The sequence below is a fragment of the Pseudomonas sp. GM102 genome, assembly GCF_000282555.1.
Lineage (GTDB): Bacteria > Pseudomonadota > Gammaproteobacteria > Pseudomonadales > Pseudomonadaceae > Aquipseudomonas.
Window position 1 is genome coordinate 1 of record NZ_AKJB01000052.1, and the last position, 55,834, is coordinate 55,834.

The following is a 55,834-nucleotide window of genomic DNA, read 5'->3' on the forward strand; positions in this document are numbered from 1 at the left end:
TCGCGGGCATTCACCGAGCCTTCCAGGGTCAGCACGGCAAATACGTCCTGTTCGATCTGATCACTGAACTTGCGCAGTTCTTCCAGGCTCATTTCCGCCAGATCCTTGCCGGTGTCCACGCCATACTTCACCGCGTGGCCAACGATCTCGTGGCAGTCACGGAACGGCAGGCCACGGCGCACCAGGTAGTCCGCCAGATCGGTCGCGGTGGAGAAACCACGCAGGGCCGCTTCGCGCATCATCGCGTGCTTGGGCTTGATCGCCGGGATCATGTCGGCAAAGGCTCGCAGCGAATCGCGCAGGGTGTCGGCGGCGTCGAACAGCGGTTCCTTGTCTTCCTGGTTGTCCTTGTTGTAGGCCAGCGGTTGGCCCTTCATCAAGGTCAGCAAGCCCATCAATGCGCCGAATACCCGGCCAGTCTTGCCGCGAACCAGTTCTGGCACGTCCGGGTTTTTCTTTTGCGGCATGATCGAGCTGCCGGTGCAGAAACGGTCCGGCAGATCGATAAACTGGAACTGCGCGCTGGTCCACAGCACCAGTTCTTCGGAGAAACGCGACAAGTGCATCATCGCGATGCTCGCGGCCGAGCAGAATTCGATAGCGAAGTCGCGATCGGACACGTTGTCCAGGGAGTTACCGCCGACCGCGTCGAAGCCCAGCAGTTGAGCGGTGTACTCGCGGTCGATCGGGTAAGTGGTGCCGGCCAGCGCGGCGCTGCCCAGCGGCATGCGGTTGGTGCGCTTGCGGCAGTCGACCAGACGCTCGTAGTCGCGGCTGAGCATTTCGAACCAGGCCAGCATGTGATGCCCGAAGGTCACCGGCTGCGCGGTTTGCAGGTGAGTGAAGCCCGGCATGATGCTGGCGGCTTCGCGCTCGGCCTGCTCCAGCAAGCCTTGTTGCAGGCGGGTGATTTCGCCCAGGATCAGGTCGATCTCGTCACGCAGCCACAGGCGGATGTCGGTGGCGACCTGGTCGTTACGGCTGCGGCCGGTGTGCAGCTTTTTACCGGTCACGCCGATGCGGTCGGTCAGACGCGCCTCAATATTCATGTGTACGTCTTCAAGGTCGATGCGCCAGTCGAACTGGCCGGCCTCGATTTCACCCAGGATGGTGTTCAGGCCATCGATGATGCTGTCGCGCTCGGCATCGGTCAGCACGCCGACCTTGGCCAGCATGCTGGCGTGGGCGATCGAGCCCATGATGTCGTGGCGATACAGGCGCTGGTCGAAGGTGACGGAGGCGGTGAAGCGGGCGACGAAGGCGTCGACGGGTTCACTGAAGCGGCCGCCCCAGGACTGATTGGTCTTGTCAGTGCTCATGAATTCGCTCGTATCGGCTTGAAGAAAGGTGGCGTGAAACGCTGACGCGGATAATAACAGGGTTGCCAATCCTGTCGCTGACACTGGTCGACAGGTTTTTTTCTCATCGCGCCCCCCGGTTCGAAGCAGGCGATACGGAAATTGCGCAACGATATTTTTCAATTGAGCAATATCGTCCCGGCAACCGTCTACAGTTGGACAGAGGATCAGCGCACTTCTCGATGCTGCAGCTGACTATAGAGAGAAGAGGGGTGTTCATATTGTGTATCAGCAAACCCTACGGCGATGCCTCGCCAGTGCGGGCCTGGGCCGCCAGTCACGCGGCAGATGAAAATTTAGCCGCCGGTCTCGCGGCACTTTTTGGCCCTCGCGCTAGTCTTAGCGTGGATCGCGGTGACGGACGTCACTTCACCTGTCTACGCTATCCTTGTGCGAGACTCACGCAGGAATCCAGCGCAATATGAATGTCCTGATCGTTGATGACGAACCCCTGGCCCGCGAGCGCCTGAGCCGAATGGTTGGCGAACTCGAGGGATACAATGTCCTGGAGCCCAGCGCCACGAACGGCGAAGAGGCGTTGGCACTGATCGACAGTCACAAACCGGATATCGTGTTGCTCGATATTCGCATGCCGGGCCTTGATGGCCTGCAAGTGGCTGCACGATTGTGCGAACGCGAAACCCCGCCCGCCGTGGTGTTTTGCACCGGGCCCGATGAATTTGCCGTGGAAGCCCTACAGGCCAGCGCCGTGGGCTATCTGGTGAAGCCAGTGCGCACAGAACAGTTACACGAAGCATTAAAGAAAGCCGAGCGACCCAATCGCGTCCAGCTCGCGGCCTTGACTCGCCCGGCGGCCGAAACCGGTAGCGGTCCGCGCAGCCACATCAGCGCCCGCACCCGAAAAGGCATCGAGCTGATTCCGTTGGGTCAGGTGGTCTATTTCATTGCCGACCACAAGTACGTCACCTTGCGTCATGAAGGTGGTGAAGTGCTGCTCGACGAACCACTCAAGGCCCTCGAAGACGAATTTGGCGACCGTTTCGTGCGGATCCACCGCAACGCACTGGTTGCTCGTGAACGCATCGAGCGGCTGCAACGCACGCCCTTGGGGCATTTTCAGCTGTTTCTCAAAGGCCTGAATGGCGATGCCCTGATCGTCAGCCGACGCCATGTGGCCGGCGTGCGCAAAATGATGCAACAGCTTTAGGGCCGGATTTCTACCCTATTACCGGACATTAAGGGCCAGGGAGGCCACGCAGTTTCTGATACAAGTCAAAGTGGATTTGGCTGAGCTGTTATTATCTGCCGTATCTATTCAGTACGGATTGATCCATGTCCTCTCGCGAAATCCGCATCGCCACCCGCAAAAGTGCTCTCGCCCTGTGGCAGGCCGAATACGTCAAGGCTCGTCTGGAACAGGCCCATCCGGGCCTGCTCGTGACGCTGGTGCCTATGGTCAGTCGCGGCGACAAGCTGCTTGATTCGCCGCTGTCGAAAATCGGCGGCAAGGGCCTGTTCGTCAAGGAGCTGGAAACTGCGCTGTTGGAAAACGCAGCCGACATCGCCGTGCACTCCATGAAAGACGTGCCGATGGACTTCCCCGAAGGCCTCGGTCTGTTCTGCATCTGCGAGCGCGAAGACCCGCGCGATGCCTTTGTCTCCAATACCTACACCAGCCTTGATGAGTTACCGCCAGGCAGCATCGTCGGCACCTCCAGCTTGCGTCGCCAGGCGCAGTTGCTGACCCGCCGCCCGGACCTGGAAATCCGCTTCCTGCGCGGCAACGTCAACACTCGCCTGGCCAAGCTCGATGCCGGCGAATACGACGCCATCATCCTCGCCGCGGCCGGTTTGATTCGCCTGGGCTTCGAAGATCGCATCACCTCGGCCATCAGTGTCGAAGACAGCCTGCCGGCCGGTGGCCAGGGCGCGGTCGGTATCGAGTGCCGTAGCGTCGACACTGAAATCCACGCGCTGCTGGCGCCGCTGCATCACCAGGACACGGCCACTCGCGTTACCGCCGAACGTGCTCTCAACAAACATTTGAATGGCGGCTGCCAGGTGCCAATCGCTTGCTACGCCGTGCTTGAAGGCGAGCAGATCTGGTTGCGTGGGTTGGTGGGTGATCCGAGCGGCGGTTTGTTGCTCAGCGCCGAGGCCCGGGCGCCGCGGGCTGATGCCGAGGCATTGGGTGTGCAAGTGGCCGAAGACCTGCTGAGCCAGGGCGCCGCCGACATTCTGAAAGCAGTCTATGGCGAGGCAGGTCACGAGTGACTGGCTGGCGCCTGTTGCTGACGCGCCCTGCGGATGAATCGGCGGCGCTTGCCCGTGTGCTGGCCGACGCGGGTGTTTTCAGCAGCAGCTTGCCGCTTTTGGATATCGAGCCGATTCCCGCCTCTGACACAATGCGCGAAGTGATTCAGAACCTGGATAGCTATTGCGCGGTGATCGTGGTCAGCAAGCCGGCCGCCAGAATCGCTGTCAGTCTGCTCAACCAGTACTGGCCGCAGCCACCGGGCCTGAAGTGGTTCAGCGTGGGCGCGGCGACGGCGCAGATCCTCGATGATAACGGGCTGGATGTGAGCTTCCCGGTCGACGGCGATGACAGCGAAGCCTTGCTTGCGCTTGCGCCGTTGCGCGAGGCTGTCGCCGGCCCCGCTCCGCGGGTGCTGATCATGCGCGGGGAGGGTGGGCGTGAGCTGCTGGCTGAGCGTTTACGCGAGCTTGGTGCTAGTGTCGAGTATCTGGAGTTGTACCGACGCGGTTTGCCGCAGTACCCGTCGGCAACGCTGCCTCACCGGATCAAGGCGGAACGCTTGAACGGGCTGGTGGTCAGCAGTGGACAGGGTTTTGAGCACCTGCACCGATTGGCCGGCGCTGCCTGGCCGAGCATGGTGCGGCTGCCGTTGTTTGTTCCAAGCCCCAGGGTCGCCGAGCTGGCACGCGCCGCCGGGGCCCAAACAGTTGTGGATTGTCGTGGCGCCAGTGCCGCGGCCTTGCTGGCGGCGTTACGGGAACACCCCGTGCCCGTTTTCTAATGCAAAGGATGGATACGTGAGCGAAACAGCCTTGCCTAAAGATGACGTCCAGCCCGTGCTAGATGCACCGGCTGATGCACCGGTTGAAACTGCGCCACCTGCTGTTGAGCAGCGCCGAGGCAATGGGTTGGCAATCGTCGCGCTGCTGTTGGGCGCTGCCGGTGTTGCCGTGGGCGGTTGGGGAGTCTGGCAGGTGCGTCACCTGCAAGCCAATAACCAGCAACAGTTGACTCAGGTACAGGCGTTGAACGATCAGGCACAGAGCCTGAAGCTCAACGAGCAGCGCCTGACGGCTCGCCTCGAGCAAATGCCGGCCGCCGAGGAGCTCGACGCGCGCAGTCGTCTGGTCACTCAACTCCAAGGCGATCAGCAACGTCTGAATCAACGCCTGGAAACCGTCCTCGGCGCGAGCCGCAAGGATTGGCGTCTGGCCGAAGCCGAGCACTTGCTGCGTCTGGCCAGCCTGCGTCTGTCGGCATTGCAGGACATCAGCAGTGCCCAGGCCCTGGTGCAGGGTGCCGATGAAATTCTCCGTGAACAGAACGACCCGGGGGCTTTTGCCGCTCGCGAGCAAGTGGCCAAAACCCTGGTAGCCCTGCGCAGTACCGAACAGCCGGATCGCACCGGGTTGTTCCTGCGACTGGGTGCCTTGCGCGATCAGGTGATCAACCTCACCGAGTTGGCGCCTGAGTACAAGGACCGTGGCGAATCCCTGCTGGGCCTGACCGCTGATGGCGACGGTGCCAGTCGCTGGGCGCAATGGTGGGATCAGATCTCGCGTTATATCCGCATCGATTTCAACGCCGACAAGAATGTCCGTCCGTTGCTGGCAGGGCAGAGCCTCAGCCAGGTGCGTCTGGCTCTCAGCCTGGCGCTGGAGCAGGCACAGTGGGCCGCGCTCAATGGCCAGGCCGCGGTTTACACCCAGGCGCTGGCCGAGGCGCGGGACGTGCTCAAGAGCAACTTCAACCCGGACAACCCTCAGAGCAAAGTCATGCTGGAGCAGGTGGCCGAGTTGAGCAAGCAGCCGGTCACGGTGGTCACGCCAGATCTGACGGGCACGTTGAGTACGGTTCAGGCCTATCTTGAGCGGCGCAACGTCAACGCCGAAGAGTCGGTGAAACCTCTGGCCAAACCTGCCGCGAGCACGACGCAGGAGGCCACGCCATGAAGCGCCTCTATGTAATCGTATTCGTCGTCATCGCGGCGGCTGCCGCGCTGGGGCTGGCGATTGCCGAGCATTCCGGCTACGTGCTGATCGCCTACAAGAGCTTCCGTTACGAATCGAGCCTGTGGGCAACCCTGGCCCTGGTGGTCGTGCTGTGGCTGGTGTTCTGGGGCATCAAGGCGTTGATCGAACTGGTGACGACTTCCGGTGGGGTGGTCAATCCATGGTCACGGCGCAATCGCAGTCGACGAGTGCAAGTGGCAATCGAACATGGTCAGCTGGATTTGGCCGAGGGCCGCTGGGCCAGTGCGCAGCGTCATCTGTATCGCGCAGCGGAAGCCGAGCGCCAGCCGTTGCTCTATTACCTGGGGGCCGCCCGCGCCGCGAACGAACAAGGTCACTACGAGGAAAGCGACAACCTGCTGGAGCGCGCTCTGGAGCGACAGCCCCAGGCCGAGCTGGCGATTGCCTTGAACCATGCCCAATTGCAGACTGATCGCGGCGACACTGAAGGCGCGCTGGTGACCCTGCAAGCCATGCACGAGCGTCATCCTCATAACGTCCAGACCCTGCGCCAGTTGCAGCGCCTGCTTCAGCAGCGGGGCGACTGGTCGGCAGTGATTCGCTTGTTGCCGGAGTTACGCAAGGACAAGGTATTGCCACCGGCCGAACTGGCTGAGCTGGAGCGCCGTGCCTGGGGTGAAAATCTTTCGTTGGCGGCGCAGCGGGAAGAGGACGGAACGGTCGGTTTGCAATCGCTCAATCGCGCCTGGCAGCAACTCACCGCTGCTCAGCGTCAGGAACCGCAACTGGTGCTGGCCTATGCCGAGCAATTGCGGCAACTGGGCGCGCAGGTCGAGGCCGAAGAAGTTCTGCGTGCAGCCCTCAAGCGCAAATACGACAGTCATCTGGCACGCCTGTACGGACTGGTTCGCGGCAGCGACCCTGCCAGGCAACTGCACACCGCCGAGGGTTGGCTCAAGGATCATCCGGCCGACCCGAGCCTGCTGCTGACGTTGGGCCGTTTGTGTCTGCAAAGCAGTCTGTGGGGCAAGGCCAGGGATTATCTGGAAAGCAGCCTGCGCGTGCAGCGCAATCCTGAAGCCTGCGCCGAACTGGCGCGATTGCTGGCGCAACTGGGTGACACCGAACGCAGTAATCAGCTGTTCCAGGAGGGCTTGGGTCTACTGGATGAGCGTTTGCTGGCGGCACCGCTGCCGGTGTCGGCTCACGCCTGATTCCCTGAGTCGGACCTATGTAGCAGCTGCCGGAGGCTGCTGCTACAGGGCGGTAATCGCTTCGAATCCGCCAGTGTTTCAGCGTTGTAATCCTTCGCCGGCAAAGTCCTACAGAGGACTACATCAAATCCTCTCGACGCTGTCGGGAATTCCCTACACTTCTGGTGAAGTGTCCGTGGTGGTCTGCCTTGAAAGGCTGCCGCGCTTTCCTCTACCGTAACCGCCTGTCTCTACTGTTACGGAAAAGCCATGTCTTTGGCCTGCTCACGCTCCTTGTTTTTCATGGTTTTCATTGCAGGTGCCCTGGCCTTGGGCGTTTCCTATTACCTGGAATATGCGGTCGGCCTCAAGCCTTGCGGGTTGTGCTTGTTGCAGCGGGTTTGCCTGGCGTTGCTCACGGGTGTCTGCCTGGTGGCTTCAGTGCAGGGGCCTGGTCGCTTCGGATCGTTCCTGTATTGGCTGCTGGGTCTGCTATGCAGTCTGGCGGGGACCGTCACTGCGTGGCGGCAGGTGGTGTTGCAGAGCGATCCAGTGCATCAGTTATCGGCATGCTCGCCTGATCTGACCGATCTGTTCGCCAGTACACCCTGGCTGTGTGTCGTGCAGCGAATGTTCAAAGGAACCGCCGATTGCGCGGAAATTTCCTGGACGCTATTCGACCTGAGCATCCCGGAATGGAGTTTGCTGTTCTTCGTTGCGATGATGATTCTGGGCGGGTATCAGTTGCTGCGCCTTGTCTGGATCGCGTGTCAGCGACCGCTCAGCGGCGAGTCGTCGCACCGGGCATTAGCGGGTGATTAAACACTTGTATGAACTTTATCTCCTGCGTACCTTGAAGCCATAGGCGCGCGGGCATAATCTGGCCCGCACGTGTCATTGGATTTATGTTGCTCGAATGACGCTCTGCCTGGTCGATTCTTGATCTTCAAGTGTGCGACAGGTGTAGAGCAGCATGACCCACAAGGGAAGAGAGAATCACCATGCTCGAAAGTTGTCAGAATGCTCAGGAACGCTGGGGCGGAGTGCATCTGCTGATCGATCGCTGGTTGCAGGAACGTCACGAACTGGTTCGGGCCTATGATGCTCTCGGCGCCAAGCCCGAGGCTCTGGGCGAGAATCGAAAACCGTTGCAGGAATTCTGCGGTGTGCTGGTCGACTACGTGTCTGCCGGGCATTTCGAGATCTACGAACAGCTGACCGGCGAAGCCAAGGCGTTCGGCGATACTCGAGGTCTGGAGTTGGCCGAGACGATCTACCCGCGCATCGACGTCATTACCGAGAAACTGCTGGCGTTCAACGACCTGTGTGATGCCGGTAAGTGTGTCGCGGAGAAATTCAAGGAGCTGGGTGGCTTGTTGCACGAACGCTTCGAACTGGAAGATTGCCTGATCGAAGTGCTGCACACCGCTCACAAGGAAGAGGACTCGGTTCAGGCCTGAACCTTATCCAGCAACACCCTCAAAACGGTGCGCTATGCGCGCCGTTTTTCGTTTGCGGGTTTCAGCTTGTAGCACCACGCAATTCGACCTCGAATACCAGTGGTGTGAACGGCGCGATCAGGTCGCCGGCACCGTCGGCGCCATAGGCTTGGGCCGATGGAATCACCAGGCGCCATTTCGCGCCGACCGGCATGTTTTGAAGCGCACTGCGCCAGCCTGTGATTACGCTATCAAGACTGAACCATTGCGGTTGGCTGTTCTGGTCGAACACTGAACCGTCAGGCAGGCGTCCGATATACAGCACCTGGACCTTGCCATTTGGACCGGCCTTGGCACCGGTGCCCGGCGCCAACTCTGTCAGCAGTATTCCATCGGCCAGTTCGCGAACGCCGGCCTTGGCTTTTTCCTCGGCGAGAAAGCGCCGCTCGTTTTCCAAAGCCAATTCGCTTTGCGGCACAGGCGACTGCATGGCAACCCGGGCTTCATGCTCGGCCAGAATCTGTTCGATCCGTTCATCTTTCAGTGCCAGCGGCTTGCCTTGATAGGCTTGCTGCAAACCTTCGAGCAAGGCCTGAAGTTGCAGATCCGGAACTTCCTGGCGCAAGCGTTCGCCAAGGCTTGCACCCAAGCTGTAAGCGAGATCGTGAGCGTCATTTGCGGCGGTTTTTTCGGTGGCCTGGGCCACGGAAAAAAACACGCACAGCGATAAAAAAAGGTAGCGCGACATGGGCACTCTCCGACCTGAGATGCGCAGGATTATGCCAGTGTGAATGCGTTCAAAGGTGAACTGGTTTTGCGCAAGCACAGAACATTTTTACTTCGTTGCAACGTAGTGCTTTCGATACTGTCAACATGCCCTAGCGGCGGTTGCAGCAGAGGTCTAGTATGAGCCGCATTCACGTCAGCCAGGAGGTAAACCATGTCGGCCACCAAGAAGCCAGTAAATACTCCGTTGCACTTACTCCAACAACTCTCGGGCAGCCTGCTCGAGCATTTGGAAAACGCTTGTTCCCAAGCCTTGGCTGATGCTGAAAAACTGCTCGCCAAACTGGAGAAGCAGCGCGGAAAAGCACAGGAAAAGTTGCACAAATCCCGTACCAAATTGCAGGACGCTGCGGCGGCCGGCAAGGCCAAGGCGCAAGCCAAGGCCAAAGATGCGGTGAAAGAACTTGAGGACTTGCTCGATGCCCTCAAGGATCGCCAGTCCGAAACGCGCAGCTACATCCTGCAACTCAAACGCGATGCTCAAGAAAGCCTGAAACTGGCCCAGGGTGTCGGTCGTGTCCAAGAGGCTGTCGGCAAGGCGTTGTCCCTGCGTTCGGCCAAGCCAGCCGCGGCACCTGCGAAGAAAGCCGCTGCCAAACCGGCTGCTGCAAAAGCATCGGCCAAGCCTGCTGCCAAAGCGCCGGTGAAAGCCGCAGCCAAGCCAGCCGCAAAACCGGCGGCGAAAAAACCAGTCGCTGCCAGTGCTGCGAAACCAGCGGCAAGAACGGCGGCTGCCAAACCTGCGGCCAAGCCAGCTGCTACCAAAACAGCTGCCGCTAAACCGGCTGCAAAAACCGCCGCTGCGAAACCGGCCGTGGCGAAAACTGCCGCTGCAAAACCAGCTGCAAAACCAGCTGCTAAATCGGTCGCGAAACCAGCCGCTAAAACTGCTGCGGCAAAACCTGCTGCCAAGCAAGTCGCTAAAGCTGCGGCTGCCAAGCCGGCCGCCAAACCTGTCGCTGCTAAAACTGCTGCCGCCAAGCCTGCTGTCAAACCGGCTGCAAAAGCTGCCGCTAAACCGGCTGCCAAAACAGCTGCCGCGAAACCCGCAGCCGCCAAGCCAACCGCTGCAGCCAAGCCTGCCGCTGCGAAACCAGCAGCCAAACCAGCAGCCAAACCTGCTGCTGCCAAGCCAGCCGCTGCGAAGCCTGCGGTAAAACCTGCCGCCAAGCCTGCCGTGAAAAAACCGGCGGCCGTTGCCAAGCCGACTACAGCACCTGCTGCCAAGCCAGCTACCCCGGCTCCGGCGCTCGCTGCATCGGCCTCGCCTGCTTCAACAGCAGCAACCACCTCGACCACCACGTCTGCGCCAACGCCAGCCGCACCGTCGAGCACCAGCACCACCCCAACCAGCGCTTCCTAAGTGCCGGTTGCCGCGACGCGCAGCTGATGCAGCGCGTCGCGGTCCAGGTTGGCGGCACCCGCCGCCACACCTTCGAGCCAGGCCGTTCGTTCGGTCTCCTCATACTGCGGCCAACTCTGTGCCAATCGTTCCAGCCGTGACAGCAGATGACGTTCGGCTTCCATCTCCAGTGACTTTACCTGTTCGCGCAAATCATTCAGCCCGGCATCCTCGCTAGCGGCGGCTTTCCATTGCAGGCGCAAGGCGCGCAACGGTTGCACGACATCCGCGTCCCAAGGCCCGGCTACATCGCGAAGCAGCTGCAAGCGTTGTTTGTTGCAGGTAACTCCACACTCTTCCAGCCACAACCCGCACAGCAGCAGGCACACATTCACGCCTGCCAACTGCAATTGCAGGCACGCACGTTCTACCCCGCGACGGGAGTAAGTGATAACGGAAAAGCTCCACAGGTCAGAGGACATAGTGCTACTCGCGCCAGTTGCGAGCGAAGCTGGTAGACTCCGCCGCCATTATGATTCGACTTCAGAACCTCACTTTACAGCGTGGCCCGCAACGTCTGCTAGAAGACGCCGAGCTGACCCTGCACGCCGGCCACAAAGCCGGCCTCATCGGTGCCAACGGCGCCGGCAAATCGAGCCTGTTCGCCTTGATTCGTGGCGAACTGCACCCGGACTCGGGTGACTGCTTCCTGCCGGCTGACTGGCGCATCGCCCACATGCGCCAGGAAATCGAGACGCTCGAACGCCTGGCGGTCGACTACGTGCTCGATGGCGACCTGCGCCTGCGCGAGGTGCAACGCGACCTCGCCGCCGCCGAAGCGGCGCATGACGGTGCCGCTCAGGCCCGCCTGCACTCGGAACTCGACAGCGCCGACGGTTACACCGCCGACGCACGGGCCCGAAAGCTGCTGGCCGGCCTTGGGTTCACCAATGAGCAGATGGATCGGCAAGTAGGAGATTTCTCCGGTGGCTGGAGGATGCGTCTGAATCTGGCGCAGGCATTGATGTGCCCCTCGGACCTGTTGCTGCTCGACGAACCGACCAACCACTTGGACCTCGACGCCATTATCTGGCTCGAAGAGTGGCTTAAAAGCTACCCCGGCACCTTGCTGCTGATTTCCCACGACCGGGACTTCCTCGATGCCGTGGTCGATCATGTAGCCCACGTCGATCAACGCAAGATCACCCTGTATCGCGGTGGTTACAGCGCTTTCGAACGCGCTCGTGCCGAACGTCTGGCCCAGCAGCAACAGGCCTACGAGAAGCAGCAGGCGCAACGTGCGCACATGGAAAGCTACATCGCCCGCTTCAAGGCCCAGGCCACCAAGGCCCGTCAGGCCCAGAGCCGGATCAAGGCACTGGAGCGGATGGAGGAGCTGTCCGCCGCCCACGTCGACTCGCCGTTCGACTTCGTCTTCCGCGAGTCGACGAAAATTTCCAGCCCGCTGATCGACCTGTCGGATGCTCGACTGGGTTACGGCGACAAAACCGTGCTGGAGAAGGTCAAGCTGCAACTGACCCCCGGCGCGCGGATCGGTTTGCTCGGCCCGAACGGTGCGGGTAAATCGACCCTGATCAAAAACCTCGCCGGTGAGCTTGAGCCGTTGGCCGGTCGCCTGACGCGCGGTGAAAACACCGTCGTTGGCTACTTCGCCCAGCATCAGCTGGATTCCCTCGACTCCAAGGCCAGCCCGTTGCTGCACTTGCAGCGCCTGGCACCGACCGAGCGTGAACAGACCCTGCGCGACTTCCTCGGGGGGTTCGACTTCCGCGGCGCGCGTATCGATGAGCCGGTACTGAATTTCTCCGGCGGTGAGAAGGCGCGTCTGGCCTTGGCATTGATCGCTTGGGATCGACCGAACCTGTTGCTGCTCGACGAACCGACCAACCACCTGGACCTGGAAATGCGTCTGGCGCTGACCATGGCCCTGCAGGAGTTCAGTGGCGCGGTACTGGTGGTCTCACACGATCGCCATCTGCTAAAAAGCACCACTGACAATTTCTATCTGGTGGCCGACGGCAAGGTCGAGGAGTTCGACGGCGACCTGGAAGACTACGCCCGTTGGCTGGTCGAATACCGTCAACGCAATGCCCCGGTCAGCAATACCCCGGTCAATCCGGACAAGACCGACAAGAAGGCCCAGCGCCAGGCCGCTGCTGCATTGCGTCAGCAGTTGGCACCGCACAAGCGCGAGGCCGACAAGCTTGAAGCCGAGCTGGGCAAGCTGCACGAGAAGCTGGCCAAGATCGATACCAGCCTTGGCGACAGCGACATTTACGAGCCAATGCGCAAGAACGATTTGCGTGATCTGCTGGCTGAACAAGCCAAGCTGAAGGTGCGTGAAGCCGAATTGGAAGAAGCCTGGATGGAAGCGCTGGAACTGCTGGAAAGCATGCAGGCGGAGCTGGAGGCACTGTCCTGATGGAAGCCTTCAAGCTGCCGTTGCCGGCTGGGTGGGGGGAGCCGCTCTGGCTGGTCGTGCAAATTCTGCTGATCCTGCTGGCCGGTTATATCGCCCAGCGCGTCGTCGCTAAATGCCTGACTCGCCTGGGTGAACGCTATCCGTTTCCGCCGCAGTTTTTCATGCCGCTGCGCGGCGGTTTGCGCTGGCTGATCATGGGCAGCGCGCTGATTTTCGTGCTGGAACGCCTTGGCGTGTCGGCCACGGTGCTCTGGACGGCGTTGTCCGGTTTCGTTGCGGTGGCCGCCGTGGCGTTTTTCGCCATGTGGAGCGTGCTCTCCAACCTGCTGTGCGCGATCCTGATCTTCACCGTCGGCCCATTCCGTATCGGCGATGTGGTCGAGTTGGTGGATACCACCGACAAGCCCGGCGTCAAAGGCCGGGTGGTGGCGATCAATCTGCTCTACACCACGCTGATCGAAGCCGAAGAGCTCGGTACCGGCAGCGCCATGGTGCAAGTGCCCAATAGCCTGTTCTTCCAGCGCTCGGTTCGACGCTGGCGTGGGACGGATGTTTTTCCTTCGAACGGGTTTGAAAAGTAAGCCTTCTGTTGCCTGACGCACCACCATCGCGGGCAAGCCCGCTCCCACAGTTTTTTTGGAGTCGGATTACAGGTTTGTGATCAGCCCGAAACCCTGTGGGAGCGGGCTTGCCCGCGATGGCGGTCCGTCAGACGATGGGCCCTTCAAGCCGCAAACGCTGGTCGGCAGTCGCCATGTCCTACAAAAAATCGGTAGTCATCGGCCCAAAGGCGCATTAGCTTAGACGTCTGTCACGAGTCTGAGTCGAGGTGTGCGATGGTGCTTCAAACATGGCTGGCGTTTTTTGCTGCCTGCTGGGTGATCAGTCTTTCTCCCGGTGCCGGCGCCATTGCGTCGATGTCCAGCGGTTTGCGCTACGGCTTCTGGCGCGGTTACTGGAACGCCTTGGGCCTGCAACTGGGCCTGGCCTTGCAGATCGCGATTGTCGCTGCCGGTGTCGGTGCGATCCTCGCGGCCTCCGCCACGGCTTTCTATGCAATCAAATGGTTTGGCGTGGCCTACCTGGTCTACCTCGCGGTCAAGCAATGGCGCGCGCTGCCCAATGACATGAGCGACGATGCGGCCATCCGGCAGATTGGCAAGCCGATGGCGCTGGTGTTCCGCGGTTTTCTGGTGAACGTCAGCAACCCCAAGGCCTTGGTGTTCATGCTCGCGGTGCTGCCGCAATTCATCGACCCCCACGCGCCACTGGTGGCCCAGTACCTGATTCTCGGCGTGACCATGATCTGCGTCGACCTGATCGTCATGGCTGGCTACACCGGGCTGGCGGCGAAGGTGCTGCGTTTGTTGCGCACACCCAAGCAGCAGAAGCGCATGAACCGCACCTTTGCCGGGCTATTCATTGGCGCGGCGGCGTTCATGGCGACCCTGCGCAAAGCGGCGGTGTAAAACCTTCAGGCACAAAAAAGGCGACCTCTTCAGGTCGCCTGATCGTTCCCATGCTCTGCGTGGGAATGCCTCAACGGACGCTCCGCGTTCGGCTCTTTGGGACGCAGAGCGTCCCAGGCTGCATTCCCACGCGGAGCGTGGGAACGATCAGAGCCTACTCAGTGCAGAATCACCGGCGCCGTATCCCGAGGCAGGTTATTGCGCAGCGGCGCTTGCCCCGGCTGCTCGTAGCCACCACCGCCGAGCTGTTGGCTCAGTTGCGCAGCCACATCTTCACCCAGCGCCTTGGACACATCACGTACCACCCGTGGGCGGTTCAGCGAAATCTTGATGTCCCGGCCATTCACCAGTTTGGTGTCCTGACCTTCGCCCATCGCCGTGAAGGCCGAGGTGATCTCAAAGGTCTTGGTGTTGATCAGGCTGAAGTCCGCCACCAGCGTCAGCCCCAGCACCGCCGAATAGCTGTCGGTATTGGCCAGCTCGTTCATGTCGCGGGTGAAGTCGATGTCTGACACGGTGCCGAACAGCACGTAGTCGGCACCCTTGAAGCTACCGGCCTTGATCCGCTTGATCACGTCATACACGTCACCTTTGGACGATGCTGTGTAAGGCGTGCCCTGCACCAGCTGGAACATGCCGGTGCGCAGAATTTCGCCCTTGATGTCGCCGGTGAATTTTCGCAGTTCACCTTGCTCGATGTAGCTGCTGGTTGCTTCGTACTCTTCGTAACTGGACGAACCACTGGCGCCGTAATAGCTCTGACTGTGGTTGCTCTGGGCCGAAACAGTGTGGACGTATTGTTCCACCCGTTCCTGATACGCCAGGTCCGCTACTGCGACTTTCGGGGCCGCTTGCACGCTGAACGCGCAAGCCAGGGCCATCATGCCAATCCATGCGCGCATCGATTAACGCTCCGTGGTTTTGCGGATCTCTTTTTCGTCCATCCACTCGGCCAGACCGCTTTCAACGTCGATCAACTGCAGGCTGAATTTGTAGAAGACGTCCTTGTAGTCGCTGCTGCGCTTGACGATCGAGCTGATCGAACCTTCGATGCGATACTGGGCAGCGATCATGTTGCCAGTCTTGGCCACAGTGCTTTTCTTGTACAGGCCGCTCTGGTTTTGCAGCTTGAGCTGGTCAACCTGGCTTTGCATGGCGGTGTTGTCGCTGGCGAAGCGGGCGACGCCGGTCTTCATCAGCTGGGTCTTGATGCTGGTGGTGATTTCGCGGGTATCGATGTACTCGCTGGTCTTGTTCTTCACGTCGTAGACCTGAACCACCGGACGGCCTTGCAGGATGCCGGACTGGGCCAAGGAGCGGGTCATGGATTCGGCGATCATCTGCAGGTCGGTGGAACCGAACTCGTTGGTCACGGTTTCCACGGCCTTGGTGTCACCGTAGCTGATGTTTTTGCTGCCCAGCGTTGGCGAAGTGTTGGCGCAACCGCTGGCCAGGAGGGCAATGACGGCGATGAACGAAAAGCGTGCAAACATGGGAATGCTCTCTAAAACTGAACGAATAGGGTGTAGGGCTTAAGGCGTTTTGATTTCGAGACGGAAATCCACGGCTTTGGCGGTTGGCGCAATGGCCTGAATGAAACTGGTCTGCTCGCCGTACATCATCTGGCTTTTCCAGGTTTCTTCTTCGGCAACCGGGAAACCTTCAGGGCCGAGCCAGGCAAAACGGTAGTAGAAGGTCTTGTTGTTGTAGCTGGTGTTGCTCAGCTGCGCATTGACCGTCATGAAGCCGTTTTCCCGGGCCACGCGCATGGCGCCGACCACGATGTTCTTGAGCTTGCCCATGGCCACGACCTTGCTGGCAGCGCTGCCTGGCTCCGGTGGTGGCGGGGTGGCGCAGCCGGCCAGCAAGGCCAGGGCGACGACAGCGATGAATTTGAAACGCATGCAAAGACTCCGTTCTTAAGGTTGTTTGAGGCTGGCCACGGCGGTCGCGTTGGCGCTTGGGATCACGTGTGCGGCCAGGCCGTTGGCGAATACCTGGTTGCCCACGGCGCGCAGGGTAATGACCTGAAAGCGCTGATCAACGATGACCTTGACCACCGAGCCGCCCACGGCGCTTGGCAGCGTGACGTGGTGCTCGCCTTTCTTCAAGCGCAGACGCACCACCTGAGTGTTGTCCGGCAGCGTACGCCATGTACGCGTATCGGCACCTTCGAGTACGGCTGAAGTAATACCGACTGCAAGACCTGCCAGCGGGTTGGTTTCGTTGATCTGCTTCTGTGCCACACCACGAGTGATCGCCCGCACGGTGGTGCGCAGGATGATGCCTGGCATGTCATCACGCAGCGCGCGACGGGACATGGCAGTGGTGCTGTTGAGTTGGGTCAGGTCCAGTTGCTGACCGTCGACGCCGATCTGGGCGAAGGCGGCAGTGGAGGTATCCGGTTTGATGATCGGGAACGACAGCGGCGTGATCACCACGTTGTTGCTGATCGGCAATGGCAGCGGAATGCGGATCGAATCGCGGGACGGTGCCAGGCCGCTTTGCACGACGATCAGGATGTCGCTGTCATCGTTCTTGGCCGGTTTGTCGAGGTTCACCAGTGCCTGTTCCAGCAGCGGCGTGTTCGGACGCAGTTCGGCTGCCTTGCGATAACCCGGCGCCGCCAGATCTTTCTCGCCCAGGGCTTCATAGACGAAGCCGGCCAGATAATGGCTGAACGCACTCTGGTAGCTGTTTTTCAGGCTGACCACTTCCGGCGCGTCGAGGCTGGCCACCGGGTAACCCTGAAGATCCTTGTACTGGGTTTTGACGCCTTCTTTCTCGGCCTGCTCTTCGCTCTTGAGGTATTCCTTGTCGCGCAGGTCGGCGATCACCGCTTCACGTTCGTGAGTCTTCTTGATCGCGGTACGCGCGCCGTCGAAGTCGTTCACCGCCAACAGGTTGAGGGCCATCTGCGTGGTCAGCATGACTTTTTCGTAGTCGTAGCCTTCGTAGCGACGCACCTTGTCGTTGACCAGGAAGCTGCCGAACTGAGCCAGGTACTTGTCGGTGTCGAGCTTGACCGCGTCTTCCCACTTGCCCACCACCTGATCGGCGCTGGTCCAGGCGTTCTGGCTGCCGGACAAGTCGCCCTTGGCGCGCAGCAGCTCACCCTTCTCGAAGTAATAGAGCAGGTCTTTGTCTTTGCCGGTGTTGTTCTTTTCCAGCAGGGTCAAGGCGCCGTCGACGTTGCCGGAAGCCAGTTGCTGGTTGGTTTGTGCAAGTTCCGAATCGTAGTTACGAAAGGCCGAACAGCCGGAAAGCAGAGTGACAGCGCTGAGCGCGATCAAAGTGGGGGCGCGGAATGCCATAAGGGGGTACGTCTTCCCTGAATATAAGCAGCCGCGTGCGGGTCGGGCTGTTGGGACCTATCGGCAGGGAGACTGGCGTCCTGCCAATTCCTCATAAAAAGAGGAGCTTAAATGCCGTATCGTAATAACGACGGCGCGGCATTATAAACAGGGATGCTGGCTATGTAATGGCTTTTTAATTACATGCTTTCACAAATGTGCCATTACCTATTTCAGACCGGATACCACACTACTTTCAGGCGCAACGGCAGGTTCGAAAGCCACTCCGTTGCTGTAAACCCGCTCGCCCAGCGCTCGCAGGCCTATGACCTGATGGTCCTGCTCGATGCGGACTTTCAGGGGCGCGGCGCCCGGCGCGTTGGGCAGGCTGATCAGGTGCTCGCCTTTTTTCAGGCGCAGGCGCGCCACCAGAGTGATGTTGGACAACGTGCGCCAGGTTCGGGTGTCCGCGTGCTCAAAGCCATCGTGCTGTGTCACGTAAGAGGCTTTGCTCGGGTCGCGTCGGTTGTCTGTAGCCTGAACAGAAGCAGCCAGGTAGGCGCGATGCGCGGTGCGCTGAATGATGCCCGGCATATCGTCGCGCAGCGTGCGTAAAGACATGTCGGTGATGCTGTTAACAAGGGTCAGTTGCTGTTTGCGACCGTCGATCGTCATTTGTGTGAACGACGGGGTCGACGTGTCGGGAACCATCACCGGAAACGACACGTTGGCGACGATCACCTGATTGTCTTCCAGGCGCACCGGGTAGGGGACACGAACCGAGCTGCGCGCCGGCGCCAGGCCGCTTTGCACGATGACTAGTACATCACTTTCATTTGCCTTGGCTGCGGGTTTGTCGAGTTCGCGCAATGCCTGCTCGAAGAAGGGCAGGTCGGGTCGCAACTCGATGGCCTGGCGATAACCCGGGGCGGCAAGATCACGCTCACCCAGCGCTTCATACGTAAACCCGGCCAGGTAGTGACTGAATGCACTCTGATAGCCGTTTTTCAGCGCGATCACGGCGGGCGCGTCGAGGGTCATCACGGGATAGCCCTGGAGATCCTTGTAGTGCACGCGAACGCCCTGAGCCTTGGCTTCTTCTTCAAGTCGCTCGTATTCCTTTTCCCGCTGACGGGCAATCAGTGCTTCACGTTCGTGGGTTTTCTTGATGTCGGCGCGAGCACCGTCGAAGTCATTCACGGCCAACTGGTTCAGGGCCATTTGCGTGGTCAGCATGACTTTTTCGTAGTCGTAGCCATCGTAGCGCCGCAGTTTGTCATTGATGATGCTGCCCCAATGATCGCCCATCGCGGACAAGAGCTGTGTGCCAGCAGACTCGACGGTGTCCTGGCGCTGGATCACCATTTGCTCTGCACTGCGCCAGGCAACCTGGCTTTGCGGCAGTGCACCACTGGCACTCAGGACTGCACCTTTTTCGAAGAAGTAGAGCAGATCCCGTTCTTCTGACGGATTGTGCAGCTCCAGCAGTTGGAGAGCGCCCTGCGGATTTCCGGCTTTCAACTGGGCGGTCGTTTGCTCCAGTTCCAGGTCGTAGTCGCGATAGGCGGCGCAACCAGTCAGTTGCAGGGCAAGGCTTAACAGCAGTGAGAAAAACAGGTGTGAACGCATGGACACGTTGATTCTTCCCTGAACGAAACCGGCGGAGGGTGGCAATTGGCCGCTGAATTTATACGCAGCTACGCAGGAAATACCAACAAAGCTTGAGCGAAACTCATTGGGAGTGAACAATGTGTTACTTCGTATTTCCATTTGAGATTTATTCATGATTGCCTCCTCTCGTTTTCTGGCGTGGCTCGTGCTGCCGGTGATCGCGTTCTGCAGCTTCAATGCGCTGGCCGAAACCGCGGAAGGTGCGCCCAAGGCCTTGCATTTGCTCGATTACATTGGCGCCGATTACCCGGCGACGGTCGAGGCGGGCAAGGTCATCGATGAGTCTGAATACCGCGAACAGCAGGAATTCCTGAAAGTGCTGCAAGGTTTGATCGCCGATTTGCCGGCCAAACCCGAACGCGCAGAGCTGGAACAGGGCGTCGGCAGCCTTGGCGCTGCCATCGCCGGTCGCAAGGACGGCGTGGATGTTGCCCGTCAGGCGCGGCAGCTGGGGGCAAAACTGGCGGTGACCTATGAGGTCAGCCAAGCCCCGGTCATCACCCCGGACCCGACACGCGGCGCGCCGCTGTATACCCAGCAATGCTCGGTGTGCCATGGCGATGCGGGCGCTGGTGACGGCCCGGCAGGTGTAGGCATGACGCCACCGCCGGCCAATCTGCGCGATGCCGTGCGACTGGACCGTCTGAGCCTCTATGCGATCTACAACACGCTGGGCATGGGCGTTGAAGGCACCGACATGCCGGCCTTCGCCGATCAACTGGATGATCGTCAACGTTGGGACCTGGCGACCTACATCGCCAGCTTCAGCGCCGATCCGGCTGCGGCCAAATCCGGGAAAACCTACAACATCGCCGACCTCGCGCGTCAGACGCCGGCCGAAGTGCTGGCCGCCGAAGGCCCGCAAGCGGCCGCGACATTCCGCGCGCAACGGGCGCAACCGCCGCAGGTCAAGCGTGGACCGGGGCAGTTGCTTGATTACACGGCGGCCACCTTGGACAAGAGCATCGCCGCCTACCGCGCCGGCGATCACGATCAGGCCTACGACCTGTCGGTGGCCGCGTACCTGGAAGGCTTCGAGCTGGTCGAAAGCTCTTTGGACAACGTCGACGCCAACGTGCGTAAAGACACCGAGAAGTCCCTGATGGCTTACCGTCAGTCGTTACAGGACGGTTTGCCAGTGGCTCAGGCCGAGCAGCGTCTGGAGGCGGCCAAGGCCAAATTGAAAGAGTCCGCTGGCCTGCTGGGCAGTGATGGCTTGAGCTGGTCGCTGAGTTACATCTCCGGTCTGTTGATTCTGTTGCGCGAAGGCCTGGAAGCGATTCTGGTGCTCGCGGCGATCCTCGCGTTCCTGCGCAATACCGGTCAGCAATCGGCGGTGCGCAGCGTCAACATCGGTTGGGGGCTGGCGCTGCTGGCCGGGCTGGTGACCTGGGCGGTGGCGGCGTATGTGATCGACGTCAGCGGCGCCCAGCGTGAACTGCTGGAAGGCGCGACGGCGTTGTTTGCCAGTGTCATGGTGCTCTGGCTCGGCGTGTGGATGCACGACCGTCGCCACGCAGCGGCCTGGCAGGATTACATCAAGAGCAGCCTGGTGAGTGGTGGCGGGCGTTTCGGCTTTGCGATCCTGGCGTTCTTCTCGGTTTATCGCGAGCTGTTCGAAGTGATCCTGTTTTACGAAACCCTGTGGTTGCAGGCCGGGCCGGCAGGACACAACGCCGTAATGGCGGGCGGGGCGACGGCGCTGGTAATGCTGATCGGTCTGGCCTGGGTGATTCTGCGCGGCTCGGCGAAACTGCCGCTGGCGTTGTTCTTCAGCATCAATGCCGGGCTGCTCTGCGCGTTGTCGGTGGTGTTTGCCGGCCATGGCGTGAAGGCGTTGCAGGAAGCCGGGATATTCGGCACGCGGCCGGTGCCGTTCTTTGACTTCGACTGGCTGGGGATCCACGCTGATGCCTATTCGCTGAGTGCTCAGGCCGTGGCGATCATTGCGATCATTGTGTTGTACAGCCGTAGCCGGATGGCTGAGAAGCGGCGGGTGCAGGTTTCTTAAAAACATTCGCTGCGCTCATATTCGCGGGCAAGCCTCGCTCCTACGGATTTATATCGTTCGCGGAAAATGCGCACGACACGGGCCTGTAGGAGCGAGGCTTGCCCGCGAAGCTTTTTAGACGAGGAAAATAAATATGCGCGTGTGGATCGATGCCGACGCCTGCCCTCGGGCGGCCAAGGATCTGGTGGTGAAATTCGCCCTCAAGCGCCAGTTCGAAGTGGTGCTGGTGGCCGGTCAGCCGCAGATCAAACCGGGCCTCACCCTGGTGAAGCTGATCGTGGTGCCCAGCGGCCCGGATGCCGCCGACGATTACCTGGTGGAACACGCGGTGCCAGGTGAGCTGGTGATTTGCAGCGATGTACCGCTGGCGGATCGGCTGGTGAAGAAGGGCGTCGCTGCGCTGGATCCACGGGGCAAGGAGTTCGATGCGCAGAACATGGGCGATCGACTGGCGGTGCGTAACCTGTTCACCGATCTGCGTGAGCAGGGCCAGATGAGCGGCGGACCGGCGCCGTTCGGCGAGCGCGAGAAGCAGGCGTTCGCCAATGCGCTGGACCGGATACTCACGCGGTTATCGCGCAAGTCTTGAGCCTTGCATTGAATCCTGTGGGAGCGGGCTTGCTCGCGAAGGCGGTTTGACAGTCGACATCAAAGTTGAATGTTATGACCTCTTCGCGAGCAAGCCCGCCTCCACATTTAAACCGTGTTACTCGTCGTTTTCGTGGGTCAGTTCCAAAACGCGGTCGACCAGTTTATTGATGCCGGAAGCAGCCTCGCTGATTGATTGCGCCAGCATGTACGCCGGAGTGCTCACCAGCTTGCGCGCCTTGTCTTCGACGATGTCGGTCACCGCGCACTCGGCATGGGTGGCGCCCATTTTGTTCATCGCGGCGGCGGTATCGGCATCGTTGCCGATGGTGCAGGTCACGCCCGGGCCGTAGATCTTGGCCGCCAGGGCCGGCGAGATGCAGATCAGCCCTACCGGTTTGCCGGCCTCGGCGAACGCTTCGGTCAACGCCAGGACGTCAGGCTGAACGCTGCATCCGGCACCTTCGACGGCAAAGTTCGACAGATTTTTGGCCGACCCGAATCCGCCAGGAACGATTAGCGCATCGAAGTCTTCGACGCTGGCTTCACGGATATCCTTGATGTTGCCCCGGGCGATCCGCGCCGATTCCACCAGCACGTTACGCGCCTCGGGCATTTCTTCGCCGGTAACGTGGTTGATGACATGCAATTGCGCGATATCGGGTGCGAAGCACTGCACCTGGGCGCCGCGCTGGTCCAGCCGCAGCAGGGTGATCACGCTTTCGTGGATCTCGGCGCCGTCGTACACGCCGCAGCCGGAAAGGATCACTGCAATTTTTTTGCTCATGGGCTTTTCTCCAGATTCATGGCGTTAAATGTCCACTAATTTGTCACTCGTTGCCATAGGGTTAATTCGCGGCTACACCTAATCTCTGCTGAACGATTCTGATCAGGGCGCGTCATGGACTTCATTCTGTATGCGGTGCCGTTTTTCTTTGTGCTGATTGCGGTCGAGTTGCTGGCCGACCGTTGGCGCGGGGTGAGCAATTACCGCGTGGCAGACGCGATCAACAGCGTCAGCACCGGCGTGCTGTCGACCACCACAGGCCTGTTGACCAAAGGCGTCGGCCTGGTGACTTATGCCTTCGCCCTGAAGCACCTGGCCGTGATCGAGCTCTCGGCCGACAGCGCCTGGGTCTGGGTGCTCGCTTTCGTCTTCTACGACTTCTGCTATTACTGGCTGCACCGCATGGGCCACGAGCGCAACATCCTCTGGGCCGCCCACTCGGTGCATCATCAGAGCGAGGACTACAACCTCTCCACGGCCTTGCGCCAGACCAGCACCGGGTTTCTGTTGAGCTGGATTTTCTACCTGCCCATGGCCGTGCTCGGCGTTCCACTCGTGGTGTTCGTCAGCGTTGCGGCGCTGAATCTGCTGTACCAATTCTGGGTGCATACCCGACACATTCCCAAGCTCGGCTGGTTCGAATGGTTCTTCGTCACGCCGTCCAATCATCGGGCTCACCATGCGCAGAATGCTCTCTACATGGATCGCAACTACGGCGGAGTGTTCATTATTTGGGACCGTCTGTTCGGCTCGTTCCAGGAAGAGGACGACAACGAGCCGGTGGTTTTCGGCGTGACCACGCCACTGGCGAGCTGGAATCCGTTGTGGGCGAACGTGCAGTTTTATGCGCAGCTGTGGGATGACGCACGGCGCGCCGAACACTGGTGGGACAAGCTGCGGATCTGGTTCATGCGCACCGGTTGGCGACCAGCGGATGTGGCGGCCAAGTACCCGATGAACAAACCGGACCTGAGCCAGTTCCGCAAGTTCGAGGTACCGCTGGACGGGCGCCAGCAGTGGTATGTGGCGCTGCAGTTTTGCGTCTACATCGCCTTGGGCAGTTACTTGATGAACCTGGAACAGAGCCTGCCGACTTCGGCCCTGGTGTTGGGCTGGGGTGCCGTGGCACTGGGGCTGTTTGTGTTGGGCGCGGCCCTGGAAAATCGCCCGCAGGCGTTGAAGCTGGAGCTGTTGCGGCTGGCGTCGAACCTGCCGCTGGTGTGGCTGGCGCCAATGGTCGGGCTATGGCCGGGCAGCGCAGTGGGCTGGGTGGGGCTGCTCAGTTACAGCCTGCTCAGCGGCATCGGTCTCTACTGTTGTAGAAACCGCTTCACTCGATGGGCGTCGTAGGTTCGCTGGACTTGGCCTGTTCAGCTTTCAACGCTTGCTCGTCGGCGTAGATCTTCTTCGCCAGACGGGCATTCTTGAAGCGCCGCCGCAGCCACAGGCCAAAGCCCAGTACCAGCAGGGCGCCCAGCACCCACAGCTCGTACTTCTTGATACTGCCAAGCATGCCTTCGAGTACCGCGCCGAAGTGATAAGAGGCTGCGGCCAGTGCAGTGGCCCAGATCGCTGCGCCAATCCCGTTGAGCAGCAGGTAACGTCCCGGCGGATAGCCCGACAGACCGATTGCCACCGGCATTACGGTGCGCAACCCGTAGACAAAGCGGAAGCTCAGCACCCAGATGTCCGGGTGCTTGCGGATATGTTCCAGCGCCCGATCACCCATCAGTTGCCAGCGCGGTTTGCGGGCCAGCAATTTGCGCCCGTGCTTGCGCCCCAGGAAGTACCACAGCTGATCGCCGGCATAACTGCCGAAAAACGCCACGACCACCACCAGATTGATGTCCATGTATCCGCGGAACGCGAGGAAGCCTGCGAGCACCAGAATGGTTTCGCCTTCGAAAAACGTCCCGAGGAAAAGGGCAAAGTAGCCGAAGTCATGCAGAAATTGTTGGAGCATTGTCTGGGTGCTGGCGAAATGAACGCGCAGCCTAACCCTTCGTGCACATTCATGAAAGTGTCCAAATGTGTCTCGACGTGAACATTTCCTACAAGGACAATGGAATGCGGCTACCTGTCATAGGGATGCACATAACTGTAATACGTTCGTCATAATGGCCGCTTATAACTGTCACGCTCGCCCGCCAGCGCGGGCTCAGGAGTCTGCCGTGAGCTTTACCCCCGCCAACCGTTTGTTTCCTGCAACCCGCCTGCGTCGCAACCGTCGTGATGATTTCTCGCGTCGACTGGTCCGTGAAAATGTGTTGACCGTCGACGACCTGATCTTGCCGGTGTTCGTGCTGGACGGTGAAAATCGTCGCGAAGCGGTGGCCTCGATGCCGGGCGTCGAACGCCTGACCATCGACCTGTTGCTGGAAGAAGCGGCTAAGTGGGTCGAGCTGGGGATTCCGGCCTTGGCATTGTTCCCGGTAACGCCGCCGGAACTCAAATCCCTGGACGCCGCTGAAGCGTGGAACCCCAACGGCATCGCCCAGCGTGCGACTCGTGCCTTGCGTGACCGGTTCCCTGAGCTGGGTGTGATCACCGACGTTGCCCTGGACCCGTTTACCACCCACGGTCAGGACGGCATTCTTGACGAGGAAGGCTACGTGCAGAACGACATTACCGTCGACGCACTGGTTAAACAGGCCCTGTCCCACGCCGAAGCCGGCGCTCAGGTGGTGGCCCCGTCGGATATGATGGACGGTCGCATTCAGGCGATCCGCGAAGCGCTGGAGCTGGCCGATCACGTCAATGTGCGGATCATGGCCTACTCGGCCAAATACGCCAGCGCCTATTACGGCCCGTTCCGCGATGCGGTGGGTTCGGCGCTGAACCTGGGCAAGGCCAACAAGGCCTCCTATCAGATGGATCCGGCCAACAGCAACGAAGCCCTGCACGAAGTGGCGGCGGACTTGTCAGAAGGCGCGGATATGGTCATGGTCAAGCCAGGCATGCCGTATCTGGATATCCTTTATCGGGTCAAAGAAGAATTTAAAGTGCCGACCTTTGTCTATCAGGTCAGCGGTGAATACGCCATGCACATGGCAGCGATCCAGAATGGCTGGTTGAGCGAAGGGGTTATCCTTGAATCCCTGACCGCTTTTAAACGTGCAGGCGCTGATGGCATCCTGACTTACTTTGCCGTCCGTGCTGCTCAATTGTTACGAGAGCAAAAATAGCCCTCCCAGGAACATTCGATGAATACCGAAGGACTCACTGAAGTTGCCGTAAAAGACGCTCAACCTGTGGTGGAGCCAATCGCCGAAACCCCGCCGGAGCTGGAGCCTGCTCCTCCCGCGGTGGTGGCCGAGCCCGTTGTTGCGGCGCCAGCGATTGCCATTCCCGGCCTGGATGACAGCAGCCTGTACATCCATCGTGAGCTCTCGCAACTGCAGTTCAATATCCGCGTGCTGGAACAGGCGCTGGATGAGTCCTACCCATTGCTGGAGCGGTTGAAGTTTCTGCTGATTTTCTCCAGCAACCTGGACGAGTTCTTCGAGATTCGTGTGGCCGGCCTGAAGAAGCAGATCACCTTCGCTCGCGAACAGGCTGGCGCCGATGGCCTGCAACCGCACCAGGCCCTGGCTCGCATCAGTGAACTGGTGCATGGCCACGTCGATCGCCAATACGCGATCCTCAATGACATTCTGTTGCCGGAACTGGAAAAACATCAGGTCCGCTTCATCCGTCGCCGTTACTGGACCACCAAGCTCAAGACCTGGGTTCGTCGTTACTTCCGCGACGAAATCGCCCCGATCATCACCCCGATCGGCCTCGACCCTACGCACCCGTTTCCGTTGCTGGTGAACAAGAGCCTGAACTTCATCGTCGAACTCGAAGGCATCGACGCCTTCGGTCGCGACTCCGGCCTGGCGATTATCCCGGCACCGCGTCTGCTGCCGCGGATCATCAAGGTGCCGGAAGAAGTCGGCGGTCCCGGCGACAACTATGTGTTCCTGTCGTCGATGATCCACGCTCACGCCGATGACCTGTTCCAGGGCATGAAGGTCAAGGGCTGCTACCAGTTCCGCCTGACCCGAAACGCCGACCTCGCGGTCGATACCGAAGACGTCGAAGACCTGGCCCGCGCCCTGCGCGGCGAGTTGTTCTCCCGTCGTTACGGTGACGCGGTGCGGCTGGAAGTCGCTGACACTTGCCCGAAACACCTGTCCGATTACCTGCTCAAGCAGTTCAACCTGCACGAGACCGAGTTGTATCAGGTCAACGGCCCGGTCAACCTGACCCGGCTGTTCAGCATCACCGGCCTGGACAGTCATCCGGAGCTGCAATACACCCCGTTCACCCCGCAGATCCCGAAACTGCTGCAAAACAGCGAGAACATTTTCAGCGTGATCAGCAAGCAGGACATCCTGCTGCTGCACCCGTTCGAGTCGTTCACCCCGGTGGTCGACTTGCTGCGTCAGGCGGCCAAGGATCCTCACGTGTTGGCGGTTCGTCAGACGTTGTATCGCAGCGGCGCCAACTCGGAAATTGTCGATGCGCTGGTAGACGCTGCGCGTAACGGCAAGGAAGTGACGGCAGTGATCGAATTGCGTGCGCGGTTCGACGAAGAGTCCAACCTGCAACTGGCCAGCCGTCTGCAAGCGGCCGGTGCGGTGGTGATTTACGGTGTGGTCGGCTTCAAGACCCACGCCAAGATGATGCTGATTTTACGCCGCGAGGCTGGCGAGATTGTCCGCTACGCCCACTTGGGTACCGGCAACTACCACGCGGCCAACGCCCGTCTGTACACCGACTACAGCCTGCTGACCTCCGATGACGCCTTGTGCGAAGACGTCGGCAAACTGTTCAGCCAGTTGATTGGCATGGGTAAAACCCTGCGCATGAAGAAACTGCTGCACGCACCGTTCACGTTGAAAAAGGGCATGCTCGACATGATTGCCCGGGAGACGCAGTTCGCTCTCGACGGCAAACCGGCACACATCATCGCCAAGTTCAACTCGCTGACCGATCCGAAGGTCATCCGCGCGTTGTACAAGGCTAGTCAGTCGGGGGTGCGTATCGATCTGGTGGTGCGTGGCATGTGCTGCCTGCGACCGGGCATCGCCGGGGTGTCCCACAACATCCACGTGCGCTCGATCATCGGTCGCTTCCTGGAACATACCCGGGTCTTCTACTTCCTCAACGGCGGCGAAGAGCAGATGTTTCTGTCCAGTGCCGACTGGATGGAGCGCAACCTCGACAAGCGCGTCGAGACTTGCTTCCCGGTCGAGGGCAAGAAGCTGATTTTGCGGGTCAAGAAAGAGCTGGAGCTTTATCTGACCGATAACACCCACAGCTGGAGTCTGCAGGCGGACGGTCGCTACATCCGCAACACGCCAACCGGCAACCAGAACCCGCGCAGTGCCCAGGCCACCTTGCTTGAGCGTTTGGGCAGCCCGATCCTGACCGTTCGTTAACGTAGATTCGGTTGATACAAAAAAGGGCGATCCATGTGGATCGCCCTTTTTTGTTCCCGCCCGAGCGGTGAATGACTTGTGGCGAGGGAGCTTGCTCCCGTTGGACTGCGCAGCAGTCCCTCTTTTTGGGGCCGCTTCGCAGCCCAGCGGGAGCAAGCTCCCTCGCCACAGTGTTTAGCGAACGTTCAGCACGAAGCTGACGCGGGTCAGCCATTCCGCTTCCAGAGCGAAGTCGGCCTGGGTCAACTGATTGTCGTCCAGCCAGTGTTCCGGGAACAACACATCCAGGCTGTCGCCATTGGCGTGCAGCACGACTTGTGGCATTTCCTGGGTACCGCGGATGTGGTGGAACAGAATCGCAAAGCGCAGCAGCACGCACAGGCGAATCAGCTTGATGCCGTCGTCGCCGAATTCGGCGAACTTGTCCTTGGGAATGTTGCGTCGGTGGCCCCGCACCAGCAGCGCGAGCATTTGCTGGTCTTCGCGGGAGAATCCGGCCAGGTCCGAGTGCTCGATCAGATAGGCGCCGTGCTTGTGGTACTGATAGTGGGCGATGTCCAGGCCCACTTCATGGACCTTGGCGGCCCAGCTCAGCAGTTCGCGCCAGACACCGTCATCCAGCTGCCAATCCTCGGCCACCTGATCGAAGGCATGCAGCGCCTTGCGTTCGACCCGCGAGGCTTGTTCCAGATCAACGTGGTAACGCTCCATCAGCGAACTGAGAGTGCGCTCACGGACGTCTTCGTGATGATGACGGCCCAGCAGGTCATAGAGCACGCCTTCGCGCAGGGCGCCTTCACAGTGATCCATGCGTTGCAGTTCGAGGGAGTCGAAGATCGCTTCAAGAATCGCCAACCCGGCGGGGAAGATCGCCCGGCGGTCGGGCTTGATGCCTTCGAAATCGATTTTCTCGACATCGCCGAGTTTGAACAGCTTGCGCTTGAGCCAGGCCAGGCCTTCGGCATTCACTTCGCCAGTGCCATGCCCGCCGGCCTTCAGCGCCAGGCCGATGGCGCGAATGGTGCCCGAGGAGCCGATGGCTTCATCCCAGGTCAGGCGGTGCAGGGCGTGCTCGATGCTCATGATCTCCAGCCGCGCCGCGGTGTACGCCTGGGCATAGCGGGCCGGGGTGATCTTGCCATCCTTGAAATAGCGCTGGGTATAGCTGACGCAGCCCATTTGCAGGCTTTCGCGCAGCAGCGGTTCGAAGCGCTGGCCGATGATGAATTCGGTACTGCCGCCGCCGATGTCGGCTACCAGGCGCTTGCCCGGCGTGTCGGCGAGGGTGTGAGAGACGCCGAGGTAAATCAGGCGCGCTTCTTCACGGCCAGAGATGACTTCTACCGGATGGCCAAGAATTTCTTCGGCGCGGTGGATGAATTCGGCGCGGTTACGGGCTTCGCGCAGGGCGTTGGTGCCGACGATCCGCACGGTGCCGGGCGGCATACCGCTGATCAGTTGGGCGAAACGCTTCAGGCAATCGAGCCCGCGCTGCATGGATTCTTCGCTGAGTTGACGTTCTTCGTCGATGCCGGCGGCCAGCTGAACCTTCTCCCCGAGACGTTCGAGAATCCGGATTTCGCCGTTCTGGGCCTTGGCCACGACCATGTGAAAGCTGTTGGAGCCCAGGTCGATTGCGGCGATCAGGGACAGATTCTTGGCTTGGGATTGCGGCATGGTCAGGGGGTCTCGGTCGATAACCTCGACATCCTGCCACGATCAAACGCTGCCGCCAACGCGCAGTGTTCAAAGCGTTGATCCGAGGCAGAAAAGTCGATGACCGCTGCGCGGTCAATCGCTAGCAGGCTAGCTCCCACATTGGAATGCGTACCCCTGTGGGAGCTAGCCTGCTAGCGATGAGGGCATTAAAGACACTGAGGCTCTTTCAGGCTGTCGCTTCAACAGTGCCAATGAAATTCGCCAGCTCCGCCGTCTGCGGGTTGGCAAACAACACCTTCGGATCACCCACCTCATGCACCTTGCCCTGGTGCATGAACACCAACTTATCCCCAACCTCGCGGGCAAAGCGCATTTCATGGGTGACCATGATCAGCGTCATGCCCTCCTTGGCCAGTTGCCGGACCACGCTCAGCACTTCGTTGACCAGTTCCGGGTCCAGCGCCGAGGTGATTTCATCGCACAACAGCACCTTCGGCGACATCGCCAGCGCCCGGGCAATCGCCACCCGCTGTTGCTGGCCGCCAGACAGTCGGTCGGGGAAGGCATCAAATTTTTCCCCCAGCCCGACCCGTTCCAGCATCTGCCGCGCCAGTTCGGCGGCTTTGGCTTTTGGCACTTTCTGCACCACTTGCGGCGCGAGCATGACGTTTTCGCCCACGGTCAGGTGCGGGAACAGATTGAACTGTTGGAACACCATCCCGACTTTCTGCCGCAGGCTGCGCAGGTCGGCGCGGGCGGCGTCGAGGTATTCGCCGTCGACTTCGATTACGCCGTCATTAATCGATTCCAGACCATTGAGGGTGCGCAGCAAGGTGGATTTGCCCGAGCCGCTACGGCCGATGATCGCCACCACCTGGCCTTCGTCGACACTCAGGTCGATGCCTTTGAGCACATGGTGGTCGCCGTAATATTTATGCAGGGCGGAAATTCTAAGCAGAGGCATGCAGTCTCCTTTCCAGGTAGCGCGCACTGAGGGACAAGGGGTAGCAGAGCAGGAAGTAACCGAGCGCCACCAGGCCGTAGACCATGAAGGGCTCGAAGGTCGCGTTGGCGAGCATGCCGCCGGTCTTGGTCAGTTCGGTGAAGCCGATGATCGAGGTGACGGCGGTGCCTTTGACCACTTGTACCGAGAAGCCCACGGTTGGCGCCACGGCGATACGCAGGGCTTGCGGCAGAATCACGTAACGCAGTTGCTCCAGCGGGTTGAGCGCCAGGCTCGACGAGGCTTCCCACTGGCCGTTGGGGATCGAGTCGACGCAACCGCGCCAGATCTCCGCCAGGTAGGCGCTGGTGAACAGCGTCAAGGCGATCGCCGCCGCCATCCACGGTGAAATCTCCACACCGGCCAACGCCACACCGAAAAACACCAGAAACAGCTGCATCAACAACGGCGTGCCCTGGAACAGTTCGATGTAGGTGCGGGCGAAGTGGCTGGGCAGGGATTTTTTTGAAATCCGCATCACCATGATCAGCAGACCGATCAGCCCGCCGCCGATAAACGCCACCAGCGACAACGCCAGGGTCCATTGCAGGCCCGTGAGCAGGTTGCGCAGGATGTCCCAGAAGGTGAAATCGCTCATTGGCTGCTCCTTGCTATGTAGCGCCGGCCGATCCAGTTCAGCAATTGGCGGATCAGCAGCGCCATGCACAGGTAGATCAGTGTGGTCAGGGCATAGGTTTCAAAGGCGCGGAAGTTACGCGATTGAATGAAGTTGGCGGCGAAGCTCAGCTCTTCGGTGGCGATCTGCGAACAGACAGCCGAGCCGAGCATGACGATGATGATCTGGCTGCTCAGGGCCGGCCAGACCTTGCCCAGCGCCGGCAACAGAACCACGTGGCGGAAGGCTTCGAAGCGCGTCAGTGCCAGGGCGGCTGCAGCTTCCAGCTGCCCGCGAGGGATCGCTTGAATGCCGGCGCGGATGATCTCGGTCGAATAGGCGCCAAGGTTGATCACCATCGCCAACACCGCCGCCTGCCATTCGGAAATCTGCAGGCCCAGCGACGGCAAACCGAAGAAGATGAAAAACAACTGCACCAGGAATGGCGTGTTGCGGATCAACTCGACGTAAACCCCAAAAATGCCGGCGAACGGGCGGATATTCCACGCCCGCACCAGTGCCCCGACGATACCCAGGCCGACCCCGAGCACCGCGCCAATGGCCGTCAACTCAAGGGTGAACAGCGCACCGCGCAGCAGCAGGTCGGTGTTTTCCACCACCGGCAAGAAATCGAACTGATAAGCCATAAGTCGTCTCCGCGAACGATCAGAGATCGGCTGGCAGCGGTTCTTTCAGCCAGGTTTGCGAGTTCTTTTCCAGCGCACCGTCCGCCTTGGCCGTGGTGAGGATGTCGTTGACCTTGCCCAGCAGCGCCGGCTCGTTCTTGTTCACGCCAACGTAAACCGGCGAGTCCTTGAGCTTCACTTTCAGCGCCGGCACGCGTTTCGGGTTTTTCTCGCTGATCGCTACCATCACTACGTTGCCGCTGGCGATCAGGTCGACTTGGCCAGCGAGGTAGGCGGCGATGGTCGAGTTGTTGTCTTCGAAGCGTTTGATGGTCGCGCCTTCGGGGGCGACTTTGGTCAGCTCGATGTCTTCAATGGCGCCACGGGTGACGCTGATGGTTTTGCCCTTGAGATCGTCCAGGCCCTTGATGGCGGCGTCTGGCGGGCCGAACACGGCGAGGTAGAACGGTGCGTAGGCACGGGAGAAGTCGATGACTTTCTCGCGCTCAGGGTTCTTGCCGAGGCTGGATATCACTAGGTCGACTTTGCCGGTGGTCAGGAACGGAATGCGGTTGGTGCTGTTGACCGGGGTCAGTTCGAGTTTGACCTTGAGTTGGTCGGCCAGTAGTTGGGCGGTGTCGATGTCCAGGCCGCGAGGTTTCATGTCCGGACCGACCGAACCGAATGGTGGGAAGTCCTGGGGCACCGCGACTTTGAGGGTGCCGCGTTTGACCACATCCTCCAGACCGTCGGCGTGGGCGGGGGCCTGGCTCAGCATCAGGCTGGCAAACAAGGCGGCGAGGAGGGCGCTGTAACGCATGGTCATGGCAAATCTCCGGATCGGCGGGAAGTGATTTCTGCGGATCGACAGAGCACAGGCCATGCCAAGATTCGGTTTTGGGGGACGCAGGCCACGGTTTTGCTGGTGTCGTTCGGTCTTACTGGTCTGAACAGTTGGGGGCGTTTCGCACCCTGATGGCGCACCCGTGAAAATTCCCGAACCCCCATGGGGCACGACTTGCCGGACGTCACGAATAGCTTTACAACTAGCCGCTCATTGGCCTGGTTCGTCTGAAAAACCATGAATTCGATTTCTCGCGCGGTACCCGAAGTGGCGCTGCAAGCCATCCGCAAGCTGATCACCGAACAAGGTTTCGGGGCGGGGGATGCCTTGCCCTCGCAACGGGACCTGGCGGTGCAATTGGGGGTCAGTCGGGCGTCGTTGCGTGAGGCGTTATCGTCCCTGAGTGCGCTGGGCGTGATCAGTATCCAGCCGGGCAAGGGCGTGTTTGTGCAATCACCGGTGGATCTGCCCCGGGGCGATGCGGCACCGGGCTGGCCGTTCGCGGCCCAGGCATCGCCGCTGGACATCTTCCAGTTGCGCTATGCGCTGGAAGGTTTTGCCGCCGGGCTGGCGGCCGTGACCCTGAGCACTGAGGAACTCGATGCCCTGGAAGACAATGTCGCGGCCATGCGCAACGAACTGCGTGCCGCCGACTTCGATGCAGCGGCGCGACTGGATTTCGAGTTTCACCGGCGCATCCTCCTGGCCAGCGGCAATCAGGCGATGCTGAGCATTCTGACGGCCAGCGCCGACATCTTCCTGGAGAGTCAGAAGCTACCGTTCATCCGGGCCGAACGGGCCATGGAAACCTGGCAGGAACACCGTAAAATCCTCCGTGCGCTGGCTCGTCGGGCCTCTGGCGCCGCGCAGAAGGCCATGCAGGAACATGTGCGCAACGCCGCCCTGCGTACCGGAATTGCGTTCGTCGCTCCCGCCACCCCATGACTTGAGCTATACCCAAACTCATGGGCCACCATAGCGAGACTCAATCATCTGCGGCTTCCTGAACACGGGAAGGGCGGCTATGATGGGCCACGTTTTTTATTGCTTACAACCCGGAGACATCCATGAGCAGCGATCTTATCAAGCACGTCACCGACGCTAACTTCGAAGAAGAAGTACTGAAGGCTGCTGGCCCTGTGCTTGTTGACTACTGGGCTGAGTGGTGCGGCCCTTGCAAAATGATCGCCCCGGTTCTGGACGAGATCGCTGGCACCTACGCTGGCAAGCTGACCGTCGCCAAACTGAACATCGACGAAAACCAGGAAACCCCGGCCAAGCACGGCGTACGTGGTATCCCGACGCTGATGCTGTTCAAGAACGGCAACGTCGAAGCCACCAAGGTCGGCGCGCTGTCGAAGTCGCAATTGGCTGCTTTCCTCGACGCCAACATCTAAGCGTTGTTATAAAGCGTCATGAAAAGGCCCCGTATAATGCGGGGCCTTTTCGTTATTGAGGGCTAGACGCTCCGAAACTCAGGTGGTACATTCGGCCCCGCACTGGTTTCTCCACTGCCCCCTGCTAGCCGTCGCCGACGCACTCCTTTTCGAATAAGTACGCGATCCTGTCGCCTTCTCTGCGGCGCGGCCTCATTAAGCCAAAAGCTTAATTTCCCCCCTCCATAAATGATTACGTCATTCCTATATGAATCTGACTGAACTCAAGCAAAAGCCGATTACCGAACTGCTCGAATTGGCCGAACAGATGGGCATAGAAAATATGGCCCGTTCGCGCAAGCAGGACGTGATTTTCTCCCTGCTCAAAAAGCACGCTAAAAGCGGCGAGGAAATCTCCGGTGATGGCGTGCTGGAGATTCTCCAGGACGGCTTCGGCTTCCTGCGCTCCGCTGACGCTTCCTATCTCGCCGGCCCAGACGACATCTACGTCTCGCCGAGCCAGATCCGCCGCTTCAACTTGCGCACCGGTGACACCATCGTTGGCAAGATCCGCCCTCCAAAGGAAGGCGAGCGTTATTTCGCACTGCTCAAGGTCGACACGATCAACTACGATCGTCCCGAGAACGCGAAAAACAAGATTCTCTTCGAGAACCTGACCCCGCTGTTCCCGACCGTGCGCATGAAGATGGAAGCCGGCAACGGTTCCACCGAAGACTTGACCGGTCGTGTCATCGACCTGTGCGCCCCGATCGGCAAAGGCCAGCGCGGCCTGATCGTTGCCCCGCCGAAAGCCGGTAAAACGATCATGCTGCAGAACATCGCGGCGAACATCGCACGTAACAATCCTGAAGTTCATCTGATCGTATTGCTGATCGACGAACGTCCGGAAGAAGTGACCGAAATGCAGCGCACCGTGCGCGGCGAAGTGGTTGCCTCGACGTTCGACGAGCCGCCAACCCGCCACGTGCAGGTTGCCGAAATGGTGATCGAGAAGGCCAAGCGCCTGGTCGAACACAAAAAGGACGTGGTGATCCTGCTCGACTCCATCACCCGTCTGGCGCGTGCCTACAACACCGTGATCCCGAGCTCCGGCAAGGTACTGACCGGTGGTGTCGATGCCCACGCCCTGGAGAAACCGAAACGTTTCTTCGGTGCTGCACGGAACATCGAAGAAGGCGGCTCGCTGACCATCATCGCTACCGCGCTGGTTGAAACCGGCTCGAAGATGGACGAAGTGATCTACGAGGAATTCAAAGGCACCGGCAACATGGAACTGCCTCTGGATCGCAAGATCGCTGAAAAACGTGTGTTCCCGGCCATCAACATCAACCGTTCCGGTACTCGCCGCGAAGAGTTGCTGACGGCCGACGACGAACTGCAGCGTATGTGGATCCTGCGCAAGCTGCTGCACCCGATGGACGAAGTCTCTGCCATCGAGTTCCTGGTCGACAAGCTGAAACAGACCAAGACCAACGACGAGTTCTTCCTGTCGATGAAACGTAAGTAAGTCGCAGAAAGTCAGCAAAAGCCGGGGAAACCCGGCTTTTTGCTATCTGATTTTTGATCAATGGCAGTTCGTGGTTCTGAATAGAGGGGTTCGGCGCTAAACTGCCTGCCCCGAACGCCACGGCCAACACGAGGCTCACGCATGCAGTATCGCGACTTGCGCGACTTTATCAGCGGCCTGGAAAAGCGCGGCGAACTCAAGCGCATCCAGGTTCCAGTGTCCCCAGTGCTCGAAATGACCGAGGTCTGCGATCGCACGTTGCGCGCCAAGGGCCCGGCGCTGCTTTTCGAAAACCCTACCGGTTATGACATTCCAGTACTCGGCAACCTGTTTGGCACCCCCGAGCGCGTGGCGCTGGGCATGGGCGCAGAAGCTGTCAGCGAGTTGCGCGAAATCGGCAAGCTGTTGGCGTTCCTCAAGGAACCCGAGCCGCCGAAGGGGCTGAAGGACGCTTGGTCCAAGCTGCCGATCTTCCGCAAGATCATTGCCATGGCACCGAAAGTCGTCAAAGACGCGGTGTGCCAGGAAGTGGTCATCGAAGGCGACGATGTCGATCTGGCGATGTTGCCGGTACAGACCTGCTGGCCGGGCGACGTCGGTCCGCTGATTACTTGGGGTCTGACCGTTACCAAAGGGCCGAACAAGGATCGCCAGAACCTCGGCATCTACCGTCAGCAAGTGATCGGCCGCAACAAGGTGATCATGCGCTGGTTGAGCCACCGTGGCGGCGCGCTGGACTACCGTGAGTGGTGCGAGAAACACCCCGGCCAACCGTTCCCGGTGTCCGTGGCCCTGGGCGCTGACCCGGCAACCATTCTTGGTGCTGTGACGCCCGTGCCGGACAGCCTCTCCGAATACGCTTTCGCCGGTCTGTTGCGCGGCAATCGCACCGAGCTGGTGAAGTGCCGCGGCAACGACCTGCAAGTGCCGGCCACCGCCGAGATCATCCTTGAAGGCGTGATCCATCCGGGCGAAATGGCCGATGAAGGTCCGTATGGCGACCACACCGGCTACTACAACGAAGTCGACAGCTTCCCGGTGTTCACCGTCGAGCGCATCACCCACCGGATCAAACCGATTTACCACAGCACCTACACGGGTCGTCCGCCGGATGAGCCGGCGATTCTCGGCGTGGCGCTGAACGAAGTGTTCGTGCCGATCCTGCAAAAGCAGTTCCCCGAGATCACCGACTTCTACCTGCCGCCCGAAGGCTGTTCGTACCGCATGGCCATCGTGACCATGAAGAAGTCGTATCCCGGGCATGCCAAGCGGGTAATGCTGGGTGTCTGGTCGTTTTTGCGACAGTTCATGTACACCAAGTTCGTTATCGTCACTGACGACGATATCAACGCACGGGACTGGAACGACGTGATCTGGGCCATCACCACGCGCATGGACCCCAAGCGCGACACGGTGATGATCGACAACACGCCGATCGACTACCTCGACTTCGCCTCGCCGGTTTCCGGCCTGGGCTCGAAGATGGGGCTCGATGCCACGCATAAATGGCCAGGCGAAACCACCCGCGAGTGGGGCCGGGTCATCGTCAAGGATGAAGCCGTTACCCAACGGATCGATGCCATCTGGAATCAGTTAGGAATAGATTGATGCGTGTAACCTTGCAGCCCTCCGGAGCAGTGCTAGAGATTCTGCCCGGCGAGCGAATTCTCGATGGCGCGCGGCGCCTGGGCTATGAATGCCCGCAAAGTTGTCGCAACGGCAATTGCCATGTGTGCGGCGCGTTGCTGGTGGAAGGGCGGGTCGAACAGGCCGGTGATGTGCGCGACCATGGCGAGTTCTACACTTGCATTGCAGAGCCGCTGGAAGACTGCATCGTGCTGTGGGATGGCGTGCTCGCGCTGGGAGAATTGCCCGTGCGCAGCGTGTCGTGTCAGGTCATTGAATGCAGGGACGTCGGCGGCGATACCTGGCGCGTGCGTCTGCGTGCGCCAGCGGGCAAGCCGCCGCGCTATCACGCCGGTCAGTACCTGATGATCGAGCGTGAGAACGGCGAGAAATCCGCCTTCTCCCTGGCCTCTGCACCGCATTCCGGACGCGATCTGGAAATTCATGTACTGGCGCGCGAAAGCAGTGCGCTGAGCCTGATCGAACAGCTTCAGCGCAACCCGATGGTGCGCATCGAGATGCCGTTCGGCGATACCCATCTGGCGGAACTGCCGGACGGTCCACTGGTGCTGATTGCCGCCGGTACCGGCATGGGTCAGATCCACAGTCTGATCGAACATTGCCGGGCCACGGGATTCAAGCATCCGGTGCATCTGTATTGGGGCGTGCGTCGTCCCGATGACTTTTATGACATTGAGCATTGGGATGAATGGGAAAAGCTGCCCAATCTGTTCCTGCATAAAGTCGTCAGCGATCAATGTGGCTGGGGAGGGCGCTGCGGCATGTTGCATGAGGCGGTGTGTGAAGATTTCCCTGATTTGAAAGCCCTGCACGTCTACGCCAGCGGCTCTCCGGCCATGGTCTATGGCACGCTGGATGCGCTGGTCGAAGCGGGGATGGATGCCCATCAAATGCGCGCGGATGTGTTCGCCTACGCCCCCCGATCTTGATCCACGATCTTAAATCGTTATAACTCCCCATATAGCCGATCGGTATTTATAAATTTTTATAAATGCCGGTAGGTTATATCTCATTCAGGCAATAAGTTTTAGAGCGCCGCCATGGCACTTAAATTGCCTTAAACCATATGTGCCTTATTGTTACAGCGGTGCGTTCTATTAAGTAATTCTTCACCCGCGGGGAGCTGAACGCTATTCGCCATGAGCGCCATTGAATCTGCTTTTTTGAATCTGGCTTACCCTCCGCGGCTCGATCTGGGGCCGCAGCTTACGCACGAACAATTGCTCAGCTCGATGCAATCGACCATGGCGCGCCACAAGGGTGGGCCGGTCTGGCTGTTTGCTTATGGTTCGCTGATCTGGCGTCCAGAATGCGCGGCTGTGGAGCGAGTGCGCGGTCGCGTGCATGGCTACCATCGCGGTTTGTACCTGTGGTCCCACGAACATCGCGGTACACCGGAAGTGCCCGGGCTGGTGTTTGGCCTGGATCGTGGCGGCTCATGCAGCGGGTTTGCCTATCGCTTGCCCGAAGAGCAACTCGAAGCTTCGCTTTATGCGCTCTGGCAGCGTGAAATGCCATTCCCGTCCTATCGCCCACACTGGCTCAACTGCCGTCTTGAAGATGGAAGCCAGGTTCAGGCATTGGGATTCGTCTTGGAACGGCACCTGCCCAGCTATGCCGGCAACTTGCCGGATCATGTGCTGAGCCAGGTGTTCGAAAGCGCTTGCGGGCGTTATGGCACCACTCGCGAATATGTCGAGCAGACCGCTCACGCCCTGCGTAGCCACGCCATGCCAGACCGAAATCTGGAGGCGCGGCTCAAGCGTTGCAAATCAAAGACCGATCAGGCGATCGCTTCGCGGCTCTGACTGGCGACTTGCTTGTGCCACAGCGTTGGCGCAAGGAAGGCCATCGCCAGCAGGCATGCGCCGATCAGCAAGACGAAACCGCCGTCCCAGCCGAAGTGGTCCACGGTGTAGCCCATCGCTGCACTGGCCGCAACTGAACCACCCAGATAACCGAACAACCCCGTGAAGCCTGCTGCAGTCCCGGCGGCTTTCTTCGGCGCCAGTTCCAGCGCTTGCAGACCGATCAGCATCACTGGGCCGTAGATCAGGAAGCCGATCGAGACGAGCGCGATCATGTCGACGGTCGGGTTGCCGGCCGGGTTAAGCCAGTAAACCAGTGTCGCCACGGTCACCAGCGCCATGAACACCATGCCGGTCAGGCCACGGTTGCCACGGAAGATCTTGTCCGACATCCAGCCGCACAGCAGCGTGCCCGGGATCCCCGCCCACTCGTAGAAGAAATACGCCCACGAGGTTTTATCCACGGTGAAGCCTTTGGCTTCCTTGAGGTAGGTCGGTGCCCAGTCCAGCACGCCGTAACGCAGCAGGTAGACGAAGACGTTAGCCATGGCGATGTACCAGAGCATTTTGTTGCGCAGCACGTACTTGACGAAGATTTCCTTGGCGCTGAATTCCTCTTCGTGGCTAGCGTCGTAACCTTCCGGGTAGTCGTTCTTGTACTTCTCGATCGGCGGCAGGCCCACCGACTGTGGCGTGTCGCGCATGGTCATGAAGGCAAACACCGCGACGGCCAGAGCCACCGCTGCCGGTACGTAAAACGCGGCGTGCCAGTCATTGAACAGACCCATGCCGAGCAAGAACAGCGGGCCGATCAGGCCGCCGCCGACGTTGTGTGCCACGTTCCACACAGACACCACGCCACCGCGCTCCTTCTGCGACCACCAGTGCACCATGGTTCGGCCACTCGGTGGCCAGCCCATGCCTTGGGCCCAGCCGTTGATGAACAGCAGGATGAACATCATGGTCACGCTGGACGTTGCCCAAGGCGCGAAGCCGAAAACGAACATCACGCCGGCCGACACCAGCAGGCCAAATGGCAGGAAGTAGCGCGGGTTGGAGCGGTCGGACACCAGGCCCATGAGGAACTTCGACAGGCCGTAGGAAATCGCAATCGCCGACATTGCCAGGCCCAGTTGACCACGGGTGTAACCCTCGTCGATCAGGTACGGCATTGCCAGGGAGAAGTTCTTGCGCAGCAGGTAGTAACCCGCATACCCAATGAAAATCCCGGCGAAGATCTGCCAGCGAAGGCGTCGGTAGGTGCTGTCTATTTTTTCTTCAGGCAATGGAGCCTGATGTGCGGCAGGACGAAAGAAAGCAAACATTCAAGAGCTCCAGAATTCTTGTTTTGACTGCGGATGCGAATGTTACAGTTTCGTTACCGAAAATAGCACCGGTTCGCATCGGCAAAACAGCGGAAATGTTGGAGATCGCATGTTCCTTTATGAACATGTCGCTCAGGTATAAATGAGGGTCGGTGTGGGGATGACGGAACCAGGTCGCAAGGCTGCGACCTGGCTAGAAAATAATCAGCGAACCTGCACGACCACTTTCCCGACCGCCTTGCGCTGGCCAAGGTCATTGATGGCTTGCGCCGCGTTGCTCAGCGGATACACCTGCGACACCAGTGGCTTCAACTTGCCCTCGGCAAACCAGCCAAACAACTGCTGGAAGTTTGCCGCGTTGTCCTGAGGTTGGCGCTGGGCAAAGGAGCCCCAGAACACGCCGACTACCGCGGCACCTTTGAGCAGCGCCAGGTTCACAGGCAGCTCCGGGATTCGTCCGCTGGCGAAACCGACCACCAGTAGACGGCCGTTCCAGGCAATGGCGCGGATAGCCTGGTCGAACAAGTCGCCGCCCACCGGATCGTAGATCACGTCGGCGCCCTGGCCGTCGGTCAGGCGTTTGATCTCATCCTTGAGGCTGGTTTCGCTGTAGTTGATCAACTCATCGGCGCCGGCAGCCTTGGCCACCGCGAGTTTTTCCGCACTGCTGGCGGCGGCGATCACGCGAGCACCCATGGCTTTGCCGATTTCCACCGCGGCGAGGCCGACGCCGCCGGAAGCGCCGAGCACCAGCAAGGTTTCGCCAGGTTGCAGGTTGCCCCGTTGTTTGAGGGCGTGCATCGAAGTGCCGTAGGTCATGCTGAATGCGGCGGCGGTGTTGAAGTCCATCGATGGCGGGATCGGCAGCACGTTGTAACCCGGCACCGCGACCTGCTCGGCAAAACTGCCCCAGCCAGTCAGCGCCATGACCCGGTCACCGACCTTGAGGTGGCTGACCTTTTCGCCTACCGCACTGACCACGCCGGCTGCTTCGCCGCCCGGTGAAAACGGGAAGGGCGGCTTGAACTGGTATTTGCCCTCGATGATTAACGTGTCCGGGAAATTCACCCCAGCCGCATGCACGTCCAGCAGGATTTCATTCTTCTTCGCGACAGGACTGGCGACGTCTTCCAGCACCAGCGATTCGGCAGGGCCGAAGGCTTTGCACAGCACGGCTTTCATCAGGGCTATTCCTTTGGGAGTGATGGCCGATAAGTGTAGGTGTGTGAGTCATTGGGTCAACGAGCATGCCCGACCCTGATAGTCAGCCATAAGCTTGTGCTTGAGCGGCGGGCCGTTATGCTTGGCCGCAAACCGGATAAGGAGCGAATTGTGAAAGCGTGGATCATGTTGATGCTGGCCCTGTCTCTGCCTGTGGCAGCGATGGCCGAAGAAGCCAAAGAAGGTGAAGCCCCGAAGGTCAACTACATCACCCTGAGCCCGCCATTCGTGGGCAACTATGGGCTGGACGGCACGCCGAAGCTCAAGGTCTACAAGGCCGATGTGGCGTTGCGGGTGACCGGTGACGAGGCGACCAAAGCGGTAAAGGCCAATGAGCCATTGATACGTAATCAGCTGGTGGCGTTGTTTGCCCAGCAGACCACTGAAGCCATGAACAATGTCGAAGCCAAGGAAAAGCTGCGTCAGGAAGCCTTGAAGCAGACCCAGCAAGTGATGAACGATGAGACCGGCAAGCCGGTGGTTGAGGATTTGTTGTTCAACAACCTGATAATTCAATAAGTCTTTTGCTGTCCGGGCGGGCCTCATCGCGAGCAGGCTCGCTCCCACAGGGGTCTCCAGTGTAGGCAGATTCAGTGTGGGAGCGAGCCTGCTCGCGATAGCATTCTTTCAGTCACTGCATGGCTCAAGACCTTAATGCAATTACCACCGCCCACTGCTCGGCTGTCACTGGCATCACCGATAGCCGCGAACCCTTCTGCACCAATGGCATCTCGGCCAACGCCGTTTGCTGCTTCAGATAATCGAGCTTCAGCACTCTGGAAAACGTCTCGACGTGAGCAACATCAATCGCGCTCCAGGCGTTTTTCTCGGCAGTGGCCTTCGGATCGAAGTAATGACTCTCCGGCTCCAGTGCCGTCGGGTCCGGGTACGCTGCCTCGACAATCTTGCCGACCCCGGCAATCCCCGGCTCCGGGCAACTGGAGTGATAGAAGAAAAACTCGTCGCCCACCGCCATGGCCCGCAGGAAGTTGCGCGCCTGGTAGTTGCGAACCCCGTCCCAGCGCGCTCGGCCAAGCTTCTCCAGGTCTTTGATAGAGAGTTCGTCGGGCTCGGATTTCATCAGCCAATAGGCCATGGTTTTGCTCCTTGCGAGGTGAGTGGGCAAGTGGTCGGGCAATTTTATGACAAACCGACGGTCGGTTGACGCCAGCGTTTGCGTGTCGGTTCACGTTGTCGCAAAATGCCGGCCTTCTAAGCTTGACGCTGCTGCACGGCCTACACCTACAACGGAAACCGCTGCTGTCATCGTGTTGATGTGCCTTTGGGGGGCAATCGATGAAACGCAAACCGGATTTACTATGGATATTGGTTATTTTGTTCGGTTTGGGCGTCGTGACCACCGGCTATGCCCAAAGCCTGTGGGCCAACAAGACCGATGCTCCCGTCGAGATCGCGCAGCAACAGCCGTCGGCCTTCAAACGCTGAACCTGTCTTTCGACGCCGCTGAAATCAGTGGCGTCTAGTCCGCGAAATACCACGCCTTGTCCGTGACCGTTCCCTGCAGCGGCACATCCCAGCTCGCCTGAGCCAAACGTTGAACCTTCTGACATTCATGGGCCAGGCCCAGCAGCGTCGGCTTGCGCCAGTTTTTGCGGCGCGCCAGGTACGCCAGGCTTCGGTCGTAGAAACCACCGCCCATTCCCAGGCGTCCGCCAACATCGTCAAACCCCACCAGCGGCAACAACACCAGATCCAGCGCCCAGACCTTGCGTTGTCGGGCGATGTTGTGCCGAGGTTCTGGGATGCGAAAACGGTTGGGTTTGAGCTTTTCGCCGGGACGAATCCGCTGGAACACCATTTTGGTCCTTGGCCAGGCACTGAGCACTGGCAGATACGTCGCCTTGCCCCGACGTTGCGCAGCACGCATCAGCAGGCGCGGATCGATTTCACCGTCGGTGGGCAGGTATAGAGAGATGTGTTTTGCGCGGCGGAACAGCGGGTGCTGGGCCAATTGTTTATACAGCCCGCGAGCGGCCTCGCGCTGCTGACAAGGGGTCAGTGCGCGGCGGGCCTTGCGCAGCATGCGTCGAAGTTGCGGGCGGGGCAGCAGCGCAGGTTCGGTCATGGATTCAGGCTTCGAAGTGCGAGTACTAAAGCGTACCCGTAAAAAAGCCGATGCCGGTATTTAAACCGGCATCGGACTGGAATCAGGCTCCCCGGATGAACCGCTGTCGACTTAGCCCTTGAACCCGAAAGTTCAAGGTGGAAGATGCAGTAGGCTTTAAGGCTTTCCGTCTAGCGGACATGCACACCAGCCCAACGTGCAACCTCCAGGGTAGTGCGAATCGGCTCAGGGACGTCGTCAACTGGCAAGCACCCCAGGGAGTGATGCGAGTATACCCCAAGCGGTTTCGCGTTTCAGCCCTTGGTGACATCCGGATCGGTCGACAGCACCAGATCGACGCGGTCCAGCAGGTCGCGAACCTGCTCGCGGGTCGATCCGCTGGCCTGCACATCCGGGCGTTCTTCCTTGTGCAGAAGATCGTGCGTGATGTTCAGCGCGGCCATCACGGCGATGCGGTCGGCGCCGATGACTTTGCCGCTGCTGCGAATTTCGCGCATCTTGCCGTCCAGATAACGGGCAGCGCTCACCAGGTTGCTGCGCTCTTCCTGGGGGCAAATGATCGAATATTCTTTGTCGAGGATCTGCACGGTAACGCTATTGCTTGAACTCATGAGTCTTGCTCCAGGGCCTTGAGGCGCGAAATCATCGATTCGACCTTACGCCGGGCGATTTCATTTTTTTCAATGAGATGCGCGCGTTCCTCGCGCCAGCTCTTTTCCTGAGCTAATAGGAGTCCATTCTGACTCTTTAGTTGCTCGACCCGAGTAATTAGCAGCTCGAGTCTGGCCATCAGCGCTTGCAGGTCGGTGTCTTCCATTGTGTCCACTGGTTGTGTCTGATGCGTGATAGCTGGCGGACAGCCTTTAATAGTCTTGGCGAGTCTGTCGATGTAGGATACAAGGCCTTCATTCTAGACATAGCGCCGTCTGGCGCCTAGCTGCCCATGACCATTGCGAATTCCCCGTATCAAGCCTTTGCCACCCTGCTGACTTCCAGCGGCCACAACGTCTCGCCTGCCGAACTGCATGGCCTGCTGCTCGGGCGCAGTTGCGCCGGCGCCGGTTTCAATGCCGAAGAGTGGTTGATCGATGCCGCCGAACTGCTGGAAAGCGAGCCGCAGGACAATGTTCGCAACGCCCTGATCGGCCTGCAAGAGATGGTCAAAGGCGAACTCACCGGCGACGACGTGACCGTCGTTTTGCTGCTGCCGACCGATGACTCACCACTGGCTGACCGCGCCGCTGCACTGGGTCAGTGGTGCCAGGGCTTCCTCAGCGGTTTCGGCCTGAACTGCCGTGACAGCAGCATGCTGAGCACTGAAGCCACCGAGGTGTTGCAGGATCTAGCGGCGATCTCCCAGGTGCAAGATGCCCTGGAAGAGTCCGAAGACGGCGAAAGCGACTACATGGAAGTGATGGAGTACCTGCGCGTCGCGCCGCTGCTGCTGTTCTCCGAAACAAAGAAAGCCGACGTGCCGCCAGCCGCCAAACCGTCGTTGCATTAATCGCGTGCCAGGGAAAGCCATCTGCCCATGATTCATATCCCGAAATCGGAATACAGCCGTCGCCGCAAGGCGCTGATGGCGCAGATGGAACCCAACAGCATCGCCATCCTGCCTGCCGCCGCGGTGGCCATCCGCAACCGTGACGTCGAGCACGTCTACCGTCAGGACAGCGACTTCCAGTACCTCAGCGGTTTCCCCGAGCCTCAAGCCGTCATCGTCTTGATGCCCGGCCGTGAGCACGGTGAATACGTGCTGTTTTGCCGGGAACGTAATGCCGAACGGGAATTGTGGGATGGCCTACGCGCCGGCCAGGAAGGCGCGATCCGCGACTTCGGCGCCGATGACGCCTTCCCCATCACCGACATCGACGACATCCTGCCGGGCCTGATCGAAGGCCGTGACCGGGTGTACTCGGCCATGGGCAGCAACCCGGAATTCGATCGGCACCTGATGGACTGGATCAACGTCATCCGCTCTAAAGCGCACCTCGGCGCCCAGCCGCCGAACGAATTCGTTGCCCTGGATCATCTGCTTCACGACATGCGCCTGTATAAATCGGCGGCAGAAGTGAAGGTAATGCGCGAAGCCGCACGGATTTCCGCCCAGGCCCATATTCGTGCGATGCAGGCCAGTCGTGCCGGTTTGCATGAATTCAGCCTGGAAGCCGAGCTCGATTACGAGTTCCGCAAGGGCGGGGCGAAGATGCCGGCCTATGGCTCGATCGTCGCCGCCGGGCGCAACAGTTGCATCCTGCATTACCAGCAGAATGACGCAGTGCTCAAGGACGGCGATCTGGTGCTGATCGACGCCGGTTGCGAGATTGACTGCTACGCCAGCGACATCACCCGCACCTGGCCGGTCAATGGCAAGTATTCACCGGAGCAGAAGGCGATTTACGAGTTGGTGCTGGCTTCCCAGGAAGCCGCGTTTGCCGAAATCGCACCGAACAAACACTGGAATCAGGCACACGAAGCCACGGTCCGGGTGATTACCGCCGGTCTGGTGAAGTTGGGCCTGTTGCAGGGCGACGTCGACGAGTTGATCGCCAGCGAAGCCTATAAAGCGTTTTACATGCACCGCGCCGGCCACTGGCTGGGCATGGATGTGCACGACGTTGGCGAGTACAAGGTCGGCGGCGAATGGCGCGTGCTGGAAGTCGGCATGGCGCTGACGGTCGAGCCGGGTATTTACATTGCGCCGGACAACCAGAACGTGGCGAAGAAATGGCGCGGCATTGGCGTGCGCATCGAGGACGACGTGGTGGTCACCAAAACCGGTTGTGAAATCCTGACTAACGGCGTGCCGAAAACGGTCGCCGAGATCGAAGCCTTGATGGCTGCCACACGGACACAAGCGGCATGAGTCGAGTCAATCTGGCAATCATCGGCGGTGGCCTGGTTGGCGCCAGCTTGGCGTTGGCGTTGCAGGCCGGGGCCAAGGCCCGTGGCTGGAAGATCGTGCTGATCGAACCGTTTGCCCCCGGCGACACTTATCAACCGAGTTATGACGCCCGCTCTTCGGCGCTGTCCTTCGGTGCACGGCAGATTTATCAACGGTTGGGCGTGTGGCAGGAAATCTCCCGCCGCGCCGAGCCGATCAAGCAGATTCATGTCTCCGATCGTGGACGTTTCTCCACCGCGCGACTGTCGGCGATGGAAGAGGGCGTTCCGGCGCTAGGCTATGTGGTGGAAAATGCCTGGCTTGGCCAATGCCTCTGGCAAGGTCTGGACAAGGACGTGATCAGTTGGCGCTGCCCGGCGGAAGTTACCCGCATGGAGCCGCTGACCGACGGCTATCGTCTGACGCTCAACGATGAAACCATCCTGGAATGCGACCTTGCAGTGCTCGCCGATGGCGGCCGTTCCGGCTTGCGTGAGCAACTGGGGATCGGCCTCAAGAAACGCCCGTATAACCAGAGCGCGCTGATCGCCAACATCACCCCCAGCGAAGCGCACAACGGCATGGCCTTCGAACGCTTCACCGACGACGGCCCGATGGCCTTGCTGCCGCTTCCGGAAAACCGCTGCGCCTTGGTCTGGACCCGTCTGGGCATGGACGCGCAACGGCTGGCAGCCCTTGATGACCGCAGCTTTCTCACTGAGCTACAGGGCATATTCGGCTATCGCCTCGGCACGCTGAAGCAGGTCGGCGCACGGCATTTGTATCCGCTGTCGCTGATCGAGGCCGAGGAACAAGTCCGCCCGCATCTGGCGATTCTCGGTAACGCCGCTCACAGCCTGCATCCGATTGCCGGGCAGGGTTTCAACCTGTCGTTGCGTGACGCCCAGGCGCTGGCCGACAGTTTGTTGGGCAGCGAGACAGCGCCCGGCGACTTCGCCACCTTGCAGGCCTACCGCGAGCGTCAGCGCATGGATCAGAACCTGACCGTGGGCTTCTCCGATCAGGTCACCCGGTTGTTCGGCAGCACTCAGCCGCTGGTTTCCCTGGGCCGCAACATCGGCCTGCTTGGCCTCGATTTGTTGCCGCCGGCCAAACGCTGGTTCGCCCGGCAGGCCATGGGCCTGGGTACGCGTCCCGATGATTAAGCGAAAACCAGGCAGGGTGCACCTGCAAGTTGATATTCATGATGGCGCGAGCACTTGGGTGACGCGGGTCGAGAAAAACCTTTATGTGCGGCTCAAGCCGCAAGCGAGACAGGCTTAAAGCATGGAAATGCGCGCAGATCTGCTGATTGTCGGGGCCGGAATGGTCGGCAGTGCCCTGGCGCTGGCGTTACAAAACAGTGGGCTCGAAGTCCTGCTGCTGGACGGTAGTCCCCTGAGCGTCAAACCCTTCGATGGGCAGGCTCCGTTCGAACCGCGGGTGAGCGCTTTGTCGGCGGCCAGCCAGCGAATACTCGAACGTCTGGGCGTTTGGGATGGCATCGTCAGCCGGCGCAGCAGCCCCTATACGGACATGCACGTCTGGGACGGCAGCGGCACCGGGCAAATCCATTTCTCGGCGACCAGCGTGCACGCCGATGTGCTCGGGCATATCGTCGAAAACCGCGTGGTTCAGGACGCCTTGCTCGACCGGCTGCACGACTGCGATCTCGGGATGCTGGCGAATGCGCGTCTGGAACAAATGCGCCGCTCCGGTGACGACTGGTTGCTGACCCTGGCCGATGGCCGCACCTTGCGGGCACCTTTGGTGATCGCGGCGGATGGCGCCAACTCGGCCGTTCGGCGCCTGACCGGCGTTGCGACGCGCGAGTGGGATTACATGCATCACGCGATCGTTACCAGTGTGCGCAGCTCAAAATCTCATCAAATGACCGCCTGGCAGCGTTTCACCGACAATGGCCCGCTGGCGTTTCTGCCGCTGGAGCGGGATGGTCAAAAGGATTGGTGCTCGATCGTCTGGTCGACCACGCCGAGCGAAGCCGAGCGCCTGATGGCGCTGGATGACGAAGGCTTCTGCAAGGAGCTGGAGCGGGCCTTCGAAGGCTGTCTCGGCACGGTGCTCAGCGCCGACCCGCGTTTGTGTGTGCCACTGCGTCAGCGTCATGCAAAACGTTACGTGGCTGAAGGCCTGGCGCTGATCGGCGACGCGGCCCATACCATCCATCCGCTGGCCGGGCAGGGCGTGAACCTCGGTTTTCTCGATGCCGCGGTGCTGGCCGAAGTGCTGCTGCAAGCGGTCACGCGCGGCGAACGGTTGGCGGACGTGAAAGTGCTCAGTCGCTATGAGCGTCGGCGCATGCCCCACAACCTGGCATTGATGGCGGCGATGGAAGGGTTCGAGCGCTTGTTCCAGGCCGATCCATTGCCGGTACGCTGGTTGCGCAATACCGGGTTGAAGATGGTCGACCAGATGCCTGAGGCCAAGGCGTTGTTCGTCCGTGAAGCGCTTGGGTTGATTGGGGATTTGCCGGCGTTGGCCAAGGCCTGAGATCTTCGTTGGGGCTGATGGCCTCTTCGCGGGCAAGCCTCGCTCCTACAGGTTTTGTGTCGTTTGCCAATGTCGCGGTTGACCCAATCCCTGTAGGAGCGCGGCTTGCCCGCGAAGGCGTCGGTACATCCACCATCAATCTCGGTTATGCAACATCCGGTAACTCCTCCACTCACTGTTCGATTGAGAAGCGAAATGTGAGTCCTTATCATTTGGCCCCACTTTCCCCATTCGAGAGACCGCTTCCATGTTGGCACCCAAGCGTCTACTGACCGCACTGGCCCTGACCCTGATTGGCAGCACCGCCGCCCAGGCCGCCGACGAGGTGGTGGTTTACTCCTCGCGTATCGATGAGCTGATCAAGCCAGTCTTCGATGCCTACACCCAGAAAACCGGCGTGCAGGTGAAGTTCATCACCGACAAGGAAGCGCCGCTGATGCAGCGGATCAAGGCAGAGGGCGAAAATGCCACCGCCGACCTGCTGCTGACCGTCGACGCCGGCAACCTCTGGCAGGCCGAGCAGATGGGCATTCTCCAGCCGTTCACTTCCAAGGTGATCGATGCCAACATCCCGCTGCAATACCGCGCTTCCTCCCATGCCTGGACCGGCCTGAGCCTGCGGGCGCGGACCATCGCCTACTCCACCGACCGGGTGAAGCCCGGTGAGCTGACCACCTACGAGGCGCTGGCCGATAAGCAGTGGGAAGGCCGCCTGTGCCTGCGCACGGCGAAGAAGGTCTACAACCAGTCCCTGACCGCCACGATGATCGAAGTCCATGGCGCCGAGAAAACCGAGAAGATCCTCAAGGGCTGGGTCAACAACCTGTCCACCGACGTGTTCTCCGACGACATTGCCGTGCTGGAGGCGATCAACGCCGGTCAGTGCGATGTCGGCATCGTCAACACTTACTACTACGGCCGTTTGCACAAACAGAAGCCGGACCTGCCAGTGAAGCTGTTCTGGCCGAATCAGGGCGACCGTGGCGTGCACGTCAACCTGTCGGGCATCGGCCTGACCAAACACGCACCGCATCCGCAAGCTGCCAAGGCGCTGGTGGAATGGATGACCACGCCTGAAGCACAGAAGATTTTCGCCGACGTGAACCAGGAGTTCCCGGCCAACCCTGCCGTTCAGCCTTCAGCTGAAGTAGCGAGTTGGGGCAAGTTCGTGGCCGACACCTTGCCGGTAGAAATCGCCGGCAAGCGTCAGGCGGAAGCGATCCGGATGATGGATCGGGTCGGCTGGAACTGAAGCCACCGTTACTATGGCGAGAGGCTTGCCTGTGGCGAGGGAGCTTGCTCCCGTTGGGTCGCGAAGCGATCCTGAAGGCATCGGACTCCGCTCGATCGAGATGATCTGATAACCTCCTGCGGCTGCTACGCAGCCGAACGGGAGCAAGCTCCCTCGCCACAGAGTGGGGCCGACTACGATCTGCGTTGGCACCAAATTTTCTAGAGAATTACCTTGGCCCACCCCGCCCAACGCCGCTGGTATCCCCTGGTCTTCGCCATTGCTGCGCTGGTCCTGCTGCCCCTGAGTGTCCTGCTTCTTTCCTGGCAAACCATCGATCAGCAGATCTGGTCCCACCTGTGGGACACCCAGATGCCGCGACTGCTGGGCAATACCCTCACGCTGGTCCTCGGCGTCGGTTTCGGCGTAACGCTGCTGGGCGTCAGCCTGGCCTGGCTCACCAGCCTCTGCGAATTCCCCGGGCGGCGTTGGCTGGACTGGGCGCTGATGTTGCCCTTTGCGATTCCTGCTTACGTGCTGGCATTCGTCTTTGTCGGCCTGCTGGATTTTGCCGGCCCCGTGCAAACCTTGCTGCGCGAATGGTTCGGCAGCGGCCTGAGGCTGCCCCGAGTGCGCTCCACCGGCGGTGTGATTCTGGTGCTGGTGCTGGTTTTCTATCCGTACGTTTACTTGTTGGCGCGTAGCGCATTCCTGGCTCAGGGCAAAGGCTTGATGGAAGCAGCGCGAGTCCTTGGGCAATCCCCATGGCAGGCGTTCTGGCGCGTGGCGTTGCCGATGGCACGTCCGGCCATCGGCGCGGGAGTGGCGTTGGCGCTGATGGAAACCCTGGCGGATTTTGGTGCCGTGTCGGTATTCAACTTCGATACGTTCACCACCGCTATCTACAAAACCTGGTACGGCTTTTTCAGTCTTTCCACGGCTGCGCAACTGGCCAGCCTGTTGCTGTTGGTGGTGATGGTCGTGCTGTATGGCGAGCGCCGTGCCCGCAGAGCCCATCGGGCGAGCAACGAACGACCGCGAGTCAAGGCGTTGTATCACCTGCACGGGGTCAAGGCGCTGGCGGCCATGAGCTGGTGCGGTCTGGTATTTGCCTGCGCTTTCGTCATTCCCGTGCTGCAACTGGTGGTGTGGTTCTGGCAACGTGGGCGCTTCGATCTGGATGAGCGTTACACCGGATTGATCATCCATACCCTGTACCTGGGCGGCATAGCGGCGTTGATCACCGTCAGTGTCGCTCTGGTGCTGGCCTTTGCCCGTCGCTTGGCGCCGACCCGGGCGATCCGTTCCGGTATCAGTCTGGCCAACCTTGGCTACGCCTTGCCGGGCTCGGTGCTGGCGGTGTCGATCATGCTGGCGTTCAGTTACCTGGATCGCGAACTGGTGATCCCGCTGTCGGGATGGCTTGGCGGCGCGGGCAAACCGTTGCTGCTGGGCAGTCTGTCGGCGTTGTTGCTGGCCTATCTGGTGCGTTTTATCGCGGTGGCTTATGGACCGCTGGAAAGCAGCCTGGCGCGAATACGGCCCTCTTTGCCCGAAGCAGCACGTAGCCTTGGCGTCAGTGGGCCACGACTGTTTTTCAAAGTGTATCTGCCGTTGCTGCTGCCGGGCACGTTGAGCGCGGCGTTGCTGGTGTTCGTCGATGTGCTCAAGGAAATGCCCGCGACCCTGCTGATGCGCCCGTTTGGCTGGGACACGCTGGCGGTGCGGATCTTTGAAATGACCAGCGAGGGCGAGTGGGCGAGGGCCTCGTTGCCGGCACTGACCCTGGTGTTGGTCGGGTTATTACCGGTCATCGGATTGATCCGACGTTCGGCGCATCGAAACACGTAGGTGTCAGTCCTACACCTTGCGGCTACAATGCGCGGCATTCGGTGCGGTCCGTCTTTCAGACCGGGTCGCTGAAACGGCTGAAAGCCTTTTATTTCAAGGCATTTCAACCCGTACAGCGCCTGTCCGCACCTTCGCCACGCCCGGAAGGAGAAACCCATGGGACAGCGTACGCCTCTGTATGACCTTCATCTCGCCCTCGGCGCGAAGATGGTCGATTTTGGCGGTTGGGATATGCCTCTGCATTACGGCTCGCAGGTCGAGGAACACCATCAGGTGCGCCGCGATTGCGGGGTTTTCGATGTATCCCACATGACCGTGATCGATGTTGACGGCCCCCAGGCCAAGGCCTGGCTTCAGTATTTACTGGCCAATGACGTCGAGCGTCTGCACAGCCCCGGCCGTGCCTTGTACAGCGCCATGCTCAACGAGCACGGCGGCATCGTCGACGACATGATCGTCTACCGCCTCGAGGAAGGTTATCGCCTGGTGGTGAACGCCTCCACCCGTAATCAGGATCTGGCCTGGATGCAGGCTCATCTCGGTGACTTCGATGTGCGGCTCAACGAGCGCTCCGAGCTGGCGATGCTGGCCATTCAAGGGCCTCACGCCCGGCACAAGATTGCCGAACTGGTGACTCAGTCCCGTGGCACGCTGATTCAGCAGCTCAAATATTTCGAAGGTCAGACTGACGGTGACTGGTTCATCGCGCGTACCGGTTACACCGGTGAGGATGGTCTGGAAATCGTGCTGCCCGCCGACCAGGCACCGGGCTTTTTCAACGATCTGGTGGGCGCGGGTATTTCCCCGATAGGCCTCGGCGCGCGCGATACCTTGCGTGTCGAAGCCGGCATGAACCTCTACGGTCAGGACATTCATCAAGAAGTTTCGCCATTGGCCTCCAACATGGCCTGGAGCATTGCCTGGGAACCGGCCACGCGCCAGTTCATTGGCCGCACTGCCCTGGAAGCCGAACAGGCCAATGGCGTACAGCACAAACTGGTGGGTCTGGTCCTGGAAGAACGTGGGGTTTTACGCGCGCATCAGGTGGTTCGCATCGCCGATGTTGGCGAAGGGGAGATCACCAGTGGTAGTTTCTCTCCTACGCTTAGCAAGTCGATTGCACTGGCGCGCGTACCGGTGGCCACCGCCGACCGCGCCGAAGTGGAAATCCGTGGCAAGTGGTACCCGGTTCGAGTGGTCAAACCGACCTTCGTACGCCACGGCAAAACCTTGATCTAACTTTTTTTGGCGGGCAATGACCGCTGACATTTTTCTTGAGGACACAGAACATGAGCGAAATCCCTGTCGACCTGCGTTTTGCCGAAAGTCACGAATGGGCCCGTCTAGACCATGATGGCGGCGTGAAAGTGGGTATTTCAGACCATGCTCAGGAAGCCTTGGGTGACGTCGTGTTCGTTGAGCTGCCGGAAATCGGCAAAGTGTTCGCTGCCGGCGAGGCTGCGGGTGTCGTCGAGTCGGTCAAGGCTGCCTCCGATATCTACTCGCCAGTTTCCGGCACAGTCATTGCCGTCAACGAAGAGTTGGCCAACAACCCTGAACTGGTCAACAGCGCGCCTTATGACAGCTGGTTCTTCAAACTCGAGCCAAGCGATACCTCCGAACTGGACAATCTGCTGCTCGATGCAGTTGCCTACAAGGCTGCCATCGGCGAATAAGCCTTCAGCGTTACCTCAAAGCCCCGATTATCCGGGGCTTTTTTGTATCTGCCAACTTGATGCGCTGAGGACTAAATGTGGGAGCGGGCTTGCTCGCGAAAGCAATTAATCATTCAGCGTATAGGGCGACTGACCCACCGCTTTCGCGAGCAAGCCCGCTCCCACAGGGTAAGTGTCAAGCTCCCCACAGGCTCGCTGTCGGCAGCGACTGCTATGCTGGTTTGACCGCATTGCATCGACGCCGAGCGCCAGTCAAGAGAGAGCCCGTCATGTCCCAGTTGCCGTCCTTGAGCCAGTTACGCGACCCCAATACCTTCCTGCGCCGCCATCTGGGCCCCGATGCCGCCGAGCAGCAGGCGATGCTCGACAGCCTCGGTCTTGGTAGCCGGGTCGAGCTGATCGAGCAGACGGTGCCGCCGGGAATCCGCCTCAACCGGCCGCTGGACTTGCCACCGGCCCTCGACGAAGAAGCCGCGCTGGCCAAGCTGCGGGGCTACGCCGAGCAGAACCAGGTCTGGACCAGTCTGATCGGCATGGGATACCACGGCACCCTCACGCCGGCCGTCATCCTGCGCAACGTGCTGGAAAATCCCGGTTGGTACACCGCCTATACACCCTATCAACCAGAGATCGCTCAAGGCCGGCTCGAAGCGTTGCTGAATTTCCAGCAGCTGACCATCGACCTGACCGGCCTGGAACTGGCCAACGCCTCGCTGCTGGATGAAGCCACGGCGGCAGCCGAGGCCATGGCGCTGGCCAAGCGCGTGGCCAAATCCAGAAGTAACCTGTTTTTCGTCGATGAGAATTGCCACCCGCAGACGATTTCCGTGGTGCGAACCCGGGCCGAAGGGTTCGGTTTCGACCTGATCGTCGACGCTGTGGATAACTTGAAACAGCACCAGGTATTCGGCGCTCTGCTGCAGTATCCAGACACCCACGGTGAAGTGCGCGATCTGCGCCCATTGATCGATCATCTACATGCCCAGCAAGCCTTGGCCTGTGTGGCGACCGATCTGCTAAGCCTGCTGTTGCTGACCCCGCCGGGGGAGCTGGGCGCCGACGTGGTGTTCGGTTCGTCCCAGCGCTTCGGCGTGCCCATGGGTTACGGCGGTCCCCACGCGGCGTTTTTTGCCAGTCGCGATGAATACAAACGGGCGATTCCCGGGCGGATCATCGGCGTGTCGAAAGATGCTCGCGGCAACGTTGCCCTGCGCATGGCCCTGCAAACCCGCGAGCAACATATCCGCCGGGAGAAGGCCAACTCCAACATCTGTACCGCCCAGGTGCTGCTGGCCAATATCGCCAGTTTCTACGCGGTCTACCACGGCCCGGAAGGGCTCAAACGGATTGCCCAACGCGTCCATCGACTGACCTGCATCCTCGCTGCCGGCCTGGAGCGTCATGGGATCATTCGTCTCAACCAACATTTCTTCGACACCCTGACCCTGGAGGTCGGTGGCACTCAGACCGCGATCATCGAAAGTGCCCTGGCGGCGCAGATCAACTTGCGCATTCTCGGCCGTGGGCAGTTGGGCCTGAGCCTCGACGAAACCTGTGATGAAACCACCGTGGCGAAGCTGTTCGATGTGTTCCTGGGTGCCGACCATGGGCTCAACGTCGACGAACTGGACGCTGAAACCCTGGTGTCCGGTATTCCTGCCGGGTTGCAGCGCAGTACGCCTTATCTGCGTCATCCGGTGTTCAACGCTCATCACAGCGAAACCGAAATGCTGCGTTACCTCAAGCAACTGGAAAACAAAGACCTGGCACTCAACCAATCGATGATCCCGCTGGGCTCCTGCACCATGAAGCTCAATGCCACCAGCGAGATGATCCCCATCACCTGGCCACAGTTCGCCAACCTGCATCCGTTCGTGCCGAAAGAGCAGGTGGTGGGTTATTCCTTGATGATCGCGGAACTGGAGCGCTGGCTCTGCGCGATCAC

At 60.2% G+C, this 55,834-nt stretch carries 54 protein-coding genes, 1 other RNA gene and 1 pseudogene (1 of these 56 cut by a window edge); 34 read left to right on the forward strand and 22 right to left on the reverse strand.

Annotation, left to right across the window (positions count from 1 at the left end; translation table 11 throughout):
* A partial coding sequence (gene argH, locus PMI18_RS17870) for an argininosuccinate lyase (RefSeq protein ID WP_007899315.1) occupies window positions 1–1,319 on the reverse strand: 1,319 nt, incomplete at its 3' end.
* A 460-nt stretch (window positions 1,320–1,779) separates the two neighbouring features.
* Here argH and PMI18_RS17865 point away from each other — a divergent pair.
* The 7 genes from PMI18_RS17865 to PMI18_RS17835 all read left to right on the forward strand — a co-directional run bounded on the left by PMI18_RS17865 (window position 1,780) and on the right by PMI18_RS17835 (window position 8,202).
* Entirely contained in the window at window positions 1,780–2,526 is a 747-nt protein-coding gene (locus tag PMI18_RS17865) for a LytR/AlgR family response regulator transcription factor (RefSeq protein WP_007899317.1), read from the forward strand.
* 125 nt (window positions 2,527–2,651) lie between these two features.
* Window positions 2,652–3,593 (forward strand): hydroxymethylbilane synthase, encoded by a 942-nt coding sequence (gene hemC / locus PMI18_RS17860; protein ID WP_007899319.1) that lies wholly within the window; start codon window positions 2,652–2,654, stop codon window positions 3,591–3,593.
* Complete coding sequence (locus PMI18_RS17855; RefSeq protein WP_007899321.1) at window positions 3,590–4,357, forward strand: uroporphyrinogen-III synthase; 768 nt, start codon at window positions 3,590–3,592, stop codon at window positions 4,355–4,357. Before hemC ends, PMI18_RS17855 begins: the two co-directional genes overlap by 4 nt.
* Before the next feature lie 16 nt (window positions 4,358–4,373).
* Complete coding sequence (locus PMI18_RS17850) at window positions 4,374–5,528, forward strand: uroporphyrinogen-III C-methyltransferase (protein ID WP_007899324.1); 1,155 nt, start codon at window positions 4,374–4,376, stop codon at window positions 5,526–5,528.
* Window positions 5,525–6,763 (forward strand): heme biosynthesis protein HemY, encoded by a 1,239-nt coding sequence (locus PMI18_RS17845; RefSeq protein WP_007899326.1) that lies wholly within the window; start codon window positions 5,525–5,527, stop codon window positions 6,761–6,763. The genes PMI18_RS17850 and PMI18_RS17845 overlap by 4 nt, the downstream gene beginning before the upstream one ends.
* A gap of 249 nt (window positions 6,764–7,012) precedes the next feature.
* The gene (locus PMI18_RS17840; RefSeq protein ID WP_007899332.1) at window positions 7,013–7,564 is read left to right on the forward strand and encodes a disulfide bond formation protein B; all 552 of its coding nucleotides are present in this window, start codon (window positions 7,013–7,015) and stop codon (window positions 7,562–7,564) included.
* Between the two features lie 179 nt (window positions 7,565–7,743).
* Complete coding sequence (locus PMI18_RS17835) at window positions 7,744–8,202, forward strand: Rsd/AlgQ family anti-sigma factor (protein WP_007899333.1); 459 nt, start codon at window positions 7,744–7,746, stop codon at window positions 8,200–8,202.
* 61 nt (window positions 8,203–8,263) lie between these two features.
* On the opposite strand, the gene PMI18_RS17830 is transcribed toward PMI18_RS17835, so the two are convergent.
* On the reverse strand, window positions 8,264–8,929 hold the full coding sequence (locus PMI18_RS17830) for an FKBP-type peptidyl-prolyl cis-trans isomerase (protein ID WP_007899334.1): 666 nt from the start codon (window positions 8,927–8,929) through the stop codon (window positions 8,264–8,266).
* Between the two features lie 192 nt (window positions 8,930–9,121).
* Here PMI18_RS17830 and PMI18_RS17825 point away from each other — a divergent pair, with 192 nt between their 5' ends.
* Window positions 9,122–10,330: an AlgP family protein gene (locus tag PMI18_RS17825; RefSeq protein WP_007899335.1), complete on the forward strand. Its 1,209-nt coding sequence runs from the start codon at window positions 9,122–9,124 to the stop codon at window positions 10,328–10,330.
* On the opposite strand, the gene PMI18_RS17820 is transcribed toward PMI18_RS17825, so the two are convergent.
* Window positions 10,327–10,791 carry a TIGR02444 family protein gene (locus tag PMI18_RS17820; RefSeq protein WP_007899336.1) on the reverse strand — a complete coding sequence of 155 codons (465 nt, stop codon included), beginning with the start codon at window positions 10,789–10,791 and terminating at the stop codon, window positions 10,327–10,329. The two genes, PMI18_RS17825 and PMI18_RS17820, sit on opposite strands and share 4 nt — an antisense overlap.
* Window positions 10,792–10,841: 50 nt before the next feature.
* Here PMI18_RS17820 and PMI18_RS17815 point away from each other — a divergent pair, with 50 nt between their 5' ends.
* The 3 genes from PMI18_RS17815 to PMI18_RS17805 all read left to right on the forward strand — a co-directional run bounded on the left by PMI18_RS17815 (window position 10,842) and on the right by PMI18_RS17805 (window position 14,221).
* Entirely contained in the window at window positions 10,842–12,752 is a 1,911-nt protein-coding gene (locus PMI18_RS17815; RefSeq protein ID WP_007899337.1) for an ATP-binding cassette domain-containing protein, read from the forward strand.
* Entirely contained in the window at window positions 12,752–13,333 is a 582-nt protein-coding gene (locus tag PMI18_RS17810; RefSeq protein WP_007899338.1) for a mechanosensitive ion channel family protein, read from the forward strand. Before PMI18_RS17815 ends, PMI18_RS17810 begins: the two co-directional genes overlap by 1 nt.
* Before the next feature lie 255 nt (window positions 13,334–13,588).
* The gene (locus tag PMI18_RS17805) at window positions 13,589–14,221 is read left to right on the forward strand and encodes a LysE family transporter (RefSeq protein ID WP_007899339.1); all 633 of its coding nucleotides are present in this window, start codon (window positions 13,589–13,591) and stop codon (window positions 14,219–14,221) included.
* Window positions 14,222–14,379: 158 nt separating this feature from the next.
* Here the strand turns inward: PMI18_RS17805 and PMI18_RS17800 are convergent, their stop codons facing one another.
* The 5 genes from PMI18_RS17800 to PMI18_RS17780 all read right to left on the reverse strand — a co-directional run bounded on the left by PMI18_RS17800 (window position 14,380) and on the right by PMI18_RS17780 (window position 19,143).
* Entirely contained in the window at window positions 14,380–15,123 is a 744-nt protein-coding gene (locus PMI18_RS17800; protein ID WP_007899342.1) for a hypothetical protein, read from the reverse strand.
* 3 nt (window positions 15,124–15,126) lie between these two features.
* Window positions 15,127–15,714, reverse strand: a complete 588-nt coding sequence (lpoB, locus tag PMI18_RS17795) for a penicillin-binding protein activator LpoB (RefSeq protein WP_007899345.1) — start codon at window positions 15,712–15,714, stop codon at window positions 15,127–15,129.
* Window positions 15,715–15,753: 39 nt separating this feature from the next.
* Window positions 15,754–16,125 (reverse strand): YcfL family protein, encoded by a 372-nt coding sequence (locus PMI18_RS17790; protein ID WP_007899347.1) that lies wholly within the window; start codon window positions 16,123–16,125, stop codon window positions 15,754–15,756.
* Window positions 16,126–16,140: 15 nt separating this feature from the next.
* Window positions 16,141–17,535, reverse strand: a complete 1,395-nt coding sequence (locus PMI18_RS17785; RefSeq protein WP_007899349.1) for a COG3014 family protein — start codon at window positions 17,533–17,535, stop codon at window positions 16,141–16,143.
* Between the two features lie 207 nt (window positions 17,536–17,742).
* Window positions 17,743–19,143, reverse strand: a complete 1,401-nt coding sequence (locus PMI18_RS17780) for a COG3014 family protein (RefSeq protein WP_007899350.1) — start codon at window positions 19,141–19,143, stop codon at window positions 17,743–17,745.
* A gap of 154 nt (window positions 19,144–19,297) precedes the next feature.
* On the opposite strand from PMI18_RS17780, the gene PMI18_RS17775 reads away from it, so the two are divergent.
* Together PMI18_RS17775 and PMI18_RS17770 are read left to right on the forward strand one after the other, a co-directional pair.
* The gene (locus PMI18_RS17775; protein WP_007899351.1) at window positions 19,298–21,196 is read left to right on the forward strand and encodes an FTR1 family protein; all 1,899 of its coding nucleotides are present in this window, start codon (window positions 19,298–19,300) and stop codon (window positions 21,194–21,196) included.
* Between the two features lie 133 nt (window positions 21,197–21,329).
* On the forward strand, window positions 21,330–21,785 hold the full coding sequence (locus tag PMI18_RS17770) for a YaiI/YqxD family protein (protein ID WP_007899353.1): 456 nt from the start codon (window positions 21,330–21,332) through the stop codon (window positions 21,783–21,785).
* A gap of 117 nt (window positions 21,786–21,902) precedes the next feature.
* Here the strand turns inward: PMI18_RS17770 and elbB are convergent, their stop codons facing one another.
* On the reverse strand, window positions 21,903–22,571 hold the full coding sequence (gene elbB / locus PMI18_RS17765) for an isoprenoid biosynthesis glyoxalase ElbB (protein ID WP_007899355.1): 669 nt from the start codon (window positions 22,569–22,571) through the stop codon (window positions 21,903–21,905).
* A 114-nt stretch (window positions 22,572–22,685) separates the two neighbouring features.
* Here elbB and PMI18_RS17760 point away from each other — a divergent pair, with 114 nt between their 5' ends.
* Window positions 22,686–23,921 (forward strand): sterol desaturase family protein, encoded by a 1,236-nt coding sequence (locus PMI18_RS17760; RefSeq protein WP_007899357.1) that lies wholly within the window; start codon window positions 22,686–22,688, stop codon window positions 23,919–23,921.
* Here the strand turns inward: PMI18_RS17760 and PMI18_RS17755 are convergent.
* Complete coding sequence (locus PMI18_RS17755; RefSeq protein WP_007899360.1) at window positions 23,902–24,534, reverse strand: DedA family protein; 633 nt, start codon at window positions 24,532–24,534, stop codon at window positions 23,902–23,904. The genes PMI18_RS17760 and PMI18_RS17755 overlap by 20 nt on opposite strands.
* A gap of 208 nt (window positions 24,535–24,742) precedes the next feature.
* Here PMI18_RS17755 and hemB point away from each other — a divergent pair, with 208 nt between their 5' ends.
* On the forward strand, window positions 24,743–25,756 hold the full coding sequence (hemB, locus tag PMI18_RS17750) for a porphobilinogen synthase (RefSeq protein ID WP_007899362.1): 1,014 nt from the start codon (window positions 24,743–24,745) through the stop codon (window positions 25,754–25,756).
* Window positions 25,757–25,774: 18 nt separating this feature from the next.
* The gene (ppk1, locus tag PMI18_RS17745) at window positions 25,775–27,997 is read left to right on the forward strand and encodes a polyphosphate kinase 1 (protein WP_007899364.1); all 2,223 of its coding nucleotides are present in this window, start codon (window positions 25,775–25,777) and stop codon (window positions 27,995–27,997) included.
* Between the two features lie 174 nt (window positions 27,998–28,171).
* Here the strand turns inward: ppk1 and ppx are convergent, their stop codons facing one another.
* The 5 genes from ppx to PMI18_RS17720 all read right to left on the reverse strand — a co-directional run bounded on the left by ppx (window position 28,172) and on the right by PMI18_RS17720 (window position 32,727).
* Entirely contained in the window at window positions 28,172–29,674 is a 1,503-nt protein-coding gene (gene ppx / locus PMI18_RS17740; protein ID WP_007899371.1) for an exopolyphosphatase, read from the reverse strand.
* Window positions 29,675–29,882: 208 nt separating this feature from the next.
* Window positions 29,883–30,620, reverse strand: coding sequence for an amino acid ABC transporter ATP-binding protein (locus tag PMI18_RS17735; protein ID WP_007899373.1), 738 nt, complete (start codon window positions 30,618–30,620; stop codon window positions 29,883–29,885).
* Window positions 30,607–31,257 carry an amino acid ABC transporter permease gene (locus PMI18_RS17730; protein WP_007899375.1) on the reverse strand — a complete coding sequence of 217 codons (651 nt, stop codon included), beginning with the start codon at window positions 31,255–31,257 and terminating at the stop codon, window positions 30,607–30,609. The genes PMI18_RS17735 and PMI18_RS17730 overlap by 14 nt, the downstream gene beginning before the upstream one ends.
* On the reverse strand, window positions 31,254–31,922 hold the full coding sequence (locus PMI18_RS17725) for an amino acid ABC transporter permease (protein WP_007899377.1): 669 nt from the start codon (window positions 31,920–31,922) through the stop codon (window positions 31,254–31,256). The genes PMI18_RS17730 and PMI18_RS17725 overlap by 4 nt, the downstream gene beginning before the upstream one ends.
* Window positions 31,923–31,941: 19 nt before the next feature.
* The gene (locus PMI18_RS17720; RefSeq protein WP_007899378.1) at window positions 31,942–32,727 is read right to left on the reverse strand and encodes a transporter substrate-binding domain-containing protein; all 786 of its coding nucleotides are present in this window, start codon (window positions 32,725–32,727) and stop codon (window positions 31,942–31,944) included.
* Window positions 32,728–32,982: 255 nt separating this feature from the next.
* Between PMI18_RS17720 and PMI18_RS17715 the strand changes: the two genes are divergently transcribed.
* From PMI18_RS17715 to PMI18_RS17690, 6 genes are all read left to right on the forward strand, one after another.
* The gene (locus PMI18_RS17715) at window positions 32,983–33,690 is read left to right on the forward strand and encodes a FadR/GntR family transcriptional regulator (protein ID WP_007899380.1); all 708 of its coding nucleotides are present in this window, start codon (window positions 32,983–32,985) and stop codon (window positions 33,688–33,690) included.
* Window positions 33,691–33,812: 122 nt separating this feature from the next.
* Window positions 33,813–34,142 carry a thioredoxin TrxA gene (gene trxA / locus PMI18_RS17710; protein WP_007899382.1) on the forward strand — a complete coding sequence of 110 codons (330 nt, stop codon included), beginning with the start codon at window positions 33,813–33,815 and terminating at the stop codon, window positions 34,140–34,142.
* A 247-nt stretch (window positions 34,143–34,389) separates the two neighbouring features.
* The gene (rho, locus tag PMI18_RS17705; RefSeq protein WP_007899384.1) at window positions 34,390–35,649 is read left to right on the forward strand and encodes a transcription termination factor Rho; all 1,260 of its coding nucleotides are present in this window, start codon (window positions 34,390–34,392) and stop codon (window positions 35,647–35,649) included.
* A 141-nt stretch (window positions 35,650–35,790) separates the two neighbouring features.
* Window positions 35,791–37,257 carry a 4-hydroxy-3-polyprenylbenzoate decarboxylase gene (ubiD, locus tag PMI18_RS17700; protein ID WP_007899385.1) on the forward strand — a complete coding sequence of 489 codons (1,467 nt, stop codon included), beginning with the start codon at window positions 35,791–35,793 and terminating at the stop codon, window positions 37,255–37,257.
* Window positions 37,257–38,225, forward strand: a complete 969-nt coding sequence (locus PMI18_RS17695) for a CDP-6-deoxy-delta-3,4-glucoseen reductase (RefSeq protein WP_007899386.1) — start codon at window positions 37,257–37,259, stop codon at window positions 38,223–38,225. The genes ubiD and PMI18_RS17695 overlap by 1 nt, the downstream gene beginning before the upstream one ends.
* 210 nt (window positions 38,226–38,435) lie before the next feature.
* Window positions 38,436–39,104 carry a gamma-glutamylcyclotransferase gene (locus tag PMI18_RS17690; protein ID WP_007899387.1) on the forward strand — a complete coding sequence of 223 codons (669 nt, stop codon included), beginning with the start codon at window positions 38,436–38,438 and terminating at the stop codon, window positions 39,102–39,104.
* Here the strand turns inward: PMI18_RS17690 and glpT are convergent.
* On the reverse strand, window positions 39,080–40,429 hold the full coding sequence (glpT, locus tag PMI18_RS17685) for a glycerol-3-phosphate transporter (RefSeq protein ID WP_007899392.1): 1,350 nt from the start codon (window positions 40,427–40,429) through the stop codon (window positions 39,080–39,082). The genes PMI18_RS17690 and glpT overlap by 25 nt on opposite strands.
* 204 nt (window positions 40,430–40,633) lie before the next feature.
* Window positions 40,634–41,611 (reverse strand): NADPH:quinone oxidoreductase family protein, encoded by a 978-nt coding sequence (locus PMI18_RS17680; protein ID WP_007899393.1) that lies wholly within the window; start codon window positions 41,609–41,611, stop codon window positions 40,634–40,636.
* 150 nt (window positions 41,612–41,761) lie between these two features.
* Here PMI18_RS17680 and PMI18_RS17675 point away from each other — a divergent pair, with 150 nt between their 5' ends.
* Window positions 41,762–42,169: a flagellar basal body-associated protein FliL gene (locus PMI18_RS17675; protein WP_033036301.1), complete on the forward strand. Its 408-nt coding sequence runs from the start codon at window positions 41,762–41,764 to the stop codon at window positions 42,167–42,169.
* A gap of 124 nt (window positions 42,170–42,293) precedes the next feature.
* On the opposite strand, the gene PMI18_RS17670 is transcribed toward PMI18_RS17675, so the two are convergent.
* The gene (locus PMI18_RS17670; protein ID WP_007899397.1) at window positions 42,294–42,746 is read right to left on the reverse strand and encodes an EVE domain-containing protein; all 453 of its coding nucleotides are present in this window, start codon (window positions 42,744–42,746) and stop codon (window positions 42,294–42,296) included.
* A gap of 200 nt (window positions 42,747–42,946) precedes the next feature.
* On the opposite strand from PMI18_RS17670, the gene PMI18_RS31230 reads away from it, so the two are divergent.
* On the forward strand, window positions 42,947–43,096 hold the full coding sequence (locus tag PMI18_RS31230; RefSeq protein WP_007899400.1) for a hypothetical protein: 150 nt from the start codon (window positions 42,947–42,949) through the stop codon (window positions 43,094–43,096).
* Window positions 43,097–43,130: 34 nt separating this feature from the next.
* Here the strand turns inward: PMI18_RS31230 and PMI18_RS17665 are convergent, their stop codons facing one another.
* From PMI18_RS17665 to PMI18_RS17655, 4 genes are all read right to left on the reverse strand, one after another.
* On the reverse strand, window positions 43,131–43,736 hold the full coding sequence (locus tag PMI18_RS17665) for a 5-formyltetrahydrofolate cyclo-ligase (protein ID WP_007899403.1): 606 nt from the start codon (window positions 43,734–43,736) through the stop codon (window positions 43,131–43,133).
* Between the two features lie 84 nt (window positions 43,737–43,820).
* Window positions 43,821–43,999, reverse strand: a non-coding RNA gene (gene ssrS / locus PMI18_RS30215) — 6S RNA.
* Window positions 44,000–44,029: 30 nt separating this feature from the next.
* Window positions 44,030–44,347, reverse strand: a complete 318-nt coding sequence (locus PMI18_RS17660) for a cell division protein ZapA (protein WP_007899404.1) — start codon at window positions 44,345–44,347, stop codon at window positions 44,030–44,032.
* A complete protein-coding gene (locus PMI18_RS17655; protein ID WP_007899405.1) occupies window positions 44,344–44,553 on the reverse strand; it encodes a TIGR02449 family protein in 210 nt (69 codons plus the stop codon). Before PMI18_RS17655 ends, PMI18_RS17660 begins: the two co-directional genes overlap by 4 nt.
* 126 nt (window positions 44,554–44,679) lie before the next feature.
* Between PMI18_RS17655 and PMI18_RS17650 the strand changes: the two genes are divergently transcribed.
* The 10 genes and pseudogenes from PMI18_RS17650 to gcvP all read left to right on the forward strand — a co-directional run.
* Entirely contained in the window at window positions 44,680–45,240 is a 561-nt protein-coding gene (locus PMI18_RS17650; RefSeq protein WP_007899406.1) for a YecA/YgfB family protein, read from the forward strand.
* Between the two features lie 27 nt (window positions 45,241–45,267).
* Window positions 45,268–46,602, forward strand: a complete 1,335-nt coding sequence (pepP, locus tag PMI18_RS17645) for a Xaa-Pro aminopeptidase (protein WP_007899407.1) — start codon at window positions 45,268–45,270, stop codon at window positions 46,600–46,602.
* Entirely contained in the window at window positions 46,599–47,786 is a 1,188-nt protein-coding gene (gene ubiH / locus PMI18_RS17640; RefSeq protein WP_007899416.1) for a 2-octaprenyl-6-methoxyphenyl hydroxylase, read from the forward strand. Before pepP ends, ubiH begins: the two co-directional genes overlap by 4 nt.
* Before the next feature lie 22 nt (window positions 47,787–47,808).
* A pseudogene (locus PMI18_RS31505) lies at window positions 47,809–47,904 on the forward strand (tetrameric acyl-CoA thioesterase); the annotation flags it as partial.
* Window positions 47,905–47,913: 9 nt separating this feature from the next.
* Entirely contained in the window at window positions 47,914–49,131 is a 1,218-nt protein-coding gene (locus PMI18_RS17635) for a 2-octaprenyl-3-methyl-6-methoxy-1,4-benzoquinol hydroxylase (protein WP_162831692.1), read from the forward strand.
* A 247-nt stretch (window positions 49,132–49,378) separates the two neighbouring features.
* A complete protein-coding gene (locus PMI18_RS17630) occupies window positions 49,379–50,383 on the forward strand; it encodes an extracellular solute-binding protein (RefSeq protein ID WP_007899418.1) in 1,005 nt (334 codons plus the stop codon).
* Between the two features lie 213 nt (window positions 50,384–50,596).
* Complete coding sequence (locus PMI18_RS17625; RefSeq protein ID WP_007899419.1) at window positions 50,597–52,213, forward strand: ABC transporter permease; 1,617 nt, start codon at window positions 50,597–50,599, stop codon at window positions 52,211–52,213.
* Between the two features lie 156 nt (window positions 52,214–52,369).
* Window positions 52,370–53,452 carry a glycine cleavage system aminomethyltransferase GcvT gene (gcvT, locus tag PMI18_RS17620; RefSeq protein WP_007899420.1) on the forward strand — a complete coding sequence of 361 codons (1,083 nt, stop codon included), beginning with the start codon at window positions 52,370–52,372 and terminating at the stop codon, window positions 53,450–53,452.
* 50 nt (window positions 53,453–53,502) lie between these two features.
* Window positions 53,503–53,889, forward strand: coding sequence for a glycine cleavage system protein GcvH (gcvH, locus tag PMI18_RS17615; RefSeq protein ID WP_007899421.1), 387 nt, complete (start codon window positions 53,503–53,505; stop codon window positions 53,887–53,889).
* Between the two features lie 269 nt (window positions 53,890–54,158).
* A protein-coding gene (gene gcvP, locus PMI18_RS17610; protein WP_007899425.1) for an aminomethyl-transferring glycine dehydrogenase crosses the window boundary here: on the forward strand, window positions 54,159–55,834 show its 5' portion. The gene runs 1,198 nt beyond the window's last position; only the first 1,676 of its 2,874 coding nucleotides appear in the window; its start codon is at window positions 54,159–54,161; the stop codon falls past the right edge of the window.

Excerpts from the sequence above, each read along its gene's own strand:
- PMI18_RS17865 (WP_007899317.1), top strand. The coding sequence starts at position 1,780 with ATGAATGTCCTGATCGTTGATGACGAACCCCTGGCCCGCGAGCGCCTG.
- hemC (WP_007899319.1), top strand. The coding sequence starts at position 2,652 with ATGTCCTCTCGCGAAATCCGCATCGCCACCCGCAAAAGTGCTCTCGCC.
- PMI18_RS17845 (WP_007899326.1), top strand. The coding sequence starts at position 5,525 with ATGAAGCGCCTCTATGTAATCGTATTCGTCGTCATCGCGGCGGCTGCC.
- PMI18_RS17840 (WP_007899332.1), top strand. The coding sequence starts at position 7,013 with ATGTCTTTGGCCTGCTCACGCTCCTTGTTTTTCATGGTTTTCATTGCA.
- PMI18_RS17835 (WP_007899333.1), top strand. The coding sequence starts at position 7,744 with ATGCTCGAAAGTTGTCAGAATGCTCAGGAACGCTGGGGCGGAGTGCAT.
- PMI18_RS17830 (WP_007899334.1), bottom strand. The coding sequence starts at position 8,929 with ATGTCGCGCTACCTTTTTTTATCGCTGTGCGTGTTTTTTTCCGTGGCC.
- PMI18_RS17825 (WP_007899335.1), top strand. The coding sequence starts at position 9,122 with ATGTCGGCCACCAAGAAGCCAGTAAATACTCCGTTGCACTTACTCCAA.
- PMI18_RS17820 (WP_007899336.1), bottom strand. The coding sequence starts at position 10,791 with ATGTCCTCTGACCTGTGGAGCTTTTCCGTTATCACTTACTCCCGTCGC.
- PMI18_RS17815 (WP_007899337.1), top strand. The coding sequence starts at position 10,842 with ATGATTCGACTTCAGAACCTCACTTTACAGCGTGGCCCGCAACGTCTG.
- PMI18_RS17810 (WP_007899338.1), top strand. The coding sequence starts at position 12,752 with ATGGAAGCCTTCAAGCTGCCGTTGCCGGCTGGGTGGGGGGAGCCGCTC.
- PMI18_RS17805 (WP_007899339.1), top strand. The coding sequence starts at position 13,589 with ATGGTGCTTCAAACATGGCTGGCGTTTTTTGCTGCCTGCTGGGTGATC.
- PMI18_RS17800 (WP_007899342.1), bottom strand. The coding sequence starts at position 15,123 with ATGCGCGCATGGATTGGCATGATGGCCCTGGCTTGCGCGTTCAGCGTG.
- lpoB (WP_007899345.1), bottom strand. The coding sequence starts at position 15,714 with ATGTTTGCACGCTTTTCGTTCATCGCCGTCATTGCCCTCCTGGCCAGC.
- PMI18_RS17790 (WP_007899347.1), bottom strand. The coding sequence starts at position 16,125 with ATGCGTTTCAAATTCATCGCTGTCGTCGCCCTGGCCTTGCTGGCCGGC.
- PMI18_RS17785 (WP_007899349.1), bottom strand. The coding sequence starts at position 17,535 with ATGGCATTCCGCGCCCCCACTTTGATCGCGCTCAGCGCTGTCACTCTG.
- PMI18_RS17780 (WP_007899350.1), bottom strand. The coding sequence starts at position 19,143 with ATGCGTTCACACCTGTTTTTCTCACTGCTGTTAAGCCTTGCCCTGCAA.
- PMI18_RS17775 (WP_007899351.1), top strand. The coding sequence starts at position 19,298 with ATGATTGCCTCCTCTCGTTTTCTGGCGTGGCTCGTGCTGCCGGTGATC.
- PMI18_RS17770 (WP_007899353.1), top strand. The coding sequence starts at position 21,330 with ATGCGCGTGTGGATCGATGCCGACGCCTGCCCTCGGGCGGCCAAGGAT.
- elbB (WP_007899355.1), bottom strand. The coding sequence starts at position 22,571 with ATGAGCAAAAAAATTGCAGTGATCCTTTCCGGCTGCGGCGTGTACGAC.
- PMI18_RS17760 (WP_007899357.1), top strand. The coding sequence starts at position 22,686 with ATGGACTTCATTCTGTATGCGGTGCCGTTTTTCTTTGTGCTGATTGCG.
- PMI18_RS17755 (WP_007899360.1), bottom strand. The coding sequence starts at position 24,534 with ATGCTCCAACAATTTCTGCATGACTTCGGCTACTTTGCCCTTTTCCTC.
- ppk1 (WP_007899364.1), top strand. The coding sequence starts at position 25,775 with ATGAATACCGAAGGACTCACTGAAGTTGCCGTAAAAGACGCTCAACCT.
- ppx (WP_007899371.1), bottom strand. The coding sequence starts at position 29,674 with ATGCCGCAATCCCAAGCCAAGAATCTGTCCCTGATCGCCGCAATCGAC.
- PMI18_RS17735 (WP_007899373.1), bottom strand. The coding sequence starts at position 30,620 with ATGCCTCTGCTTAGAATTTCCGCCCTGCATAAATATTACGGCGACCAC.
- PMI18_RS17730 (WP_007899375.1), bottom strand. The coding sequence starts at position 31,257 with ATGAGCGATTTCACCTTCTGGGACATCCTGCGCAACCTGCTCACGGGC.
- PMI18_RS17725 (WP_007899377.1), bottom strand. The coding sequence starts at position 31,922 with ATGGCTTATCAGTTCGATTTCTTGCCGGTGGTGGAAAACACCGACCTG.
- PMI18_RS17720 (WP_007899378.1), bottom strand. The coding sequence starts at position 32,727 with ATGACCATGCGTTACAGCGCCCTCCTCGCCGCCTTGTTTGCCAGCCTG.
- PMI18_RS17715 (WP_007899380.1), top strand. The coding sequence starts at position 32,983 with ATGAATTCGATTTCTCGCGCGGTACCCGAAGTGGCGCTGCAAGCCATC.
- trxA (WP_007899382.1), top strand. The coding sequence starts at position 33,813 with ATGAGCAGCGATCTTATCAAGCACGTCACCGACGCTAACTTCGAAGAA.
- rho (WP_007899384.1), top strand. The coding sequence starts at position 34,390 with ATGAATCTGACTGAACTCAAGCAAAAGCCGATTACCGAACTGCTCGAA.
- ubiD (WP_007899385.1), top strand. The coding sequence starts at position 35,791 with ATGCAGTATCGCGACTTGCGCGACTTTATCAGCGGCCTGGAAAAGCGC.
- PMI18_RS17695 (WP_007899386.1), top strand. The coding sequence starts at position 37,257 with ATGCGTGTAACCTTGCAGCCCTCCGGAGCAGTGCTAGAGATTCTGCCC.
- PMI18_RS17690 (WP_007899387.1), top strand. The coding sequence starts at position 38,436 with ATGAGCGCCATTGAATCTGCTTTTTTGAATCTGGCTTACCCTCCGCGG.
- glpT (WP_007899392.1), bottom strand. The coding sequence starts at position 40,429 with ATGTTTGCTTTCTTTCGTCCTGCCGCACATCAGGCTCCATTGCCTGAA.
- PMI18_RS17680 (WP_007899393.1), bottom strand. The coding sequence starts at position 41,611 with ATGAAAGCCGTGCTGTGCAAAGCCTTCGGCCCTGCCGAATCGCTGGTG.
- PMI18_RS17670 (WP_007899397.1), bottom strand. The coding sequence starts at position 42,746 with ATGGCCTATTGGCTGATGAAATCCGAGCCCGACGAACTCTCTATCAAA.
- PMI18_RS31230 (WP_007899400.1), top strand. The coding sequence starts at position 42,947 with ATGAAACGCAAACCGGATTTACTATGGATATTGGTTATTTTGTTCGGT.
- PMI18_RS17665 (WP_007899403.1), bottom strand. The coding sequence starts at position 43,736 with ATGACCGAACCTGCGCTGCTGCCCCGCCCGCAACTTCGACGCATGCTG.
- PMI18_RS17660 (WP_007899404.1), bottom strand. The coding sequence starts at position 44,347 with ATGAGTTCAAGCAATAGCGTTACCGTGCAGATCCTCGACAAAGAATAT.
- PMI18_RS17655 (WP_007899405.1), bottom strand. The coding sequence starts at position 44,553 with ATGGAAGACACCGACCTGCAAGCGCTGATGGCCAGACTCGAGCTGCTA.
- PMI18_RS17650 (WP_007899406.1), top strand. The coding sequence starts at position 44,680 with ATGACCATTGCGAATTCCCCGTATCAAGCCTTTGCCACCCTGCTGACT.
- pepP (WP_007899407.1), top strand. The coding sequence starts at position 45,268 with ATGATTCATATCCCGAAATCGGAATACAGCCGTCGCCGCAAGGCGCTG.
- ubiH (WP_007899416.1), top strand. The coding sequence starts at position 46,599 with ATGAGTCGAGTCAATCTGGCAATCATCGGCGGTGGCCTGGTTGGCGCC.
- PMI18_RS17635 (WP_162831692.1), top strand. The coding sequence starts at position 47,914 with ATGCGCGCAGATCTGCTGATTGTCGGGGCCGGAATGGTCGGCAGTGCC.
- PMI18_RS17630 (WP_007899418.1), top strand. The coding sequence starts at position 49,379 with ATGTTGGCACCCAAGCGTCTACTGACCGCACTGGCCCTGACCCTGATT.
- gcvT (WP_007899420.1), top strand. The coding sequence starts at position 52,370 with ATGGGACAGCGTACGCCTCTGTATGACCTTCATCTCGCCCTCGGCGCG.
- gcvH (WP_007899421.1), top strand. The coding sequence starts at position 53,503 with ATGAGCGAAATCCCTGTCGACCTGCGTTTTGCCGAAAGTCACGAATGG.